Origin of the sequence: Nostoc sp. 'Peltigera membranacea cyanobiont' 210A (genome assembly GCF_002246015.1) — a bacterium.
In the GTDB taxonomy this organism is placed as follows: domain Bacteria; phylum Cyanobacteriota; class Cyanobacteriia; order Cyanobacteriales; family Nostocaceae; genus Nostoc.
The window spans coordinates 485,722-543,392 of sequence record NZ_NOLJ01000006.1 but is presented as its reverse complement, the minus strand read 5'-3'; the positions used below and the strand labels follow the sequence as shown (position 1 = coordinate 543,392).

The following is a 57,671-nucleotide window of genomic DNA, read 5'->3' as shown; positions in this document are numbered from 1 at the left end:
ACCTAGTAATTCTAAAAAAGCAACATAATTTTTTCGGGGTACTTGGTTGAATCTGAGCAACATCTGGTCAGTTAACCAAGCAAATAACTCAATGAGCGTAATTCCTGGGTCGCTGAGATTGTGGTCAGTCCATTCTGGACAGTAGCGAGGAATACGCATGATACATTCTTGCACCAAATCATCAAAGGCGCGATCGTCTAAGTTGGAAGAAGGTAATTTCGGTAGAAAGTCAAAGTTCACGATTCCTCTCCAGCTGACACCAAATAATAAGGATAAACAAAACTATAAATATCGGGGCCGTCTTTGAGTCGATAATTGATGATGATGTCCACTCTGCCACGCACAGGGTCAGGGTCGGTAACAACTTCATCAATAGTAATGCGTGGTTCCCAAACTTCTAAAGCTTCCAAAACATAAAGACGGATTCGCAGTAGGGTATCGCTATTTAAAGGTGCAAACGCCAGTTCCGACAAGCGCGAACCAAAGGTAGGTCGATAAACCCGTTCACCTACTCCCGTGCGCAGGATAATCCAAATAGATTCTTTAACTTTTTGATCTTCACGGCTAAGTTGTATCCCACCTTGCACACTTAAATGCAGTGGATAAGCCCAACCTGTTCCCAAATAGGCTCGTTGACGACCGTAAACCATATCTGGCACTTAGACAGCTGTTACATGGATATCTTCAAAGATATCGGCACAGAAGGTTTAAGCCTATTCTCCAAAGGTCGAGGATGAAGAGGCAGGGGGCAGGGGGCAGGGGGCAGGGAGATGATGGATAATTAGCGTTTTATGAGCCAGGGAGATGGATTGTTGATTATGATTACTAGAATGCCTAAAACTCGGTTGTAATTTCCATAAAGTTCTCTATCTGTATCAACATCTAAATAACTACACTTGACAGCAAATTTCAACCAAGTCTGAGTCTCTGCTGCCTCTGCTTCCGAATCATTTAACTTAGCTACAAAAGCAGCTTCATATCGACGTTTTCTCCATGCTTCCGCCAGATTTGCACATACAGAACGTGACGATCTACGAATTTGGTCGGTCAACGAATATCTCTCTTCTACAGGAAACTTCTTGGATAGTTCAAATATTTTCATGGCTGTATCAAATGCCATTTTGTATACTTCCAAGTCTTCATGACTTTTAATTGGTTCTTTTTCCATTCCCCCTGCCCCCTGCCCCCTGCCTCTTCAATCAGCCGCCAATCAAAACAGTGGGATTACCTTTGATAATTTTATTCGGTGGCCCCAATGCTTCTATAATAGTGTCGCCCATGCGAGAGGCGGGTAGATTGTTAATCAGCACTGTCTGACTACCGTCAATCACAACCCCAGGCCCGTGAGGAGGTAAGGGTAAAGGTGTGGCGCAATTATGAATATCAGCACCAGCAGCAGCAGCAGCGATCGCACTACCCATAGTAGCAGCTGATGTTGCCTTTGTAGTTTGTTCGGCAGCTAAGGCAGCAGGTGCCCCTGGCGTACCAGCCGCCGCTAAAGTAGCAGCCTCAGCCGCTTTGATAGCTATATCAGAAGATGTTTTGGCGGACAGCAAACCTGGTACTGCTGCTGCAAGCACACCCCGCCACGCAGGTAAAGACCCAATCAACACATTGGGACTACCCGGCCCTCCTGTCAAGACTGGGGGTAAGGGGTGCGCCACATTGTCGGTAATTCTTGCTGCTGGTCTACCCACGACAACCTCCTAATAGTGTCTTTAATCTCTTGCCTCTGTGTTCTCTGCGTCTCTGTGGTTAGATAAATTACTTTTAAACCACAGAGGCACAGAGAGCGCTGAGAAAAAACATAGAAAATTAATTAAGGCGAATCATCGCACCTTTAACTGTAATCACGCCCTTGGCTGAAATGTCGATATTGCCAGCAGCATCTAATGACATATTACCTGTTGATTTCACTGAAACAGATTTACCCATGTCGTCCATTTTGATTCTATGACCGCCTTTAGTTTCAATCTCTATACACCTTTGACTATCATTGAGATATATTTTATGACCATCTTTAGTTTCTACGCGAATACCTGTTTTACTACTTCCTTTATCCTCTTCAACAAACTGTAGAGTATGACCTACACGAGTTTTAATGGTGCGTAATCTTACACCACTTGTAACTGAATCCCTTACCTTTTCCGGTGGTGCATCCTTGCCATTCCATACCCCGCCAATTACATAAGGACGGTGGATATCGCCATGTTCAAAACCTACTAAAACTTCATCGTTTACCTCTGGTAAACAGTCAAAACCTCTATTTGGGCCTGCTCCCACAGCTACAACTCTCGCCCAGTCACTTGTATGTTCTTCTGTGAGCGTGGGAAACTTAACCTTCACCCTACCCCATGCCTGTGGGTCTTTGTTATCAGTCACAATTCCTACTAATAAAGTCTCAGATGGCTGGAGACGTTTTTCTGGAGATAGAGTTGTGAATAAGCTACCAGAACGTAGTCCCCGCACGCTGAAATAAGTTTCATAAACGCGCTGACTGAAGAAATGGCGGGTTTCTGTAACATAATACTTACCACTATAGCGATCGCCCATACCCTGAAGATTAATAACCCGTCCAGGACGAATCTCAGGATTCCCTTCTGCTTTGGCATCAGCATAAACAAATTCTCCTCCTAGTTCATCACACAAAGCCTGAGCCATCGTCTCTGCTTGTTTTTTGCTGGCAACAGGTTTATCTACAACAATCATTTTGGGAGATTTAAGATTAGAAAATGCATTACTAGTACTACTTCCTAGCTGATTACCTGTCTCGGTTATTGGCTTTTCTTTCTTAGCTGTTCCACTAATCAATTGTTTCTGGGTATAGTCCCAGGCGCGTACTTCTACAGAACTTATCTGTTCAGCACTAGTAACACGGGTACTAAATTTATTAATATCAACTAGCCATTTGAGTGATAAAGCTCCCTGAGTTTTTGGTTTGCAAAAATTTAGTTTTTCCTCGGTAATAAATAACTCAAAACCAATGCGAGCAGCCCTTTCTCGCAAAAACTCCATATTAGTTTGATTCTCTTGGAAGACATACTTATGAACTTCACCGGTTGGCTCTATATTTCCAGGCTTTATGCCTACTTCTTTAACTATTTGCTTGACTATATCGCTATCAGTTTTATTTAAAAAGGAACGATTATAACGACCTCTGTGCAGACGATGAGAAATATCATAACCGCGAACAATGATATCAGCTTCAGATTTTTCATTGAAGTGAACTTCCATCGCTGTAATTTCGCCTTCAATAAGGAATTCTCCTACCTCCTCTTGAAAGTTATTATCTAGAGTAGTACTCGAAGTAAAACCTAACTTCACTTTTTTCCCAATTTTAAATAAAGGCTCATGTCGCCAAGCTTTGTTTTCTGGTCGGTCAGATGCGGGAATATAGCTGTTATGGATTACTAGCGTAAACATTGCTGGTAAATGAAGGCTTTCTTCGATTGTGATTTGCAACAAATCCTTCATTAATTCAGGAGAAGCCTGTTTCCCATCTATCTCTATTTGAGGTTCGCTTAAATAAAGGCTTTTTTTAGGAGGCATAATTATTACTTTATAACTTATGAAATGTTCAGAGTAGATTTTAATGAGAAAGTAAATACTAATTTGTCACTTTATACCTATTCAATTAATGATTGCAACACATCCTTGGCTAAAGACGCGATGAATCGCGTCTCTACAAATGGTATATTGTCGCATTCTCTTTTCAAATTGGTATTACTTATTTTGTCTTACTCAGTTTTTGCCCCTTTTGATCTGTCTGACGAGCGTTGCCTGTAGAAGCAGATTTACGTCCTCCAGGAAGGTTATTCTTATCTACTTCTTGCAAGGCTATATCTACCAGTGCCCTGACTGGTGTACCATCACTCAAAAACATATTTAAAGTATAGGTTAAACTCGTAATTACACAATAAAAATACTCATTTCCCCATGTAAATATATAAACAGGTGGTCGTTTATCAGTTGCTTTACTGATAGTTTCTACACCTAGCTTAATTGTATCTATATATTTTTTCATTACCGACTCTTTCGTTTCATAAGTATCATAAAGTAACTGCTTGAGTGTAAATTTGTAAGGTTCAACGCCAGAAAAGTTTACTTTCGGAAGTAGATTAGTTCCTCTATTACCATCCTTACTTTCCCACTTAACAGTCCGAGCAAAACTAATATCTGTAGGATTAAACATTAATTCAATATCTGGCGCTTCACCGTTATAAGCTACAAGTTTCGCTTTCTCAAGTTGCGGTTGACGTTTTTGAATAACAATAATTGCTGGACTTGCCATTTGAGTCTTCTCCTAAAATTAATTATTGAATACAAATTTACCAAGGTAATCTACCAGAGGAACCACCATGACGTTCTCGCTCAATTTCTATCCGTTGTCGTAATCTGCTATAAACTTCACGAGCTAGAGCTTCAAGATCGGCTGTATCATCTTTATCATCTTCTTGAGAAAATGAAGATGCGCTCTCTATAGTCTCAGTTACTGGTGCTATTTCTCTAGATATGTCGGGTGGAGTGACTTCTCCACCATTAGCAAAGCCTCTAGCTGAAAGAAGGTGTTTAGCAAAAACTTGTGGTGATTCTGAAACATGAGAAAATTCATAATTTTGGCTATTAGATTCTCCATCATTAAAATCAAAGCTAGTGAATTCATCATCATTTCCATTTAGTAAATCTTCCACACTTGACCATTGAGAAGGTGTATTTGACCATTGGGAAGATGTCTTAGTGGTAGAATTTGCTTTTCGGAAAATCATGGGAGGTGATGAGTATTGGGGTGAGGATTCACCTACATCAATTGTTTCATTGTGAAGGGTATGAATCTCTGGAGAATTGAGAATAGAAAGTTTCTGTTTACTAATATTCAACCCCAAGGAAGAAGGAAGTAAAGAATTGGATATCTCTGGTGAATCAGTCTCAGCGCTTTTTAGTTGTAATGAAGTGTGTGAAAAAGAATCGACTTTAGTCGGAGTCTCTGGAGAAGTTTCTTCTTCTGGTTCTTGAGGATTGGGTGTCTGTAAACTTGGAAGGATAATATCGTGCGGTATTCCACCAGTGTTGATGTGGTGTAGTAGAGGTAAATTCTTCTGTGCATCCCTGGTATTAATCACAAACTCCCCAGGCGTAAGCATTGCAGGTACTGTATCTGAGGGTGCTATCTGCTGACGATTTTCAACGTGGGAGTCTATGACATGACCACCAGTAGCATAACCTTTAGGTGCTGGCAAATTTTCTGCGATCGCATTTTGCTCAACTTGAGGTAATGTATTTACCTCATTTTGTGCGGACGTGAGATTATCTGAGGTATCAACAAAGGTTGATATTTCAGGATGTTCTTCTTTTGTTACCGCACAGGGAAATTCTGATTCTACTATTTGTTCATTGTCAATAATTTCCCTCAAAATACTCGCAGTTTCACCAATCTCTGATGATGTAGCGGTAATTATTGGTGTTTCAGAAATCTCAGGTGATATGGCGGTAAGTGGTGCGATCGCAGTTTCACTAATCTCAGGTGATGTAGGAGTAATTATTGGTATTTCAGAAATCTCAGATGATGTGGCGGTAAGTGGTGCGATCGCAGTTTCAAAATTCTCAGGCGATATTGTACTAATTGTTGGTATTTCAACAATCTCAGATGATGTGGCGGTAAGTGGCGCGATCGCAGTTTCACCAATCTCAGGCGATATTGTACTAATTGTTGGTATTTCAACAATCTCAGATGATGTGGCGGTAAGTGGTGCGATCGCAGTTTCAACAATTTCAGGCGATATTGTACTAATTGTTGGTATTTCAACAATCTCAGATGATGTGGCGAAAAGTGGTGCGATCGCAGTTTCACCAATTTCAGATGATGTCGGAGTAATTATTGGTGTTTCAACAATTGATGTGGCGAAAAGTGGTGCGATCGCAGTTTTACCAATCTCAGGTGATGTGGCGGTAATTATTGGTGTTTCACCAATCTCAGGTGATGTAGCCAGAAGTGGTGCGATCGCAGTTTCACCAATTTCAGGCGATATTGTACTAATTGTTGGTATTTCACCAATTTCAGATGATGTGGCGGTAAGTGGTGCGATCGCAGTTTCACCAATCTCAGGCGATATGGCGCTAATTGTTGGTATTTCACCAATCTCAGGCGATATGGCGGTAAGTGGTGCGATCGCAGTTTCACCAATTTCAGATGATGTAGGAGTAATTATTGGTGTTTCAACAATCTCAGGTGGTACTAAAATGGGCTGACTTTCTGTAAACTCGCTATTAGTACTCTCAAGATAGTTGTCACGTTGTAGTGAAGTCAGATTTGCTGAGATATCTGAGACATTAACCACCATAGCAGACTGTGACTCTGAAATTACTAACCCTTCATTATTATCAGAGTTTCTGAATAAACTAGGTGCATCTTCAATATCGGCTGAGGTAGGTGTTAACTGAACAGGTATACTCGCTGGAGATTCACTTGAAACATTGGAATCAATTTCTTGTTGTATTGCAATAAAGCTTTTTGCAACTGAAGACTCAGAATTAGGTACAGCAATATGCGCCCCTACAGTATTTTCATCATTCGCCAAAGGATGGGTTAAAGTAGGTGCATCATCAAGATCGGGTGAGGTAAGCGCTGACGGCAAAACTAGAGAATTATCAACGACAGCATTATCTAGTTGCAATGTGGGTATTTCCAAATTAGCCTCAACAGACAGAGGTTCATCTGATGTTAATAAGCTATTTTCATGACTATTAATATTAACATCGCTTTGAACACTATTCTTAGCCACAGATGATTTGACTGCTTTTTTAGATTTGGATTTTGATTTTTTCTCAAGTGGCTTTTGAGATTTATTTATTTTTTTTGATTTAGATTTACTTTTAATATTTAGTTGTTGCGAGGTATCATCACTCGTTTTTTTATCAATCCGATTTGGCAGTATCTCTGGAATACTGTCTTTTACTATTTCACTAGTATTAACATGACTATTTTCGGGTAGAGCTATTGAATCAAAAAAATCAGATTCAAGTAATGGCAAATCACTATTTATATCTTGATTGTCCCAACTATCCCAACCTATTAACGGTTGTATCGATGGTTCATGTTCACGAGATAAGAAAAATTTAGAGGATGTAACTAATGGTAGTTTAGTTTGTATGGGACTAAGAAAATTACTTCGTGAATGCAGAGAATGAGACTTTTTTTTCAATATCATTCTATCAGAAGTAGATAAAGATGATATTACCCCAAGGGGATGAATATTGTTTCCTAGTGGAGATTGAATAATTTGCATAGTTATCGTTGAAAAATAGCCAATTAGCTAGAAACGAAATATCCACTTTTTTGATTCCGTTGTACAGAAGTGCCTCCTCCTGTAGACCTTGCAACTTGTAAGCCTTCATAAGCTAAAGTTAATTCTTCAATGGCAACAGCCTTACCATCTGCTTGGAGTGCAGGTGTTTTCCAGGTTATAGGAATAGCACCAATCAAAGTCCAACTCATCATCGTTTCACCAGCTTGATTGAAAATCAGAATATTGACATTGCGTCGAGATGTTTTCTTTTGTTCATCAAAAACTGCATTCATCCAGTTCCAAAAACCTGGATGGTCGGTAACTCCACGTTTAAGAGTTATGTCTGCAAATTCTGTATGACCTAAATAAATTCTTTGTTGGTCGTTGACACCACCTTCCTGAAAAACATTTTTCTTAATTTGAATACTTAATCCTGTACATTCCGCAAAAGATGCAGCAATAGAACTGTCTATTTCTACATAGAAACGATTAGTAGTAACATAATTTAATTCGTGAGTAATGTTGCCGTTATTAGCGCCTGTAGCCATCACAACCACCTTTGAGAATTATAATTACCTAGCCTTTCACGCTGCGATCGCAGGTCTTCTAGTAAAAGTTTATATACGCGCTCTGTGAGTTCGTTCAGCAGCAGTGAGTCGTTGAGATATTTACTTGCCGTTTTAGCCGCCTTGCTAGCATTAGAAGTCACTGAAACCCCGGCGTATCCAGCAGCACCGCCAACATCTCCATCGAATGTGAAAAAATTTTGTTGCTGATTTGAATCCATAAATAAAAAAACTCTCCCTAAATCCAGGCTAAAGGTACTGCATCAGAATCAAAAGTAGCCAAAAGTCGAACTTAAGTTTTTACCTAAATTTAGACTTTCGACAAATTGTGTTGTGAGTGCGATCGCAGTACTCTAGATTGTGAGTAACAGGAAAATATTCATCTAGCTACTGCTTGGGCAACCAGGAAAAGAAAATGAGAGAACACGTCAGCCGAGAGAAAAAAACTACTACAGGCTTCTCAATCCCATCCTTGAAACACCCGACACGCGGCTTTGGTTTAGAGTCGTCAGCAATTTCACGCCAAGCGGTTCCTGAAATAGAACCACTCCATCAACCAGTTACTCACGATATCAGTCGCATACCACTGCGTACCCAAGCAAAACTATCAATTAGCCAGCCTGGAGACATTTACGAACAGGAAGCTGATAGCGTTGCACAGCAGGTAATGCAGACAATGGCGCAACCTGTAAATCGCCAGTCTATCCAACGAGAAGCATTACCAGAGGATGAGGAAGAATTGCAGATGAAACCTCTGGCAAATTCCATCACGCCAGTGGTGCAACGAGAAGCATTGCCAGAGGATGAGGAAGAATTACAGATGAAATCTCTGGACAATAGCACACTGCAACGAGAAGCATTGCCAGAGGATGAGGAAGAATTGCAGATGAAATCGATGGTGCAGCGTCAGGGTGAGGCTGGGATGGCTGCTGCGCCAGACTTGGAAGCGTCCATCAACCAAGCACGGGGGGGTGGACAAGTGATGGCAGACAACATCCGCGAACCGATGGAACAGGCGTTTGGCGCAGATTTCAGTGGGGTGAAGGTTCACACGGATGGTCAATCTGACCAGTTGAATCGGTCAATTCAGGCGCGTGCTTTCACCACGGGACAGGATGTGTTCTTTCGGCAGGGTGAATATAATCCTGGAAGTCGGGGCGGTCAAGAGTTGTTGGCGCATGAGTTGACCCATGTTGTACAGCAGAATGGGGGAGCGGTGCAGCGATCCCTCTTTAACACCCTGCAACCGCCATCACCATCAGTTCAACAGCATCAAGTAATACAACGGGCTCGGCAAATTAGCGCTGTATTAAACGTCATTGATCAAAATAGAGATGCATTGGGTGAAGTTGGAGGTGCCCATACAAAGCGACTTATGTATTGGAATGACACAGGCCATTTTGATGATGACAAGGGAGGGAGACTAAATTTAGATACAGTAAAAAAAGCTATGTACAAAAAGATACCTATTGAAACCGCTCCAGTTGAAGAGAACAAATTACCAGAATTTATGCGAGTCAGAAATGATTTTTCTGTCAGGCTACCGGAATATTTTGGAGGGGGAAAACTGTGGTTCCGAAAAAGACTCGATAATGTTGTTTTTCAAGGAAGGGCATGGATTTCGGATAATATATACTGGCGCTCTCCAGGAGGTACTCAATACATGATACACTCTATTCTGGAATGGGCAGGAGGAATATCTGCTGAAAGTGAGCCAACTCCCCATATCACTCTGAGAAATGCAGAAACTCAAGTAAGTATAGATTTGGACATCTCAAATCCTTTACCTAGAAATGAAAGTAGAATAAAAGGAACTCTGGAAGTAACCAAAGCATCCTTCTCACAAGGGTTAGGGGTTAACAGGGAGCCAGGACAAAATATGGCAAATGATGAAGCATCTTTTAGGGATTTGAAGGCAGAGACTACTCAGCAATGGTTGCAAAATTTGACGCAATCTGCACAAAGTGCTGTAGAAGTTGCAGAAACCGTATAATATAGCAGTGATTTTGGGAACATCTGATTCGGAACGATAGAGATTTTGCCAAACATTGCGATTATATTCATTACAATCCTGTGCGGCATCAATTATGTCTGACTCCACAGAATTGGCAATTTTCAATTATTCATTGGTTTATCCAGCAAGGTGTTTATCTGCAAAATTGGGGAATGATTGAAGTTCCAGAAGTGCTTAACAGTATTTGGGATATTTAGAAGAATTGGAATCTGGTGCAGTGCGTTAGTGCGATCGCGATGTTGTCGTTAAAAAACTCCATAGCCCGTATATTCCCGCATTTGAGGAGATTGAAATCCTAGAACAATATCATCTTTTGGAACCCCTTGCTCTACAAGTTCTTGAGCCACTCTCATTTCCGTCATATTCTGCTCAATCGAAATTTTTCCTTGTTTAATATCCAAATGTAAAACACAACCATAGACTCGCCGATGACCATCCCATCCCACATTCATAACCATGTAATGGTCTTGTTTTATATCAAAAACAGTGTAACAATCAATCTGACCATTCGCTATTGGGATAGCAGCATAAGTCGTCAATAACGACTGAATGATATGGCGATTAAACTCTAGGGTATCCATTGTACAATTACCTCTTGAATTGGGTCATAAATAATTTGTTTAATCTGATATCTCTCTACAGATATTTGGGCAAATTCCCGCTTGAAAAAAGCTTCATAAACACTTATAGGCACTGCCAAATAAAGAATGCGATTTGGATCGCTGATTGATTTCTAAGGCAAGCCGATAATTCAAAAACTGTCCTAACGCAGCGTGATAATCTGTTAGTGGTGAATCACTCAGGAACGTTTTAATCTCAACTGCAATTTTTTCTTCACCCCGCTCTGCCGCTAACAGTTGCTCTGCACCTAAATCTATTTCAAACTTAGTTCCGCCAACTTCTAGTCGCAGAGGATCATCGGTTATCTTCCACTGCTCCTTTTCTAAAGCAATTCTAACTACAGCATGAAATTTATCTTTAGCTGCCATTGTTAACGTTTTCTGATTTACTTAACATTTTAGTGCGTAGGCGCAGCCCGCCGCAGGTATCGGCTTTATTGTAGCGACTGTCTGAATAGTGTTGCATAGGCAAAGCCCGTCGTAGACATCGCCCATGTATGATTGTTGATAAAATGCGTAGGCGCAGCCCGCCGCAGGCATCGCCAATCTTGTAGAGTGCGAAAACGTGCGAGCGATCGCATCTCTTTTAAGTTGAGTAAATGGACATCAAATTGTCAAATTATCAAAATTTGCCCACCCTACACCTCTTGAAATGCGTAGGCGTAGCCCGTCGTAGACATCGCCCGATACTATACCCGATATAAAAATGGGGTTGCCGAAAATTTAGACTTTCGATAAATTGTATTAAAAGTGCGATCGCTGTACTCTAATTAAAGATATCAACTAGCATAGATATTTATCCACCGACTGATCGGGCATCAGGAGAAGTACATGAGAGAACGCGTAAGTCAGCCCAAAAAAGCAACCACTGCTTCCTTCTCAATACCTGCACTCAAACAACCGACACGTGGTTTTGGTTTAGACTCCCCTCGTGCTTCGTCCCAAGCAGCTCCATTGGTGCAACCTCTTAACAAACCCCTAATGCACGACATTAGTCGCATATCATTACGTCCCCAAACAAAACTCACGGTTAACCAGCCAGGAGATGTTTACGAGCAGGAAGCTGATAAAGTAGCACAGCAGGTGATGCAGACGATGAGTGAGCCTGTTAGTAAACAGTCTGTGCAACGAGAAGCATTACCAGAGGAAGAAGAAGAATTACAAATGAAATCTCTGGCAGATACCAATATTTCACTACAACGGGAAGCATTGCCAGAGGAAGAAGAAGAAGAATTACAAATGAAATCTCTGGCGGATAACAATATTTCGCTACAACGGGAAGCATTGCCAGAGGAAGAAGAAGAATTACAAATGAAATCTCTGGCAGATACCAATATTTCGCTGCAACGTCAGGGTGGTGGAGTTGCAGCCACATCTAACCTGGAAACTTCAATCCAACAGGAACGGGGAAGTGGACAGCCACTCTCAGACGATATCCGCCAACCAATGGAGCAAGCTTTTGGGACTGACTTCAGCAGTGTCAAAATCCACACAGATAACCGCTCTGACCAGCTCAACCAATCTATCCAAGCTCGTGCTTTTACTACAGGGCAGGATATCTTCTTCCGTCAGGGAGAATATGCTCCAGAGAGTCATGGAGGAAAGGAATTACTTGCCCATGAGTTAACTCACGTTGTCCAACAAAATGGCAGGTGACGAAGGCGATCGCTGCTGGTCAATTTGCAGTGGAATATTTTCCCGCACTAGTTGCCAAAAATGCTTGATGGGAGGAATTTGCAGACGGTCTTGAGTTGTCACCATAACTACCCGACGAGTCAAACTCGAACCATCTGCTAAACCACTAGTATTATTGCTGGCTAAAGAACGAATCGCCAGGGTAGGGTCAAGACGAGCTTCTAGTAATGCTGATTGAGGTAGCAAAGCTATCAGTTCTCCTTGGCGCACAACTCCCCGAAAGGCATCTAGGGTATTTACCTCTAAAACCGACTTGAGTGTAGCTTCCATCCGCTCAAATCTATCTTGAATTAAGCGTTGCATCCCATAACCATCTTTAAAAACCACTTGGGGATAACGAATTAGCTCCGACCAAGGGATAAATTCATATTGTGCCAGGGGATGATTGGCTGCGGTTAAAACTTCTATAGGTTCATCATAAAGCACTTCTACCACCATTTCTCTACTGGTGGTTAAAAAGCGATTATTCATCACAATTGCTAAATCTACCAATCCATCTTTGAGGACTTTGAGGGCGCGATCGCTCCCCAATGAAGTCACTCGCAATTGCACATCTGGATAATCATGACAAAATTTTTGCAACACTGGTGGTAAGTAAGATCCACATAGGGAGTGAATCACGGCAACGCAAAGTTCTGGTTGCTTTCCGGCGATTAAATCAGCCAATTCTTCTGTAGCAGTCTGCCACTCTTGGCAAATTTTACGGACGCGGGGTAACAAACGTTCACCTCCTAGCGTTAGCTTGGCATGAGTGCTTCTGTGAAACAGTTCTATCCCCAAATCTGCTTCTAATGCTTGGATTTGGCGACTAATTGTCGATTGGGTAACACCAGATGTTCGCGCTGCTTGTTGAAAGCTGCCGGTTTGGGCGATCGCTAGAAAGGCTTGCAACTGCTCTAGGCGCATTTTTATGTAGCCTGAATTACATTTATCAGTTTTATTAAGTTAACGGATTTTTATCCACAATTTAGTATAGTTTGTTACATCTTTTTTTCTCTGATTGACATTTAAGTAAATCAGATTTGACCGCCTTTGTCTTGAATGATGCGCTTTGCACCGATTTTTTCGGTAAATTTCGCCAAAAAAAATAATAGAGGGCACAAATTTCGTTTGTGCCCTCCTAAAGTGTGGTGGATACTATTTTCTGGAGTGAGAACCTGCTACTTCATCAGGATCGCTATAAGCCCGGACTTTTCCGCGATTACGAGCTAGTCCAGCTAAACCAGCTAAACCTAGCAAACCTAGCCAACCAAAATTGAAACCGCGATCGCTAGGTCTTTCGGAAGTTACGACGCCTGTATTCCTGTTAGTACCTGTGGCATCAGTGCCCGTGCCTGTAGTATCAGTACCTGTTGTTCCAGTACCTGTGGTATCAGTGCCCGTGCCTGTTGTGCCAGTACCTGTTGTGCCAGTACCTGTGGTATCAGTACCTGTTGTTCCAGTGCCTGTTGTGCCAGTACCTGTTGTTCCAGTGCCTGTTGTGCCAGTACCTGTTGTTCCAGTGCCTGTTGTGCCAGTACCTGTTGTTCCAGTGCCTGTTGTTCCAGTGCCTGACCCAGTACCTGTTGTTCCAGTGCTACCACTGGAGCTTCCGCTACCGGAGCTTCCGCTACCGGAGCCTCCACTACCGGAACCTCCACTTTGGGCAGAAACTGAAGGAGGTAAGGATACAGAAGCGAAACTGATGGCAAAGACAGTAGCTAAAACAGCTTTAGATAAATCGAAAGGCTTCATGCTTATGGTTCCTTTTATGTTCTAGATTTGTGTGGTTAATTGATTTACAAAAGCAATGTTGGATTTACAAAAGCAATGTTGTCTCTTCAATCCACTGCTAAATTAGGTAAATTCTGACAAGATAGATTGAAGGATAGATTGAAGGAGTATTTTACTTAGCTTCTTCTGGAAAAGTCGAAAGGATTTGAAAATACCACAACAACTTACTATTCGTCACATTAAGCAAAATAACTCACAATCAGTAATTACTATTTCAGGATTAAGAACCTACGAACAAATTGGCTTGTTCAGAAAAATAGAAACTAAGTATTGTATTTTATTCTATCCATGCCATTTTTTTATTTAATTACTTATTGTGAATTATTTTGTTCCTGTTAGATAGCATGAGTGTTAGTTTTTCGCCGGACTTCTTTCTACTTAACTAAAAACTTTATACAGCCAGATGCTGCTAGCAGTTGAGATTCTATTAAGAATACTTCACAATATTATTTCACCAGAGAACTTATAACTTCATACTCCAGATGTGTCTTGCTTTAGACTTAAGGAATACTTTTATTGTCAGTTAAGTAGGCCGGCGTAAATAATTAAAGGTTTGTAGCAAGTATTTTAGTCCTCTTTTCTCTACAAAAGGCTGCACTTCTCTACGAGACGCTGCGCGTAGCTTGCTTCCCCGGAGGGGTACGACTCCGCTCAGTGACCACGCTAACGAGACGCTACGCGATTAAAAGTTGACACTGAAATTTACCATTCGGCTAAAGCGATCGCGATTCCTTGTTTTAAATCTGGTGTGATTGCATCATTATTTGCTAACTGCTGCAATTGTTGATGTGTGGCTTCCCCATCCAGATTTTTCAGGGCTGCGATCGCATGTAGTCTCACCGATGCATTAGAATCGCCTAGCAGCGAAATCAATGGTTCAATTGCCTGCATTTCGCCTAACTGTCCTAAAGATAAGGCGATCGCACTTTTGATTTTAGCAATCTCTGTGGCTGGATGCTGCAATCGCAGTATTTGCAGTAAGATTTCTGTCGCTGGTGTAGTTAACTGCGATTTTTGGACTCGTCCCAAAACTGTGACAATTTCTTGCCATACTGTCTCGGAAGTGCTTTGATTCACTGCTTCTTGCAAATATTCCAAACTCGATAACGTCCCCACCCAACTTAAAGCGCGGATGGTTTCTAATTGCAGCGTTATCGGTGTCTGGGGTGAAATCAGCAAATCAAATAAGTGTTTGGCAGCGTCATCACTACCAATTCGAGAAAGGGTAACTGCGGCTGCACAACGAACATCAAGGTTAAAGTCGTAAAGTTTGGGTTGCAGTCTCGTTATTAAATCTAATGCTTGGTGTAAGTCGGGGCGAAAACCTAAACCAAGCAGTGCTGCACGCCTGACTGTGGCGGCTGTATCATCCAAAGCTTTTAATAATACTGGCGGTACACGTTCGTCATGAAAACTGCTGAGGGCTTCAATTGCGGCGGCGCGGATTGCTGCTTGTGGATCTTGCACTACACTTAACAGCGGCGTGATGGTTTCTGGTTGCCGAATACAACAAAGCGATCGCACTGCTAACAATCGTGTATTTTCGTCTAATAGAAGTTCAGTTAGTGAAGCAATAGCAACAGTACCCATTTGTCCCAGTGCTGTAGCTGCGATCGCTTTGAGTTCTTCATCCTCATCATTTTTCAACAATTCAACTATTGACGCGATCGCTTCTGGGTGTTTAAATTCGCCCAAAGTCCTTGCTGCATACCAGCGCAACTCTTCTTCTGCGTCTTCATCTTCTAATATTTCAACGAGAGGTGGGATGGCAATATTTCCTAAGTTAGTCAATACTTTGGTGATTTCCCAGCGTTGTTGAAAATCCCCCATTTCTAACATGGAAAGTGTTAATTTCAGGAGATATTCTCGATTTTTAACTATCTCTGGATCTTCTGAGTCTGCACCTAAAATTAACTGTTGTAAATATTGAATAAGTGATGACCAATCAGCGGCATTATGTGCTGCTTCTGCTTGTACCAAAAGCTGTTTGATGTTACTCACAATATCTTGCTTTAATTATCATCTTCTGCTCCCTGCCCCCTGCTCCCTGCTCCCTGCTCCCTGCCTCCATTAGCTTGGTTTGACTACAACAGAATTACCCTCAATTTTGGCGGCATAAGTTTTGAGCGCTTCTGTTGCTGGGCCTTTTTGCACTTTACCATCAGCCCCAAATTCCGAACCATGACAGGGACAAGTGAATTTTTTGGCATCAGTCCATGCTACGGTGCAACCTGCGTGAGTACAGGTAGGGTTAACAGCAGTTATTCCGGCTTTTGATGTGCCCACTACCAGCACAGGCCCAGCAGGTGAATCTTTTGCTAGCAATTGACCTGTTTTATCTAATTCTACCGATGTACCTACTGTTTGCCAATCTTTAGATACTGGAGTTGTTTGAGAAGAACAAGCTGCGATCGCTACAGGTAGAGAACTCGCAATCAAACCCAAACCTACCCAATTCATAAAATCACGACGTTTCATAGCTGTTGAAATAATATCTAAGTTTTAGCTAACATCTGCCACTCAATTTTGGATTTTAGATTTGGGATTAATCTATGGCGCTCCAAAATTGCTTTAGTCATCTCAAATACCGTTGATTAAGCGTTTTACATCGTTCAGTGGTGACTTTAATGTAAAAAATACATAGTACTCATGCGTTTTTTGTAGATTTTTCCAAAAAACGTAACATTTTATACGATTTTAACAAAAATATCATCTTAAGTTATGAGTATCGAAATTGTTACATGAACATTATCTAAACCTGCTTGACAAATTCCCAAGATGTAAATGGCCACAAGTTTTCCTTAACTAACCACGGATTTGAAGTTTCGCGCTGGAATGTTCTTGAGTAAAAATAATCAGCCGTAGTTAAATATTAAGTTTTTATTCCCTAACCCTCGTAGATACAGCACCTGATGTAACTACGGATTGATTGGTATTGGGAAATTACGACCACAGTTCCCGATCGTATCAGTAATTTGCAACGAGATTCAGCCTCATGACAGACACAGCAACTACCACTAGCCTTAATAAGTTCGAGAAATTAAAAGCAGAAAAAGATGGACTCGCCATCAAGAGTGAGATAGAGAAATTTGCCTCCTTGGGTTGGGAGGCGATGAACGAAACAGATCGCGATCATCGACTCAAATGGGTAGGTGTGTTTTTTCGCCCAGTTACCCCAGGCAAGTTTATGATGCGGTTGCGGATGCCTAACGGTATTCTTACAAGCAACCAGATGCGTGTTTTGGCCCAAGTAGTGCAGCGTTACGGTGATGATGGTTGCGCTGATATTACTACCAGACAGAATATTCAATTACGGGGGATTAGGATTGAAGATTTACCAGATATCTTTAATAGATTTCACGCAGTTGGTTTAACCACTGTGCAGTCAGGAATGGATAACGTCCGCAATATTACAGGCGATCCTGTGGCGGGTTTAGATGCAGATGAGTTGTACGACACGCGAGAGTTGGTACAGCAAATTCAAGATATGCTCACCAACAAAGGGGAAGGGAACCCAGAATTTAGCAACTTACCACGGAAGTTTAATATTGCGATCGCAGGTGGACGAGACAATTCGGTTCATGCTGAAATTAACGATTTAGCTTTTGTGCCAGCATTTAAGGAAGGGAATGAGGACTGGGGACTGGGGACTGGGCAAGAATTTTCCCAATCACCAATATTCGGGTTTAACGTTTTAGTCGGTGGCTTTTTCTCAGCAAAACGCTGTGAGGCGGCGATTCCTCTGAATGCTTGGGTGGCTCCAGACGATGTAGTAGCTGTATGTAGAGCGGTTTTGGAAGTATTTCGCGATCATGGGCCACGTGCTAATCGGCAAAAATCGCGGTTGATGTGGCTAATTGATGAATGGGGTGTAGAAAAATTTCGAGCAGAAGTAGAAAGCCGTTTGGGTAAATCATTATTACCCGCAGCCGCAAAAGACGAAATCGACTGGGAAAAACGCGACCACATCGGGGTATATAAACAAAAGCAAGCCGGATTAAATTACGCAGGTTTACACATTCCTGTCGGTCGTTTGTATGCCGAAGATATGTTTGAAATTGCTCGTCTAGCAGAAGTTTACGGCACTGGCGAAATCCGTTTCACAGTTGAGCAAAACATTGTTATCCCCAATATTCCTGAGTCACGTTTAGCAACATTTTTAACAGAAACGTTGCTAGAAAGATTTTCAGTTAATCCTGGTTTATTGGCGCGATCGCTAGTATCTTGCACAGGCGCACAATTTTGCAACTTTGCCCTCATCGAAACCAAAAATCGCGCCCTGGCAATGATTAAAGTCTTAGAAGAAGAGTTAAGCTTCACCAACCCAGTGCGAATTCACTGGACAGGTTGCCCCAACTCCTGCGGACAACCCCAAGTTGCAGACATCGGCTTGATGGGAACTAAAACTCGTAAAAATGGCAAAACCCTTGAAGGTGTTGACATCTATATGGGTGGCAAAGTTGGCAAAGATGCTCATTTGGGAACTTGCATCATCAAAGGCATACCATGCGAAGACTTGCAGCCAATATTGCAAGATTTACTCATCCAAAAGTTTGGGGCAAAACTCAACAAAGAAGCCTTAGTCGTTAGTAACTGTTAGTGCTTATTGGTGATTGGGCATGGAGTAAAACTCATACTTCAACTTTAAAGGCGCAACTTCCGAGTTAAAAGGTGCAACCTCCGAGTTAAAAGGCGCAACTTCCGAGTTCAAAGGCGCAACTTCCGAGTTCAAAGGTGCAACCTCCGAGTTAAAAGGCGCAATTTCCGACCTCAAAGCCTCAACTTCCGAGTTCAAAGACGCAACCTCCGAGTTAAAAGGCGCAACTTCCGAGTTCAAAGACTTAACTTCCGACCTCAAAGCCTCAACTTCCGACCTTAAAGGCTCAATTTCGGCTACCTTTTCTCCGTGTTTTATTCAATTAGAAAGACTTGGAATGCTTAAACAATTATTTTCATTCAGCGATCGCTACCGCATCTTACATCAGACTTGGTTTGCTTTCTTTCTCACCTTTGTTTGTTGGTTTAACTTTGCCCCCTTCGCTACAACCATTGGCAGAGAACTAGATTTAGCACCAGAACAAATCAAAACTTTAGGCATCTGTAACCTTGCCCTCACAATTCCGGCACGCCTAATTATTGGGATGCTTCTGGATCGTTTTGGCCCCAGAATCACCTACTCAATGCTGCTGATATTTGCGGTTATTCCTTGTTTGGCGACGGCGCTAGCGCAAGATTTTAATCAACTAGTCATCAGTCGTTTGCTGATGGGGATTGTCGGATCTGGGTTTGTTGTGGGTATCCGCATGGTGTCCGAATGGTTCCAGCCGAAGGAGATGGGAATTGCTCAAGGTATTTATGGAGGTTGGGGCAACTTTGGGGCTTTTGGCGCAGAATTTGCCTTGCCGATACTTGCAGTTTCTACGAGCTTTTTCGCTGGTGGTGCTTCTAACTGGCGATTTGCGATCGCATTTACAGGAATTATTGCAGCTATCTACGGCGTAATTTATTACAACAACGTCCAAGATACACCCACTGGTAAAGTCTACAAAAAACCGAAGAAAAATGGTTCTCTAGAAGTAACCAGTGTTAAAAGCTTTTGGGCGATGATTCTCTCGAATTTTGGTTTGATTTTCGCCTTGGGTTTATTAGCTTGGCGCTTAGAACAAAAGAATATTCACTTCTTAACTTTGAGCCAAATGTATCTGACTTGGTTACTATTAGCAGGATTATTTGCTTACCAAAGTTACAAAGCTTGGGAAGTCAACCGAGAACTACTAATTGGCAAGAAAACTTACGCTCCATCTGAACGTTTCCAATTTGGTCAAGTAGCCTTACTCGAATTCACTTATATAACTAGTTTTGGTAGCGAACTGGCAGCCGTTTCCATGCTCCCAGCATTTTTTGAAAAAACTTTTGCTTTAGAACACGTTATCGCTGGGATGATTGCCGCTACCTATCCGTTCTTAAATTTGATTTCTCGTCCTAGTGGTGGCTTAATTTCTGATAAATTTAACTCCCGTAAGTGGACAATGACAATTATCAGTGCTGGCATTGGTGTTAGTTATTTGATGGCACATTTTATTAGTAGTAGCTGGCCGATTCCGGTAGCGATCGCAGTGACAATGTTTGCCGCCTACTTTGCCCAAGCTGGCTGCGGTGCAACCTACAGCATCGTCCCCCTAATTAAGAAAGAAGCCACTGGACAAATTGCCGGTAACGTCGGAGCTTACGGTAATTTTGGTGGCGTAGTTTACCTGACAATTTTCAGCTTAACCGACGCTCCCACACTATTTACCACAATGGGTTTAGCTGCACTAGTCTGTGCTTTTATGTGTGCCTTCTTCCTCAAAGAACCAAAAGGTTCCTTTGCCGCTACATTTGAGGGTGAATTACCAGAAACCGCAACGAAAAACCCTATCTTCTTAACTGAAGAATAATTAACTCAAGGATAAATTAGTGAAATTAACTCTAATGCTTCTCTGCTTCTCTCTTAAGTTTAATACAGACCCTAGCGTTGGAGAGTAAGATTCAAAGCCTCTCTCCTAAAAGGAGCTACGGTGTACACAGAAGTCGAATTATCCCCCTTAATCTCCCCGATATATTGGGGGGAAACAAGAAATCTAGTTCCCTCCCCAATATATCGGGGAGGGTTAGGGTGGGGTAAAACCTTGGTTAATCAGCTATTTAAGACTTGTGTATACACCGTAGCCTAAAAGGAGAGAAGAATGGAAGTGGGGTCAAAATGTATTGCTTCCATTCGAGAAATGCTATATCAAAATTCATGAAAACCTCTTTTTCTTCTCTCTGCGCTCTCTGCGTCTCTGTGGTTCGATAAATTAAACTTTCTAGCAATTTTTGCATAACACACAAATTTCTCAACCTGGCGCTACATCTGAGGTTGCACAATCAAAATAACAAAATCGTACAATTGCCATGAGTGAATTTACCAAAACTCTCTGTCCCTACTGTGGTGTTGGCTGTGGACTAGAAGTTTCACCTCCAGCCCAACTTGGCAAAGCAACTAATCGAGATAGCCAAGGAACTCCAACTTGGCGGGTGCGCGGCGATAAAACCCATCCATCCAGTCAGGGAATGGTTTGCGTCAAAGGCGCAACGATCGCAGAATCTTTAGATAAAAATAGATTACATTACCCAATGGTGCGAGACTCCTTAGATCAAGAGTTTCGCCGCGTTAGTTGGGATGAAGCTTTCGATCTCATCACCAAACGTATTCAAACTATCCGCTTCACCCAAGGGCCAGAAGCCTTATGTATGTATGGTTCCGGTCAGTTCCAAACTGAGGATTATTACATCGCCCAGAAACTCATGAAAGGCTGTCTGGGTACTAATAATTTTGATGCCAACTCTCGCTTATGTATGTCTAGTGCTGTGGCTGGGTACATTCAAAGCTTTGGCTCAGATGGCCCCCCATGCTGTTACGAAGACTTGGAGTTAACCGACTGTGCATTTTTAATTGGTACTAATACAGCTGAATGTCACCCCATCGTTTTCAATCGACTGGAAAAGTATCACAAAAAGAACCGCAAAGTCAAAATGATTGTGGTTGATCCCCGTCGCACACCAACCGCAGAAGCCGCCGACTTGCATTTAGCCATTCGTCCCGGTACAGATATCGACTTGTTAAACGGCATCGCCCACTTGTTGATGCGCTGGAACTACATTGACACCATGTTCATGGACGACTGCACCAGCAACTTTCCCGCTTATGCTGAGGTTATTCGCCACTATCCACCAGAAGTGGTGGCTCGTCAATGTGGAATCAGCATTGAAGATTTAGAAACAGCAGCTCGCTATTGGGGTGAATCGCAGCGCGTACTGTCTTTGTGGTCAATGGGTGTAAATCAATCCTCAGAAGGAACGGCTAAGGTAAGAACAATTATTAACCTGCACCTAATGACTGGACAGATTGGCAAACCTGGGGCTGGCCCTTTTTCCCTCACTGGTCAGCCGAACGCGATGGGAGGACGGGAAGCCGGAGGTTTGGCGCATTTATTACCAGGTTATCGGGCGGTGAAAAATCCGCAGCACCGTGCAGAAGTTGAGGAGTTTTGGGAACTCAAACCGGGACAAATTTCACCCAATCCCGGTTTGACTGCTTGGGACATGATTACTGGGTTGGAAAATGATGCTGTAGAGTTACTGTGGATTGCAGCTACCAACCCAGCTGTAAGTATGCCAGATTTAGAGCGGACTAAAAAGGCATTGTTGCGATCGCCTTTCACCATTTACCAAGACGCATACTATCCCACAGAAACTTCTGCCTATGCTCACGTTCTACTACCAGCAGCCCAGTGGGGTGAAAAAACTGGCGTGATGACAAATTCTGAACGCGTAGTAACTCTGTGTTCAGCATTTCGCCAACCGCCAAGAGAAGCTAAAGCCGATTGGGAAATTTTTGCCGAAGTTGGACGTAGGTTAGGTTTTGAGAGAGAATTTGCCTTTGCTAACTCTGCTGAAGTTTACGCTGAGTTTGTCAAACTAACTAAAAATCGCCCCTGCGATATGACAGGTATCAGTCACACGCAATTACAGACACAAGGGCCTACTCAATGGCCTCATCCTGAAGAGAGCCGGGGGAGCAGAGGAGCAGGGGAAGCAGGGGAAGCAGGGGGCGAAGCATCTACCAATTGCTCTGGGAAACGTTTATACACTAACTTGCGCTTCCACACCCCTGATGGACGCGCTCGATTTGGGGCATATTACTCCAAGGGATTGGCAGAACCGCCAGACCCAGATTATCCGTTTGTGCTAACTAATGGAAGACTTTACGGACACTGGCATACGCAGACACGTACCGGTCGAATTGAAAAAATTTGCAAAATGCATCCCGAACCGTTTATCGAAATTCATCCGCGTGATGCTGCTCGGCTAGGTATTCTAGATAACCAGTATATAGAAGTGCGATCGCGTCGGGGTAAAGCGAAGTTTCCTGCTAAAGTGACAAAAGCGATCGCACCTGGTACAGTTTTTGTCCCTATGCACTGGGGTTCGCTGTGGGCAGATAATGCCGAAGCCAACGCCCTCACCCATCCAGAATCTTGCCCCGATTCGCTGCAACCAGAATTAAAAGCCTGTGCTGTGCAGTTGATACCAATTTCGGTGGAAGTTCCCATCAAAGATTATCAACTCCAGTCCTCACAATGGTAAGCTGCCAAGTGTAGCTCGAAAGTGTTAATTTACAACCAGCAATAGGTAATTTTGTCAATAATTAATAGTCAATAGTTATTATCATTTTTTATAACTCTCTAATTTTGACTGTTACCAATTACTATATCTAAAGAGGTAAAATTCTAGCAATAAGTAAGAGGTTTTACTAGAGTTTATTTTAGCTATGGATAAAGAATAAAAAAGCATAGAAACTTACAAAAAATTGTCATATCATGTCCGCTTGATTGCTTATTAAACCCGAAGAACCCCACCCCGCCAAAGCTACGCTTTGTCTCCCCTCCCGAAGAGCGGGGAGGGGTTGCGGGTGGGGTGTAATGACTGTGGTTAGCATAACTAATTATGCGGACATGATATCAGACATCTTTTTTTAAGAAATTCTGGCGGTTCCAGTCTAGAGAGCTAGGCCATCAGCAAGTTTTTTGCCAGGGTCAAAGAGTTGAAAAACTTAATTACGAATTACGAATTATTTTTAATCCTCTAGATTTATCTATGGGATTTTATTTTATTTAAAAATCGGGTGCAGCAGATGAAAAAGTTACTGAGGGAAATACTAGGGGCTACCAAAGATGAGAACTTTATGCACATCATTGAAAACATAGAAGTGCTAGTTTCTAAAGTTCTATCTATTTTTATGGTGGTCGTAATTTTGGTAGCGATCGCAGATTTAGGAGTCTTTATTTTTAAAGAATTATTTACAATACCTTATGGGAAGTTTAACACAACCCTATATAAGGTTTTCGGTTTATTTTTAAATATTTTAATTGCCTTAGAAATTTTAGAAAATATTACAGCCTATTTACGAAGACACGTTTTTCAAGTTGAATTAGTTATTGTCACTTCTTTAATTGCCGTTGCCAGAAAAATTATTATTCTTGACTTAGAAAAAATTGGAGGTCTTGATATAATTGGTTTAGGTGTAGCTATTCTTGCCTTATCAATTAGTTATTTGATAATTCGTGTCAGTAATTCAAAAGATGCAAGTTAATTGAAGGAGGCAGGAGGCAACAGGCAACAGTATAATGAGCTAATTTCAAATACTTTCTTATGACAGATTTTTTTCAATTTGAAGCAGACTTTGTTGATTCTCTGCGCTGTATACCGATGCAGGTGCGTTGCAAATTAGATACCTGTGGCATCAAGCTAAAATTGCCTGACTGGAATCAAATGACGACAGATGAACGGCAAGCTTTAGTCGAATTACCTTGCACTACAGAAACGGAAATTCAGTCTTACCGCGAGCATATAGAGCAATTAATCATACAACGCACAGGTGTACCAGCTAAAAAATTGCCCATCGAGCCTCATCCTGCATGGCTAGACTCTGCCACTGTACCAGCTAGCCTTCAGGAAAAAGCTCAAGAAATAGGTGTAACCCTGACACAGCAAAATTGGGCAACTTTAACGCCTTTACAGCGTTTTGCCTTGATTAAACTCAGCCAGCCAGGACATGAAAACAAAAATTTTCCTAGAGCGATCGCAGAATTTCATCTGGTTTAATTTGCCATTCGACCACACTTGTTGAATTATCGTTTTCTTAGTCTCCTAAAGGCAAGCTAATAGGAATCTCAATTTGAAACTCAGCCCCTTGTTCTGCTATTGATAAACACGTAAGTTTTCCTTTGTGCTTCTCTACTATAATCTGATAGCTAATTGATAACCCTAACCCTGTACCTATCCCTACTGGCTTAGTCGTAAAAAAGGGATCAAACAATCTTTTTAGTACATTCTCTGGTATTCCTACTCCATTATCAACAAACCGAATCACGACCTTCCCATGAGGAGATACTTGTGTACAAATACGGATAGTACTTGGTGCTTCTTGCATCTGTTCAATAGACCGCTTTGCATCCCGTTGTTCTAGTGCATCTAAAGCATTAACCAGAATGTTCATAAAAACTTGATTGAGCTGGCCGGCATAGCATTCTACTAAAGGTAGCTTGCCATATTCCTTGATAATTTCTATTGCTGGACGGTTATGTTGTGCCTTGAGGCGATGTTCTAGAATTACTAAAGTACTATCAATCCCTAAGTGAATATCCACGGCTTTACATTCCGCTTCATCCATACGGGAGAAATTTCGCAATGAAAGAACAATTTGTTTAATTCGCTCTGCCCCCATTTTCATTGACGAGAGTAACTTGGGCAAATCCGCCATTAAAAATTCTAGGTCAATAGCTTCTATCTGTTCTTGAATGACCTTGACCGGATTAGGATAATGTTCTTGGTAAAGCTCAATCAAAAGCAGCAAATCGTTAATGTATTCGTTAGCAGGCTGAATGTTGCTGTAGATGAAGCTTGTAGGATTATTGATTTCGTGAGCAACTCCAGCAACCAATTGACCAATAGAAGACATTTTTTCGCTTTGGAGCAAATGAGCTTGGGTGCTTTGGAGTTCTTTAAGAGCGCATTCTAAATCTTCCGCTTTTTGCACTAAAGTTTCTTCCGCAGCTTTGAGTTCGCTGATATCCCTGGCGAGCGTTGAGAAATATTCAACTTTTCCATCAGGTGATTTGTGAGCAATAATCAGTTGGGATATGGGAATTTCTCGTCCATCTGCTTTTAAAAGAGCCGTTTCCCCCACCCAATCACCGACTCGAACTGATTCTGGTAATCCTTGATTCTGGATAATGTCATTTGCCCATTTCGGATGATTTTGGCACAAATTTCTCTCCTGAAGAGATTCTTTTTCCCCCAGTTCTAATATTTTGCGGGCTGCTTTATTAAAGTAAAGAACCCGCCCAGTTAAGTCAGCAGTGCTGATAAAGTCTGGTGCTGCTTCTAGAATTGCCAACAACTTCGCCTGTTCTTTCTGAGCTTGTTTATGCTCACTAATATCACGAGCTACACCAACAGTCATGATCGTTTGACCTAGTTCGTTACGGATAGCAGATTTGATTGTATGGAATAGGCGTACTTCCCCATCGTAACGAGTTACTGGCTCTTGGGGAATTTCTAGGGTCTGTCCAGTTTCAAATACGTAAGCATCATCTTTGATGTATTGCAGGGTATGATCTGCTTCGCTGAAGGGTGCATCAATCATATTTTGAAGCTGTTCCTCATTCATACCGTAATAATCACGGAATGCCTTATTTGCCCAAATAATTCGAGATTTAGCACCTTTAACCAGCACCATATCTGTAATTGCATCAAGAATTTGCTGATAGGTCTTTTCGTTTTCGCGCAGAGCGCTTTCAAAAGATTTTACTTTTGTAATATCCTGCACTGTTGAGACAATACTAATTACCTTGCCATCAACGTTAGTTATCGGAGTGTGACACCAATCACAAATAATCACTCTTCTATGTTTTGTCAGGTTCTTACTAAGATTATTACCTCCCACTTTCTCTTCAATTAATAACTCCATTATTTTGATGACTTGTACTCTCTCACTTTCTGGCACAATTATTTCTGGTAACTGACAACCGAGTACTTCACTTTTGCTGTATCCAAATAGTTGTTCAGCAGCCGGATTCCATTGTATTACTTGAAATGCTGTATTCCACTCAATTAAAGGTAAAGGATTACGTTCTATAAGTAATAAAAATTTATCTTGCAACTGTTTCAAATCTTGCTCTAGTAATTGATGTTCAATTTTCTGACCATTTCTACTGACTTCATCAACTTTTAGCACTTGGTTTACAGGAAAATTTTTACCGGATTCAATGCCTTGCTCTTGAAAGTTCATCCTGTCTAACTGACTAATAGATTTGCTTGCTTCTTAAATCTAGGATTCCCTATTTTTTAGGTAATGTAACATTCCTTTTTCTGATAATATCCATCTGTTGGAAATCGTAGTAAAAAGAGGACAATTCTGAAGGCAGAAGTAAGTCCCTTGAGTGTCTCCAATATTTGGCAGCTATATCCTTACCTCTTCAACTAGTTAATTGTTGACTGAATCAATATAAAATATTAATTTCGAGCGTGACCTGATTCCAGAACCTTTTTTAGGCGCTCCATAACCCGAAATCAATAATTAATCTTATACAAATTAAGATACCTAACAATAAAAATTTCATCTAAAACTGAGGCAAAATAGGCAGTGCTGATTTGCGATCGCCTATCTTCAACAAAATCCGAAACGCTTCCCTATCAATACGAACCGTATGGTGTTAGCAGGTGAATCGGCTGGCGCTCAGATTGCGGCACAAATTGCGCGATCGCCAATCCCGTCTATGCAGACAAACTTGTTATCCGACCTGCTTTGCAGCCAAGCCAACTCAAGGCAGCGCTGGTGAATTGTGGAGGCTATGATATTAACGGCGTTAACTATGTTCTTGTAAGATACATTACATTTTGTTAACTTGCCACTCTGAAATGATACATGACAGCACAGTGATTGATGTGATGTATCAAAAACTCGTATATAAACTAACGCCGAAAAAAGCTGACTCTAAATTAATATTTACTTTATAAACAACTCTTGATGACTAATAGGTGAGGAGAACAAATATATGGCTGCAAAGAAACTTTTGATGCTTGTTGGCGACTATGTAGAAGACTATGAAGTGATGGTTCCTTTCCAGGCATTGCAAATGGTGGGACACACTGTCCACGCAGTTTGCCCCGACAAAAAAGCTGGCGATATGGTACGGACAGCAATTCATGACTTTGAAGGAGACCAGACTTACAGTGAAAAACCCGGACACAATTTTACTTTAAATGCTACCTTCGCAGAAGTAGAAGCCACAACCTACGATGCCTTAGTCATTCCTGGAGGACGGGCACCAGAATATATCCGCCTCAATCAGCAGGTACTAGAAATCACCCGTCACTTTGCCCAAGCGAATAAACCGATTGCTGCCATCTGCCACGGCTTGCAGGTATTAGCGGCTGCTGATGTACTGCAAGGCAAAAGATGTACTGGCTACCCTGCTTGTAGCCCAGATATCAAGAGTGCTGGAGGAATCTATGTTAATATCCCTGTCGATCGGGCAATAGTTGATGGTAACTTGGTGACAGCACCAGCTTGGCCTGCTCACCCACATTGGCTAGCAGAATTCCTCACAGTACTTGGAACTAAGATTGAACACCCAGAACTGACTACAGTTGTTTGAGATAAGATACCAGAAATATTTTAGTTCACTTCATAACAGTTTCTTCCCCTACTCCCTACTCCAAAAGAGCTTTGGTAAAAACAACTGACAACAGACGACTAAAAATTATATATTTTTGAAATGGAACTAAATGCAGTAAAAAATACTATTTTTTAATAAATTGCAGTAGGTTTAATTTGCAGCTACGATGTCAAAAGTACAGCATTGAGACAATCTGATTTATCCGCCTAACAAGTCAGTTTTAGGGCAAACTCTCAGCAGATGGAATACTTCTTTACATGAGGTGAAACAATTTGAAATTTTGCACCAATAATTTTAAATTTCTTAGCAGTAAGTGAAGCTATAGTGGATTTAGCAATGCTGCTGCTAATGTGGCTAAGGTTAGTCCTGCTGCCAAATTATGTGAAGAATTAGTTTAGAAACGCACTTCTTATCGATGACAGGCAAAAACGCAAGACATAATGCATTTCTGCGGCTAGTGTCTGGTAATGGGGCAGCTTTGGGAGCAGAATCTCGCTACTCGCTGCCCCCCAGTAAAGAGATGGTAATTGGACGCGACCCCAGCTGCCAAGTTGTCTTGGATGCCATGATGTACCGAATGGTATCTCGTCGTCATGCAGTGGTTCGTCCCCTCTCTCTATCCCCAGATAGCAAATTTAGCTGGGTGCTTTGTGACTTGAATAGTGCTAATGGCACTTATTTGAATGGACAACGCTTATATGAATGTCAGGAATTGCACCCAGGCGATCGCATTTCTCTAGGTACTGATGGGCCGCAATACATTTTTGAACACGAGTATACCTCACTGACCCCGGCGACAACAGTCAACCAAATTACACCACTGCCTTCGGCGACTAACTACCACAACCACACGCAATTAAAGCAGCCAGATTCTGTTAGCTTCACCCAGCTTTTTCCAATTATTTCCACTGGTAAAGATTTAACTAGTAAAGCTTACCTTGTACCGGGAATACTGACCGTAATTTTTGTGGTGCTGATGTTCGCTACAGTCGGTCGGCCTCAAGCTAATCAAGTGATTGTAGCAAGTTACATCGCCTTCGCTGCCTACTATTTTGTTTACCAACTTTGCGGAAAACAGAAGCCTTGGTGGGTGCTAATGGCTACGTCATTGGGTACAATCCTGATTTTGCTCAGTCCGCTGTTGGATCTATTTATTTTCGTATTTCGCGGCATCCTGCCTGGAAGCTTGCCCACACCCCAAGAATCTATCACTTTCACAGAACTGCTGGTACGGATGTTTTTTGGCGCTGGGTTGATGGAGGAATTACTCAAGGCATTACCTGTACTAGGGGCTTTTGCCATCGGTAGAATGTTGTCTTCACCTTGGCGAGAACGCATCGGCATCTGGGAACCTCTAGATGGTATCCTCCTGGGAACGGCTTCTGCCGTTGGCTTCACTCTCTTGGAAACCCTCGGTCAATATGTGCCTGATATCACTCAAAATGTCACGCAACAGGTGGGTATAGGGGCTGCTGGTCAACTTGCAGGTTTACAACTGCTAATTCCGCGAATTTTAGGCTCTGTAGCCGGACACATGGCTTATAGTGGCTACTTGGGTTATTTTATCGGGTTGGCTGTCCTCAAACCTAGTAGAAGTTGGCAAATTCTGTCTATTGGTTATCTGAGCGCTTCTGCGCTCCACGCTCTCTGGAATGCTACAGGGTCGATCAATGCCTTGCTGTTAGTAGTTGTTGGAGTGTTATCTTACGCCTTCTTGATGGCGGCAATTCTCAAGGCACGGGCGCTGTCACCGACGCGATCGCAAAATTTTGCTACCCGATTTCTTGGTCCAAAATAGAGAGAGCAGCAAAGCAGCACTTCGGCTTCTTTCGACTTTTTTATCTCGACTCCGGTTCCATCGAGCGGCTTGTCCTGAGCTTGTCCTGAGCTTGTCCTGAGCGTAGTCGTTGGCGTGGTCACTGAGCGTAGTCGAAGTGCAGCCTCTCGTAGAGAAGGGCGTAGTCGAGATGCTCGGCACAAGTCAAGGCAAGTCGCTCTGTAACCGAGGAGCAGGGGGAGATGGGGGAGAACAACCAATGCTTGAGTATTTACGTCTTGGGATAGATGGCCTAATTTGAAAATCAGCGTATTGTTAACCTACTATGGAGTAAATATACTTAAAAAAATAAAAATCATTAAACTTATTGCACAAAGTCTTGATTTTCGACTCTTCCTTTGCGTAAGTCAAACCAACATCTTTGCAAAAGACACCTCAAAATAGAGTAAACAGCAAAGGGCGGGTTATACGAACACAATGCATAATGAAAACTTTTCCTATCCCCTACTCCCTACTCCCCATTCATACTTCAGACTGAGACTTGTTAAGTTCAGTAAAAGCATAAGAAGCGATCGCTAAACTAACCTTTGCTTTATCTACTTCTGATAAAGCTGTCCACTCGCTATTTTGAAGATTACTGAGTGCAGATGCCGCGTTTTGCGATTCGCTACTTCGCATAGCGTAAGCAAAAGGACGAGCCAAAACGATCAGATCCTCTGTTCCCCAAGCTGGTAGCACTGTCTGAACGCACTCAACCAGTTGCTCGCTGATTAATTGGCGAGCAGCAAATATCTCAGCAGCTTTGCTAGCGATGGTGTTGAGCAATATTTGGGGGACACAGGCAGAAAAATTCGTACGTAATGTTTCTTGGAGGTTAAGCACTACTGCCTGTTGTAGGTTATCATTGTGGTCAGGTGTAGGAGTAATACTAGACCAAAGTGTATCTAGATGTCCGTAAAAATCTTGCGATCGCCTCATTAGTTCAACACCCTGCAAATCTTCCATTCCGAACTGTTGTTCTAGTTCTTGAAAATAAGCTTCTGATTCCTCATCACCTGGATTCCAGGGATAGTTAGCATCTTCTGGTTCTAGTAACGCTTCTAATAACTCTAAATCTACTTGAGATGGCAAAGATGAGAAAGTGTCTGAGCCGTTAATTTTGTGAGCCATATTTTCTTCCCTCATGATTATTTGGTGGTATTGACAGCTACAAGTTCTAAGAGGAGATTTCCGCAAAAACTGTTGATTTTTTCTCTAAAAAAAACAGATTTTAAAAGCTAATGCTAAAGGCTCAAATTCATTTATGCAATAGCTCCGCTAGGAGTTTTCAATCACAAACTCCCAGGTTTCACCTCTAGCACTTCCAAACTTTAACTGCATCCCCGATTTCAAAGGGACTTCCTCTCGGAGGATTTGTTGCCAACCATTAGGACCTAAAAACCAGGTTGTTCCGTAGGTGGAAAAATCTTGCAAGTAATAAGTTCGCATTAGTGTAGCATCTGTAAGAGTGTTGCGGCAGAAGATTTCGGCGTGGCGTTTGGATACAGATGGTTCGGGGATGACGATATCATTATCTTTCGTGCGGCCGATGCGGGTAACTCCATAACGCAGTAGCCAGGTTTTACCTTTTGGAGTGAGCGATCGTAAACTTGCAATCGGAAGCGAGGAACCGACATCAGGAATGGCTGTATCTGGTAGTTCCGTAATACCTTCATCCAGATTCTTAATGAGTTCGCCATTAAAATCTGGATGCAGGTAGAGAACAGGCAAAGTCCAAGCAGGTTGATTAAATTTATACAGTGTTAACAACTCTTGCCTAGCCTGTGCTACGGCTTCATCAATTGGCTTGTGCGATCGCAAAGCTTCGGTAAAGGCTTGAATAAAACTCTGGCTTTCATGGTCAGCGATTTCATCGCGCATCCCCAAAACCGCAGGCACACCATGACGAATCAATACTTCTGCTAAACTACTGGCAGGGATAGCTTGATGATTGATCGCAGCTGGTTGTGCGCCCCAACAGGCGTTAAAAACCGCTAATTTCACACCTGTACGGGTCAATACTTGCGCCAATTCTATCCCATTTAGGGGCATATCTGCTCGCAAAAACAGTAACCCTCCGTCTGGGTCTGGCAAACCATGTCCAGCGTAAAAGAAAACATTGTATTCTTTGGTTTCTAATTCATCAATTAACTGTTGTGGAGTTGGTTGAATGAGTTGATTCACTACACAAGGTGCATATCTTTGGGAATTACCAGGCGTATCTGCAAGAGCTTGCTGTAAGATAGCGGCTTCTTGTTCTAGTTGCAGCTTGTCATCATGACCTAAAACCAGCAAGATACTTAAAGCCTGGTCAGTTCGCAAATGCGGTAAAGGCTCAACTTCAGTGCTGGTGCGACTAAATAACAAATCTTGCGAGAGAGACATCGCCGATTGACCAGGTTCACGCTGCATAATTTCCCAAGGGAAAGCGATCAGATCCGGGTCGCGAATTTCTAGTCGAAAGCGCAAACGTGTATGCTGACCCATAGCAATCCCGCGACTGCGTTCTAGACTACCAAGAATTTGCCCGTCGAATACCCAACGCCATAAATTCATTCCCAAGTATTGCATCAGACGACTGCTGTAGGGACCAGTAGGTTGACCTGAAGGGGATGAAATCCAATCTATGGGGAATGGGTTGCTCTTTTGAGATGTTGAGTTTGGGGAAATATCTAGGCGACCATGACCAGCAAACATCTGCTGCCATTCTTGCCAGACTTGGGTCAGCTCAACAGGCCATACACAGTCATGTAAAACGTAGCCACTGGGATATGGAGCCTTGACCACCCAAATGGCGAAGTTGTCAGTGCCAGTGTTTAAGAGACGGGCGATCGCCAAATTCAGGGATGGCATGGATTCATTAAATTAAAAGTTAAAAAAAATAATTTCAAATAACAATTCTCCAAGGTGAAAATTTTCTACTTTTTTGACCTTGTAAGTTTTTTACTCTGATTGTTACCTGTTATTATTCCAGGTTTTTACCAGTTTATCGAGTATTTGATTAAGTTGGACTGGTGTCAGCTGGTTCGGTAACTGGCGGTTGCGTGACAGTTCTACATGGATTTGGTGCGTCTGATTGTAAAACAATGCCAAAACGGTTGACTTGGGAGGAGTTTAGCAATACTGTTGCTGGCAAAGGTTTTGAATTTGGTGGAACTGAGGTAGTTACAGCGGGGTTATTAGTATTAGCTGGAGTTTGTGTACTTTTATTAGCACAGACTCGCATAGACACCAGAAAACTCCCAGAAGCAGGTTTGGGATTTGATGTTTTATTAATAACTTCTAAAAAAGTCCCACGGGGAAGTGATTGGTTGTTTCCCAAGGAGATGTCATTGTTGGTTTTAATTATCCAACCAGGAGAAAGATTAGCCAGCGATCGCGGTGTAGGTGTCGCTTCGATGGTAGGATTTTGAGTTTGTAAGGGATTGGAAAAAATTGGAGAGGTTCCTCGCAGTTGCCTGACGAACAATCCTAAAAAACCTGCTGCCACCACAAATATTAATGGAACTATCCACTGTAGGGGGAATTGACGAGTTTTAGCCGGCTCAGTGTCTGGAATCACCTGAGTTTTGGGGTTTGGACTGCCTAAAACTGTCGCATCTGTGGCCCTGGATGCTAAATCAACTGTTTTGGCAGAATGACTCTGGGGAATTATTGCTTGGATGGTGATTTCTGGTTCCCAATATTGGACTTGATAGTGAACTAAAGCGACGGTGACATTATCGTGTCCATTTTTAGTATTAGCAATTTCGACTAATCGATCGGCAACAGTTGCTATATTTGCTTCCCCAACTAAAATCGGCAAGATTTCTGTTTCCCAGTACTCCTCTACCCGATCGAAGTCACTCAAACCATCGGATGTGAGCAGAAAAACAGCATCTTCATCGAGCATAAACCTTCCCGATGTGGGATGCAATGAAGTGCTAGAACCCATCCCCAAAGCTTGGACGAGAGAGCCAGCGGCACTCTGTTGCACTGCCTCGCGGTAAATGGCATAACCTAGTCGCACTTCGCGGGAGGCGACATCATCATCAAGGGTAACTTGATAACAGCCGTGGCGTGTAATCCAGTAGGCACGGCTATCACCGACGTGGGTGATGTACATTTCATGAGCAACAGGCAATGCCATGACTAAAGTCGTGCCCATGCGTTGACGCCCTTGGCGATTTTCACTGTCATTGCGTTGACTGATTTTGTCATTGGCCATTGCCACTGCCTTATCTAGGTCATTCAGCAGCATTGCAGGGTCTATGTGGTCGTAAGGAACCTTTGTTAATTGCTGTACCTGCTGTTGGATTGTTTCAATGGCTAAATTTGAGGCGACATTGCCACCCTCGTGTCCACCGATGCCATCACAGACAATTGCTAAGGCTGTTGGCTGGGGTGGTTTGCTCACCGGAGTTCCACTGGGAGGGCTACAGGCATCTTCGTTACGTTGACGACTTGGCCCGGTGTCGGTTTTGGTGATAATTTGGATCGTGGGTGTTTGCGATCGCCCTAACCCAGCCAGTCCCCGATCTAAAACTCCGATTAATTGATCGGTGGAATTAATCTCTCCCTGAATTAAAGCTAGGCTAACGCGATCGACAAATTCTGCGATCGCTGGTTTGGCAGTGCTGACCAACTGCTGCCAAAATTCACCTAATTGGGGCAATTCTGGTGATGTGGCGCTGTCAAAACGCAATTCCAACAACCGGACTAACGATCCTTCTACCCGTAATACATAAGAGTCAAGTAAGCTAGAAGCGACACCTTCACTTACAAGAGGTTGCCACAGATGAGCTATTTGCCATAACCAATTTAGTTGGCGCATTGATGTTGCATCACGCCAAGCGGTGGTTAACTCGCTGCCTAAATGTACTTGTTGGATAGTGTCATCTACGAATAGTGGCGGTTTTTCTAAGAGTAATATTTCTCGGTGGGAAGACCCGTCAGCAACAAAAAGCACTCCATATACCTGCGGTACGTGTAGACGGTAAGGAATCAGTCTCAGGTACGCTTTTAGAGGCTGCAAATTATCTAACTCAGGCGTTAGCGATAAGAAACCGGGCTTCGTATCTAAAAGAAGAAATTTATCTAGGATTAAATAGCGATCGGCTAATATTTCTCCAGGGCTACCCACACTTGGGCTATCTACTACAGCCCAGAGATAATTTTTGGGTAGAGGCGTCGAACATCGCTGGCAAAACTTGTGAGTCAGGGGGTTGGCAGCCTGACAATTTTCGTTTGGACAGTAGAGCGTTGCCGCGTCATTTTCCATATTTTTCGCACCGATCAGCGATTGGCAATTTCTTTAATAGCATTAGTAGGGACAATCTAGACCGCTCATCTTTCTTAAACTTGACATACCCAGACTTTAGATGATGATTTTAGCTGGCGGATATCAGCAGGTGCTAATACTTATCCGAATCCAAAAAATACGCTCCTAACTCAACCCTACAGCCTAATCATAGCTTCTATTGCCCTGTGACTCTCCATCGCCAAAGCAACTAACTCCAACCCTGTCACCACAGCATAACCCAAGCATAACTGCGCGATTTGTTTTTGCTAAATTACCCCATCATTAACAGGCAGAGAATATTGGTATTTATTTAGTTTATAAGTAGGATAGCAAGAATTAACTTTAATTTAAGAATTAAGAATAGCAAATATTAATTTTGGCAAAAGTACCTGATAAATGCAGTGACTCTAAGAATCTCTTGAGGACTGCTGTTAGTGGCAGGGGCGGGGTTAGCCAGTGCTGAGTTAAGAAGTAGACTTATGAATTTTTCCACTCTAAGCCGAAACACTTTTAACTCAGCACTCTTTGTACAGAAGGGTTTGGGCAGCCCGCTACTAACTCATTAGCTTATTGTTTGTCGTCAATGGCAACTTGAGGGACTCCCATGCTGTAATTAGTAACACGGGCAGAAAGATTGTAGCTGACTTCGCCGAGTTGCAGAAGCGATCGCAGATAATGCTCTAAGTCTGACCCCACACGGCGCAAGTTATAGTCCGTTAGGTCTGCGCCACTAGATGCTTCTACTAGTTCATCAAATTTTCGATAAATTTTTTGCAGTGCATCTTCATTCCAATTAAATTCGTTATCTGGGTCAACATCTAAAGTTAAGACTTGTTGACTAGGAACTAGATCGCCATCCCGGTCAATTTCACCTGCAAAAATGCGGATGTGCCGGGTTGTGGACTTGAGCAGCATCGGGTTATCCATAAAAAGGTGTAAGATTTGCGTGGATTACACTGAAATTATTGTAGACCTTATATCCGAGCTTGAATGCTCCCAATTTAAAAGCTTTGAATGCTGTTTTAAAAGGGTATATTTAATGGGCATAAGTAAAAATATCACCTTTACTGATGAGTTTGCTACTACTGTTATGAGTTGAAGATATATTTAACTGCTAGTACTGACAGTAGTCGAATTATTTTTCTGTAAAAATTAATTGGTAGAGTATTTTCATTTAGTCTACGAATCTGACTTACTGCTAAGATTTTTGGACTCAATCAATCCCAAAAGACGGTAGGGTAGGGCACTCAGCAGGAATAATTTGCTCTGTGTGCTTTTTTTATAGAGAACAAAAGTTTTGACATTAATAATTATGCCGAGCAATTTATCCTGAATTTTATATTGCAAAAAACGTACATCAAGTAATTTCACGCAATAGCGCTACATCGACTGCTGGCTTTAAGAAACTCAAAAAACTTAAGCGGTTTTACTTACGTATAAACACCAAAATTAGAGTAACAAGTCAAACTGTTATTGACGTTCACATAAAGTTGATGTAAAAACCTTTAAAAAGGTTGAACAACTTCTTACAGAAACTTTATTGTGTAGAATCTTAAAAACTGAATAATAGTTATGGCTTACCATAAGCTACATCTGGCACAGAAACCTCAAAATCTAGACACTGAAAATCTAGCTTGAAAATACACCACAGGAGAGTGAAATGGAATACAAAGGTGATTGATGAAGAAAAATTCTTAATTCAAGCACTTTGGATTCAAAAGAGATATAAAGAATTTTGCTGGACATCTACCTCCTTACCCTCATGACAACCAAGTAAAGGAATCTCAATAGTTATGAACTCCAAAGCATTACCACGCCAGATAAATAATCTCGAAGTAGGTGTTTATGAGTGTGAAATACATCTCAAATTCCGGTTGATTGAGGAAAAGAGTCTATTGAGCGATCGCGAACAACTCTTACAGGTGCTACTTGATGCTTTAACCGAAGGTTCTGATGACTTTCTAGAAACGCTCCAAGCGTCCGTTAAAGCCCAGGAGGTGTCTGAGTTTAAAGCCTCGCCTCAAATGCGGCGTCAGCTAATGCGCTTGCGTAATGTAGCGGAAAATTCTCCAACCTAAAGGTGTAATTTAAGTAGTGAAAAACGTGAATTGGGCATCAAATCAAATGTTGATCCCATACCCCCGTTGCCATAAAAACTAAGCAGTCAGTAGATTTCATAAAATATTTTGATTTCTACCTTGTGAAAGTCTTATTTAGCAGCACAAAGTCCCAGGAACAGTTTCCGCTATTAAAAACTTTGTAGCAAAGGGTACTGGTAGAATCTGAAAGCAAATTCAGCCGGGTGCATTTTACCGAGTTTTTATCAACACATTGCAGAATAATAAAACCCTGTGTCTTTACAGATGGGGAATCGGATAACAGGCGCAAATCAAATGAAAATCTAAAAGACCAAAGTAAAATAAATAACCTTTCTTTTAGCTTTTTGCTTAAGCTAAGTGCCTGATTTGCTGAAATACTTATGTTTTATCTATTACTGGTAATAGGTCATGGTTTAGCAGCCAGTTAGCTATTATCAATTACCTAGAGGCAAGGGAGACAAGGGGACAAGTCTCTCCCTTCTTCCTTGTCCACCTTGTCTACCTTGTCATCTGAATACGGTTCGGTTAAGGTTTTTTGATGAAAATTCTAGATTGCTAAAGATGCGATAAATCATCACAAAGACGCGATAAATCGCCGTCAAGACAATAATCAGTCTTTTGTCTTGACGGCGATTCATCGCGTCTCTTGCCTTAACCGAACCGTATTGCTTGTCATCTTCTCCATACCCAATACAACTCTTGGAGAGGCTGCGCCAACGGCTTCTCTACGGGACGCTACGACACGAACGCGTTTCCTGAGCGTAGTCGTACCACTTCGTGGAAGCAAGCTACGCGTAGCGTCCCACAGGGAAGGGCAGTACAAGAATTCCCAAGCCCTATTTAGCAAGACCGTGTTCCAGAGCAAAACGAACTAACTCTGTACGGCTATTGGTACCGGTTTTACTAAATAAACGGCTGACGTATTTTTCTACATTACGGACGCTGGTTTCTAAGCGACGGGCGATTTCTTTGTTCATCAACCCTTCTGCGACCAAATTTAAAACACTTTGTTCTCTGGGAGTCAAATCAATTTTAAAAGGGGCTGGCGATTGGGAAATAGCATTTCTTTGAGTTAACAATGCCTTTATTTGGGCAATCTGATTAGCTAGTTCAGCAAGATCGGGGGTTTCAGAGTCATCTCCCGTACTCGCAGCCTTAGCAGCGCGACGGGCTAGCAAATTTTCGACTATAGCCACTAACTCATCTGGATCGAAGGGTTTGGGTAGATAGGCATCAACACCAGCGTGATAACCTTGAATGCGATCGCCTGTCATACCTTTAGCAGTTAAAAAGACTACTGGGAGTGCTTGAAAACGGGGGTCTTCCCGTAGTTGCTTTAGGAACTGATAGCCATCCACTTGAGGCATCATCACATCGGAAATCACTAAGTCAGGTGTATTCAGCTGCATCCATTCCCAACCTTCAAGGGCGTTACTGGCGACTTGAACGCTGAAACCGCTCTCTTGCAAATAGTCTTTCACGGCTTCCCGTATCCCTGGTTCATCATCCACCAGTAACAATTGTGCTGACATTTAAAATTCCCTTGAGTTTTCCTTTTTCCAATTTAGCGAAAGTTGACAGGCATTGAACAAAAGGATAGAAGGGAAGATGAAGAAGATATTGCCCTGTCTATAAGTACCAATATATAAAGGTACACTAATTGTAACTTTCTCCACAAAAACACTATGGTATGGTCACTAGAAGAAATTGCCAGAGACCAAGGCGACAATTATATTTCAAAACCTTTGTAGAGACATTGAATTGCTAGTCTCTACACCAAGATTTATACATCTAAGTCAGCAACGCCCTTTTTCTTACTTACAGTCGAGCAATTATCTTGGCATTCTCTGGTAGCTTGGCGTCTCTTTGTCCAGCAGTACGCGCCCTAGCTGTGAACAAACCAATGGGAGTACTTAATAAATCTACAAGGGTAGCTTGCTGCACCAACGCCTTTTTAATATCTCTTGGTACTTCCTTCAATAACCAACGTGCCAAACGATAGCCGTATTCTTTAGGTGTCATCTCTCGCATTAAATCTACACCGTGCAGTTCGTGCAGATAGCGATTTGAGCGTCCATAACGCCGCCATTGACTTTGTAGTTCTTGAAGTGTAGCGCGGTGGCGGTGCTGAACGATCGCATTTGGGGCAAATTCTAAACGCCCGATGTTTTCACCCAAAATCCGCCAACAAATATCAGCATCACCACCAGTAGTCAGATAGGGACGAAATAAGCCCACTTTTTTAAAGGCAATGTGCCGAATCGCCAAATTAGCTGTTTGACCATAGGGACGAAAGGAATGGTTAAGGGTGTGCTTTTGCGATAAAGTTTCTTGACGGTCTGCGTGTTGTTCTAGCAGAGTTGTGCCTAGTAGTGCCAAAATTTCACCAGCAACAATTACCACTTCTGGGTTGACAAAAGGCTGAATTAGTGTATTTAACCATTGCGGTTGTGGACGACAATCTGCATCGGTAAAAATCATAATTTCACCCGTAGCGGCGCGAATCCCAGTATTACGAGCAGCGTAGGAGCTTTGAATTTGGGTTTCGCTTAAGGGGCGAATTGTAATTGGGCAATTTTCGGCAGATGTTTTCAGGATGGTGAGAGTGCGATCGCTACTGTTATTGTCCACCAACAAGTATTCTACCCGGTCTTTTGGGTAAGTTTGAGACAACAGACAATTGATTAACTCTGGTAAATCTGCCTCACCGTTATAAATAGGAACAACCACCGACACCATTGGTAAAAATCTGGTGACAGCGGTTGCATCAACTGGCTGATGATTCATAAATCTGAGATTTTGGAGATGGGATTAGTAGCTAGTATTCCCAAACCAAAATCCTGGAACGGCATATCAAGCAGTTTTCATAACTCCAAAAATTTGGATTTGGGAATACTACTATATAAACACCTGGTAACAAATCATTCGCGTCAATTTAAAATTTCAGGTTATCGGCGCGGCTCATGGGTCGAGTCGGTTGATTTGCTGGCGGCTGGGCAAAGTTGTTATTTGATAGAATTGCGATCGCTCGAGCATATTGGGGATCGCTCTTAGTTCCGATTAAATTTGGATTAGAAGCCAATTGGCGCTCTTGTGCTTCTGTTAGGTCTAGCTTGATATCTGGGGCAATTCCTTTATGGTTAATATCTGTTCCCGCCGGGGTGTAGTAATGGGCTATGGTGACAGCCAAGCCGGAACCATCTGCCAGTTCATGAACTGACTGCACTAGGGCTTTGCCAAAAGTTTGACCGCCTACGACTACCGCCCGCTTATTATCCTTGAGTGCCCCTGTGAGGATTTCGCTAGCACTAGCTGAATTCCCATCCACTAAGACCGCCAAAGGACGATTTGTTAAAGCAGTGCGATTAGCTTTAGTTTCCTCAGTGCCGCCCACACGGTCTACTGTCTTGACAATTCCGCCGTCATTATACCACATCCGAGCAATTTCAATGCTCGCTTGCAACAAACCGCCAGGATTTCCCCGCAAATCCAACACATAAGAATCAACTTTCTTAGTGTTCAAATCGCGGATAGCTCGTTGCATTTGGTCTGCGGCGTGGGCGCTAAATTCTCGCAAACGGATATAGCCAACGCGGCGATTTCCTTCTTGTTTGAGGGTATAGCGTACCGTTGGCACTTCAATACTTGCCCTTGTCAGCTTCAAATCAAAGGCATTTTGGCCCGCCCGTCCCAGTCGTAGCTTGATGGGACTACCCGCTTTACCACGGATTAGCTTTGAGGCATCATCCACTTTCATTTTGAGAGTAGATTTGCCGTCAATTGCCAAAATTTCATCGCCTGCTTTGATCCCAGCTTTCAGCGCCGGAGAATTTTCTATGGCTTCGACAACAGTGAGGCGCTGAGTTTTTTCGTTCACTTCCATCCGAACACCAATACCAGAGACTTCCCCTGATGTTTGGCTAGTCAGAGCTTCAAATTGTTGGGGGTCCATGAACCGAGTGTAAGGATCTCCCAACTTTTGTAAAGCTTCGCGGATGGCAGTGTATGCTTCTTCCTTAGAAGAGTAGTCTTTGCTCAACAGGCTTTGCCTGGTTGCTTGCCAATCTTGTTGATTAAATTTACCATCAACATATTCATGATTTACCAGTTGCCAAACTTGGTCAACTATCACTTTTGGGCTGTCTTGGAGGGCTAGAGCAGCACGGACACCACGAGTCCAAGCGGGGCCGAACACGGATATGGTAGCAGTTGTGGCGATCGCTCCACCAATCAAGGCTACTTGGAGCGGTGAGTAACTTTTCGCAGATTGGTTCATGTATACTTAGCTGGAATAATTGTGTTGTTGACAGTTTAGCAATCAGGCTTTCCAGAAATTTTTAAGTTTTTATACCCCAGAATCAACTATGCTCCTTCATCATTTTTATCCTTAAATGATGCCAAAAATGCCGCATTAGTTATTAACAATCATTTCTCAGTTTGTTAGTCGACTCCGGAAGGCTATACTGAGTATGTGACACTTTAATTAGCGTCATCTTTGCATTCTAGATTACTTTTATAAGATAGCACTTTGATCGCTGAATTGCAGTACTGTTATACAGCAATAAAATCAGTTTTTCTTACTTAAGTCATGAAACGCAAATTTACCATCAAATCATTAATTTCTATTAAAAAAAAATCTGTTAATCTGTGGCAATTGTTACAAAAACTCAGTGGTGGATTCTATGTTGTCCTGGGTGTTTGGCTGATTTTCACTACTATAACCTTACTTTTTGCTTCTTCGCAGCCAATAGATGCCTTCTTTGTGCTGGGTGGCAGTATTCGTCGAGAAACTTATGTTGCCCAACTGGCAAAACAATACCCGCAAACCCCAATTTTAATTTCTCATGGTTCCCCAGATCCGTGTATACGGTTAATTTTTCAGGCGGAATTAGCAGAGGTAAAAAACGTTTGGTTAGAAAACTGCGCGAATTCTACCTTTGAAAATTTTTATTATAGTATTCCAATTCTGCGCCGTTGGGGAGTGCATAAAGTCATGTTGATTACTTCGCCCAGTCATTTACCCAGAGCTAAATGGATGGCACAGATTCTTTTGGGCGCTCATGGTATTTGGGTAGAGCCAGAAATTGTTCAAGAATTGGGTATTCCTGGTAATCAGGAATCTTGGACTAAAACTGGATTAGATGTAACACGCAGCTTATTTTGGGCGATTTTAAGTCAAATTATTCAACCGCAATGCTCAAATGTGACAAAACTTACTGATGTAGATATGCAAGCCTGGGAGCATCGAGGTTTTCATTGCGAACACCAAGGGGGGCTGAGGAGATAACTTACTCATAATGCGTCCACATATGAATTATCTTGACTACTTGCTCGGATTCGATGACCTCATATACCAAGCGATGCTGTATATTTATCCTGCGAGAATAAACATCCTGATAATTCACCAACCAGCTTTTCATAAGGTGGAGGATTTTGAAAAGGATTTTCTTTAAAGACTGCAAGTAATTCCTCGGTCTTTTCCTTTAAGTTACTAGAAGCTAATTTCTTCGCGTCTTTTTGCGCTTGTTTTGTGTAAATCAACCTCCAACTCGCTCCTTCGGGGTTTGCAAGTGGCTCCTCAGAAGCTTGCTGACTCACCAATCCAACTCCCCATCACATTCTTGGATCGGGGTTGCTAGTCCTTCTTTTATAGATTCTCGCATTCCAGGGACAGATAATAAGTAAAGAGTCTCCTGAATTGCAGACCAATCTTTTTCCGCAAGCAGAATTGCATTACCGCGATCGCCTCGAATGATCATAGGTTTACCCTGTGCAACTTGGTCGATGATCTCTTGCAAATTATTTTGAGCGTCGTTGACGGGAAGCGAAGACATCATACTTTTTTGGCTCACAATAACTTTAATTTAGTATAAAAGTTGAGAAACTTACCACGTTCTCAACGAAGAAGAAGAACTAAAAAGTATTTTGCAATTCCGAACCACGAAGTAGCGATCGCCGTAAAAATTCAGCTATATTTTTGCAGAATAAAAGAATCGCAATTAGGCGTAGTTTAATAAAATCTCACTTTTATAAAAATAATTTAGCGATCATTCTGCATGAAATGGGACACTTAGCAGACTTCATATCGAGCTATACTGAATTTGGTTATTAGGCTGCTATCAAGGGTTGTAGTCCATGTAACTCAAATACTTCAAGCCAACCCAATCTCCATGTTGAGTAAGACCAAACTTGTACCCATATCCAACATCCCAAAAGCAAAACATATATCGTTGAATTTGTTGGAAATTGTTACGCATGAATTGGGTAACAGGTTTTTCCGATGAATCTCCATCATACTTAACTTTGAAATAGTAAGGATCGTCATCAAACATCTTTCCTGCTTTTAAGGCAAGTTCGATTGCGATCGCTTCGTCAGAGGAGATTGTGCAAAAAATTTGGTGGTTGTAGATGACGTAATCGTAATACCCGTAACACTCTATCGGCTTTAACTTTATAAGCACCTTACTAATTTTTTCATGTATGTCTCGTGCGACTGGCTTCGTCGATTGACAGGCAGTTAATGAAGCAAGTTCTGGATGGAAAGAGTTCGTGTATCGATTCCAAACCTGATCGGGAACCGTAGGTGCAAGGCAGATCCACTCTAAATCGGAAGTTTGACCAACGATGATAAAAATCTTAAATTCTTGTGCCCAAGAAACGTTAAGGCTCCGATTAATGCTGCGAAGACTGTAGGCTCTAAGGTTTTGTAAGCTGCTTTTGAGAAAATAAGCTAGAGCGTTGTAGTACTGGTTTTGCTGTGATTGCAAATAAGGACTCCAGGAATCATCTTTACGCTCACGCCGAGAAGAAGCGTACTTGTATCCAGGATACTCTTTTGGGTCTGTTGGCATCCCCCGACGTGCTATCCCTTTCCATGTTGCGATCGCTTGATCGAAATCAGTAGTTTGAACAAAGCCTTCCGACAATAATAAATTCCAGCAATTCAGTCCTCCCCTATTCTCTGTATTCCAGACAAACGGCTGACGATTTTCTGTATAATTTCTAAACCGACTAATAAGGTCTTGCGTTTCTGGGTGCATAAATCATCCAGGTGTAAATTTGTGCATTAACAAGCACATTTTAGTGTAATGGCTTGTTTCTAGACATCGCTTCTGCTAATTGCACCCAATGGAGAATCAATGCAAAAGTTCCCAATCTTGCAGCATCAAAATAGCATCTCTATACAAAGATAAATCCGCCTGGTTAACTTCTATTCCCTCTCCGATTCCTTGGAGAAGGGTAATTGTCAATTTTCCTCCCAAATGTTCGCGGAATTCGGTAAGCCCCCTAAACAGACAATGCGGATGATCTAGTTGATCTAATTGCTCTGTCAATGCCGATACGTACAAAGTAAAGCCTAATTTTTTGAGTGTAGTTAGAACCCTTTGCCACTCTGATTGCAAGAGTTGCCCTGTTAAATATGAATAGGTTGTATCTAAAGCGATGCCGATCGCTACAGCTTCACCATGACGTAGGCTGTAATTAGTTAAATGCTCTAGTTTGTGAGCAGCCCAGTGTCCAAAGTCTAAAGGACGTGATGAACCCATTTCAAAGGGATCGCCGCTACCAGCAATATGCTCTAAGTGCAACTGAGAACAACGATAGATCAGTCTTTCCATTATGTCCATATCTCGATTAGCCAATTTATCGGCATTAGTCATAATGAAATCGAAGAAATCTGCATCTTTAATCAGCGCTACTTTTACCGCTTCTGCAATACCCGATCGCCAATCTCGATCGTCGAGGCTAGTCAGAAAATCAAAGTCATTCAAGACAGCATAAGGTGGCATGAATGTACCCAAAAAGTTTTTCTTACCGAAGGCATTGATTCCGTTCTTTACTCCTACACCCGAATCATTTTGTCCTAATACTGTTGTCGGTACTCGTAGCAACCGAATTCCTCGGTGAGCCGTTGTTGCTGCATATCCTGCCATGTCTAGGACGGCTCCACCTCCAATTGCTAAGACGTAGGAGTGACGGCATAATCCAGCTGCATTGATCCGCTGATGAATTTGTTCTATAAATCTAGAATCGTTTTTGACTGCTTCTCCACCCGGAACTACTATCGGCTCACCGCTCAGTGTTAGTACATCTTCATAACATTGGGCATAGGCTGATAATTTTTTTAGCAATCCATCTTGATACTGTAAAAATCCTCCATCTACCACTGCTAGTACTTGTTTTGGAGTTGTCTCTCCATCTGCGGCGATCGCTTGTGCAAGTAAAGGATTATCTAACTGAAACAGACCTCTAGTGAAGTGAACATCATAATTGAAGGTAACACGGACACATTGGTTAATTGGTTGTAGATTAAGAGCGCTTTTTTGTTGAATAGCCATTTGAATATTATTACTTTCTAAGTACATATAAATATATACACTATTGCAATTAAACTTAACAGCAGTATAGACAAAACAGATCCGTTATCTAATTCAATTTTGAAATAAATTACTAGCCAAATCTATTTAATAAACCAATCATAGTTTTGAAGTATTTTTGTCTAACAGATAAAGTTCAAATTAACATGAATTTACAATTTATATTAATGCCTATGCTTGATATGTGAGGTTAGTAATGGAGATCATTATTACATAAAATTCTAATTTTTTTCCGTAAGATAATTTTAGGATTTATCTAATCAAAATGGTATCTTTACAGTATCTTCTTTAAAGTCAGGATATTTTTATAGATTCAGTGAAGTTATAATTCTAGTAGTATATTATCTAACTGCTTCAAACCCAAAAAATCAAGTTTAGTGCTATATTTTATACTTGGTTGTCACAAAGAAGTTGGGCAACTTATGCTGAATTTATCATGAGTAAAGTAAACAAATTACTGCATCACTGGTTGTTAAAGTCTCTTTCAGAGAAAGCTTTTACCTGGTTGGAACAAAAGCAGGCACAGATCGCTAACGGCGCCGCTGAACGAGTGTTTTTTACGGCTTTTAGTGCTGTGCCGCGTTATCTAGGTAAACAGGATTTACAGCTAACATTCCAAGACTTGGAAGCAGCAGAGGATCTGATTCCCGGCTGGTATCCTGGTAATTGGAGTGTAGATCAAGCAGGTCGCACACTTTTGCTTCTAGCTTTGCCCCACGATGATGCTGAGGGCTATGTACAAACTCTCGATCGAGTCTTCTCCACTGCCGATATGGGGGAGTTAGTTGTCCTTTATCAAAGTTTGCCGCTTTTACCACATCCAGAGTTACATCGCCACCGTACTGCTGAGGGAATCCGCAGCAATATGAGTAATGTATTCCAAGCTATAGCACTACGTAACCCTTATCCAGCGAATTACTTAGATAATGCTGCTTGGAATCAGATGGTACTGAAAGCTGTGTTTGTCGGCAGTCCGTTGCATCTAATTTGGGGTCTAGATCGGCGTGCTAACCCAGAATTGGCGAGGATGTTGGCAGACTATGCCCATGAACGCTGGGCAGCTAAACGTTCAGTTACGCCAGAACTTTGGCGGCCTGTAGGACGGTTTGCCGATAGCGCCATCATCACAGATTTGGAAAAAGTACTAGCTAATGGGGATGTACACGAGCAAGAAGCAGCAGCCTTAGCTTGTGCTGAGTCTCCTTTACCCCAAGCGCAAGCATTACTTTCTCATTACCCAGATTTACAGTCATCCATTCAACAAGGTAATCTGACTTGGAGCAGTTTTAGCCGCGATGCCTGCGGCGAGCCACGCTAACGCCTCTTTGTTTACAAATAAAAGGGAGTAGGGAGTGGGGATGAGGGAGAAATCAATTCAAAATTAAAGTACTTCTGCCTCCTGCCTCCTGCCTCCTGCCTCCTGCCTCCTGCCTCCTGCCTCCTGCCTCCTCTTTCCCAATGCCCAATTATTAAAACCATGATGTTTATCGATCCTCACATTCACATGTGTTCCCGTACTACTTACGATTACTTAGTAATGCGGGAATATGGAATTGTCGCCGTTATTGAACCAGCCTTTTGGTTAGGACAACCCCGAACTAACGCTGGCTCATTTAAAGACTACTTCAGTAGTCTTGTGGGCTGGGAACGGTTTCGTGCTAGTCAGTTTGGCATCCAACACTACTGCACAATCGGCCTAAATCCGAAAGAAGCTAACAATGAAGCGCTAGCAGCTGAAGTTATGGAACTGCTACCACTTTATGCGTGTAAAGAAGGAGTTGTTGCTATTGGTGAAATTGGTTATGACGATATGACGGAAGCAGAAGATAAGTACTTTTGTCAACAGTTAGAATTAGCCAAAGAACTTGATACGCTGGTACTAATTCATACTCCTCATCGCAATAAAAAGGCAGGTGCTAGTCGGAGTATGGATCGCTGTATTGAATATGGTTTAGATCCCTCACAAGTAGTTATCGATCACAACAACGAAGAAACTGTTGAAGAAGTATTAGGACGGGGTTTTTGGGCGGCTTTTACGATTTACCCACAGACGAAGATGGGTAACGCCAGGATGGTAGAAGTTGTCCGCAAATATGGATGCGATCGCATCATTGTAGATAGTAGTGCTGATTGGGGCATTAGCGATCCTTTGGCAGTTCCAAAAACGGCTCAGTTGATGTTAGATAGGGGTATTCCTGAAGAACATGTGCGAGCAGTTTGTTATGAAAATGCCCTAGCTGCTTACAGTCAAACGGGGCAAATGAAAGCTTCAGACTGGCTCAATCCTCAATCTATCGATCAACGTCAGTTATTCAGTGGTAATTCTGTGCTAAGGGGACAAGAACCAGGAATCAAATCAGCTTCAGATTTTGTGTTGATTGAGTAGAAAATGGGAAGGGGGGATTGGGCATTGCAAGAGAGATTTCCATCTTAATATGCAATTTATTTTGAAAAATTACTAGGCAGGGAGGCAGATAAGTGAATGTTGCAAGCTTAAATTTTCAAAGCTGGCGGGGTTATCTGGAATTGATGCGTCCTGCTAATATTGTTACTGCTTGGGCGGATATTCTTCTAGGTTTTGCTGCTTCTGGTTCTGGGATTATTTTTGTTCAATTAATGAATGGAGAAGCAAGTTTTTCCATACTAATTCCATTAGCTTGGTTGTTATTAGCTACAACTGGTTTATATGGCGGCGGTATAGTTTTTAATGATGTTTTTGATGCCGAATTAGATGCAAAAGAGCGACCAAATAGAGCAATTCCCAGTGGTCGCGTATCTCGTCAAAATGCTACTTTATTGGGGAGTATACTGTTTGCAATCGGGATTGTAGCTGCTTTTCAAGTATCGTTGTTGAGTGCTGCGATCGCAACATTTATTACTCTTTCATGCCTCCTCTATAACTCACTCGCCAAACATCATCCTTTTTTCGGCCCTTTAAATATGGGTTTGTGCCGTGGCAGTAACTTATTATTAGGTGTAAGTGCTGTACCCGAAATAATCGGAGAGCGTTGGTATTTAGCACTGATTCCTGTTGTTTATATTGCTGCTATCACCGCAATTAGCCAAGGTGAAGTTCACGGAGGTAAGAAGATTACGGGAGTACTCGCACTACTGCTAATTGCAATAGTTTTGACAGCAGTTTTAGCTTTAGGATTATTAGAAGAGTATAGAGCGATCGCAGCCCTACCATTCGCTATTTTATTAGCTATTAGAATCTTGCCTAACTTTATCAAAGCGGCACGAGAACCGATAGCCGAAAATATCCGCAATGCTGTGAAAATAGGTGTTTTATCTCTAATAGTCTTAGATGCAACCGTTGCATCTGGTTTTGCTGGTTTGTATTACGGTTTATTAGTTCTAATCTTGTTACCCATTTCGATGAAGTTAGCAAAAGTATTTGCTGTTACTTAAATTTGAATGTGTACATCCAGTAATACCATTAATCGGCTGTAGGGGCGCACATCTATGCGCCCCTACCCATGAATATGTAGCAAGTATTTTGTGAAATAGTTTAAGCCAAAGAAAACAGATTACATATACAAAGGATAGAGCTAGAAAATGAAAATTACAAAAAACAATAATTTTCACTTAACTTATTGCAGCAATATTCATCCTGGTGAAAGTTGGCTAGAGGTTTTCGCTAATTTAGAGAAGTACATTCCCGAACTCAAGTCACGTTTATCGCCAACAGAACCTTTTGGTATTGGCTTGAGGTTAGCAGATGTTGCTGCAAAAGAACTTTTAGAAAGTAATAACTTGGCTCAATTCCAAGCTTGGCTCATTCAACAAGATTTATATGTTTTCACCTTAAACGGATTCCCTTATGGCGGATTTCATCGACAGGTGGTAAAAGACCAAGTTTATGCACCAGATTGGTCTACACAAGAACGAGCTAATTATACATTAAACTTGGCACACATTTTAGCGAGTCTATTACCCCAAGGGCTTGATGGCGGAATTTCTACACTACCATTATCCTATAAACCTTGGTGGGTAAAAGACCAAACAACTTTCGAGACTGTTCTGAAAAAGAGTTGTTTGAACATCGCATCTGTTGTTGTAGAAATGATTCGTATCCGTGAAGAAACAGGAAAGATACTTCATATCGATTTAGAACCTGAACCTGATGGATTAATTGAAAATACCTCAGAAGTAATTGATTTCTATCAGAATTGGTTATTACCCATTGGTGGGAATTATTTATCACAAAAATTAAACATTGAGCAGAATTTAGCAGAAATGAAATTGCTAGAACACGTTCGGGTTTGCTATGACACCTGCCATTTTTCGGTTGAATATGAGGAACCAGAATCTGTATTTACACGTTTGCAATCGGCAGGAATTAAGATTGGCAAAATTCAAATCAGCGCTGCAATTAAAGTAAAAATACCTGCTGAGGTTGAGAAGCGTAGTTTGATAGTTGAACGCTTACGTCCTTTTGCAGAATCTACCTATCTTCACCAGGTAATAGAACGTCGTAGCGATGGTACACTCCATCACTATCCTGATTTAATAACTGCATTACCACATTTAGAGCAATCTCTAGCTGAAGAATGGCGCACTCACTTCCATGTGCCAATTTTTATTCATGATTATCAAATTTTGCAATCTACGCAAGATGACATTGCTACTGTTTTACAGCTACTTCAGACAAATAATGCTTGTTCACATTTAGAAATTGAAACTTACACTTGGGATGTATTGCCGTCAGAAATGAAGATAGATATGCTGACTTCTATTCAGCGTGAATATGAGTGGGTATTAAAAATAATTCGTAATTCGTAATTCGTAATTAATTAAGATTTGAACTGGATTTTTGAGTTTAAATCTGTAGAGATGCATTATGGTGCATTTCTAGTTAATTTTTTCAAATTGGTATAAGAGAGGATTAAGTTTATGCAGAAAACAGTTGTTCTAAATGTCGTGGGGTTAACGCCCAGCTTATTAGGAGAAAATACGCCGTTTTTATCTTCTTGGGCTGCGAAGGGGCAGGTAGCTTCTATAGAAAAAGTACTACCTGCTGTGACTTGTTCTGTTCAAGCTACTTATTTAACAGGAAAATTGCCTAATGAACATGGAATTGTCGCTAATGGTTGGTACTTCCGCGATGAATGTGAAGTGAAGTTTTGGCGACAATCTAATAAACTAGTACAGGCTCCCAAAGTTTGGGAAATAGCTAAATCAATCGATCCAAACTTCACTTGTGCCAACCTTTTTTGGTGGTACAACATGTACTCGACAGCAGATTATGCTATTACGCCGCGCCCAATGTATCCCGCAGATGGGAGAAAATTACCTGATATTTATACCCATCCTAGTGATGTGCGATCGCAAATTCAATCTGATTTAGGAAATTTCCCTCTGTTCGATTTCTGGGGGCCAAAAACTACCATTAGTTCTAGCCAATGGATCGCCAATTCTGCTAAATGGATTGAGGAACGCTACAGCCCGACATTATCACTAGTTTATCTACCACATTTAGATTACTGTCTGCAAAAATTTGGTAACAATCAAACAGAGATTCAAGCAGATTTGCGAGAAATTGATGCTGTTTGTGGCGATTTAATTGAATATTATCAAGCACGTAATACTCAGGTAATTATTCTTTCTGAGTATGGTATTACACCAGTTTCTAAAGCGGTAGATTTGAACCGCGTACTACGAGAAAACGGTTTAATAGCTGTGCGAGAAGAATTAGGGCGAGAACTGCTCGATTTTGGTGCTAGCATTGCCTTTGCCGTTGCCGATCATCAAATTGCTCATGTATATGTGAACGATCCGGCGTACATCCCCAAAGTGCGATCGCTTTTAGAAGCGACTGAAGGCGTGGCGCAAGTGTTGGATGAAGAGGGTAAACAAGCCTACCATCTCGATCATCCTAGATCGGGAGAGTTGGTAGCGATCGCTCAATCTGACGCTTGGTTTACCTATTATTATTGGCTCGATGATGCGAAAGCGCCTGATTTTGCTAGAACTGTAGATATCCACCGCAAACCTGGTTACGATCCTGTAGAACTTTTCCTCGATCCGCAAATAAAATTTCCTCAAGGAAAAATTGCTCTCAAGTTACTTAAGAAACAACTGGGTTTTCGCTATCTTATGGATGTGATTCCTCTGGATGCTTCCCTGGTGCGTGGTTCTCACGGTAACGTTACCACTTCTGTTGATGAAGGGCCTCTATTTATCACCCATCAGACTCACCTAGTTAATGAAGATCAAATTGAGGCGACAGATGTTTGCTCGTTGATTCTCAAACATTTAAATACCTGAAAGGCAGTATAGAGAAGATATATCGTCTCTACATCTTAGTAAAATACAAAAAAATTCCTTGTAATTCATAATCATATCGAGTATGATTTTTATGTAAACTCGTTATGACTATGAATTAGATTGTTCTATCTGTAGGTATCTATCTACTGACTAAAATGTACTGTGGGCAATCTGAGTAACTTACATGGAGAGCTTCTTTAACCATGACTGAACCCCAAAACTTGACAACTGCTGACGGTATTCCAGTTAGCGATAACCAGAACTCACTTACAGCTGGAGCGCGTGGCCCTGTATTAATACAAGATTTTCATCTCTTAGAAAAGCTGGCTCATTTCAACAGAGAACGTATTCCTGAAAGAGTTGTCCACGCTAAAGGTGCTGCTGCTCACGGCACTTTGACTATTACCAATGACATTACCCGCTACAGTAAAGCCAAACTTTTTTCTGAAATTGGCAAGAAAACGGAACTTCTCTTGCGTTTTTCTACAGTCGGAGGAGAAAAAGGTTCAGCAGATGCCGAGCGCGACCCTAGAGGTTTTTCCCTCAAGTTTTATACTGAGGAGGGTAACTGGGATCTTGTAGGTAACAATACCCCTATTTTCTTCATCCGCGACCCTTTGAAGTTTCCTGATTTTATCCATACCCAAAAGCGTAATCCCCAAACCAATTGCAAAGATCAGAATGCAAAGTGGGATTTTTGGTCACTCAGTCCAGAATCGCTTCACCAAGTAACGATCCTCTTTTCAGATCGGGGAATTCCCAAAACCCATCGACACATGGACGGTTTTGGTAGCCACACCTTCAGTTTAATTAATACCGAGGGCGATCGCGTTTGGTGTAAATTTCACTTTAAGAATCTGCAAGGGCATCAAACCTTGACAGAGGAAGAATCCGCTAAGATTAAGGGCGAAGATCCCGATCATGCAACTCACGATCTGTTTGAAGCGATCGCTCAAGGTGACTATCCCAAATGGCGGATGTGTATTCAGGTGATGACCGAGGAGCAAGCGGCAAAACATCCTGATAATCCTTTTGACTTGACCAAAGTTTGGAAACAAGGGGAATATCCTTTAATTGAAGTCGGGATATTAGAGCTAAATCGTAACCCTGAGAATTATTTCGCCGAAGTAGAGCAAGCTGCTTTTAGCCCTAGTGCAGTGGTTCCTGGCGTTAGTTTTTCTCCAGACAAAATGCTGCAAGCTCGCATCTTTTCTTACCCAGATGCTCAACGGTATCGCTTGGGTGGTAACTATCAGCAACTACCTGTTAACCAGCCCAAATGTCCAGTGATGCATTATCAGCGAGATGGCTTTATGGCTCCGGGGAACAACGGCGGTAGCGTTCCTAACTATGAACCGAATAGTGCTGAAGGTACGCCCAAAGAAAATCCAGCTTATGCAGAACCACCTAGTCATTTAGGCGATGTCACAGTCGATCGTTACAGTCATCGTGAAGGAAACGACGATTATACGCAAGCAGGTAATCTGTATCGGTTACTAACTCCTGAGCAGCAGGAGCGTCTGGCTCATAATATCGTCGGCAGTCTCTCTCAAGCAAGGGAAGACATCCAAATGCGTCAACTTTGCCACTTCTTCCGGGCAGATATTTCTTATGGTCGTCGTGTAGCTGAAGGATTGGGCATTTCAATCGATCCCTCAATGCTGGGTGCTACTGCTCAACCTGTAGGTAACTGGTAGCCTCATAGTTTCGTAGTGGCGTGTCAAGACTAAATTTGTGCATTAGCAAACTCTTGTGGGATGGGCTTCTAGCCCGTCCTAATTGGCGGGCAAGATGCCCGCCCCACAAGAAAATTTATTGCAACATTTTAGCCTTGACACGCCAGTAGGGTGTGTTATACCGTAGGCTAACGCACCGAAACATCAGATGGTAAGCTACGTACTTAAGCTAGATTTAGATCCCCGATTTCTTGAAGAAGTCGGGGATTTGATCAATGAAAACAGACTCATTAATGGAGCTAAAAGACTCATTAATGGAGCTAAAAGACTCATTAATGGAGTTCAAAGACTCTTTAATGGAGCTAAAAGACTCATTAATGGAGTTCAAAGCCTCTTTAATGGAGCTAAAAGACTCTTTAATGGAGTTCAGAGACTCATTAATGGAGCTAAAAGACTCATTAATGGAGCTAAAAGACTCATTAATGGAGCTAAAAGACTCTTTAATGGAGTTCAAAGGCTCATTAAGTAGATAAACAAAAATATTTACAGTTAGTGCGATCGCACCCTTCGCAAAGCATATCGTAGAGAAGTAGTCTTAGGCGTTGCGATCGCATTATTTCGCTTCACTGCATTTGCAATGACATTGTGTAATTAATTATATTGCCTACTTATGAGACTAAAATTTAAATCCCAGACGGATAATGTAGACGGTGTAGATTACCTAAATTGCTAAAACGAACGAGAGACAAAAGCAACCCTTCTCCTGAATAAAGGCTGACGATTCTGCCTGAATAAAGGCTGACGATTCTGGCGCAAGTATTCTAGATTTTCACGAAAGGTTATTGTATTGGGATGATTTGCCCCTAACCTTTGTTCAGCAATCGCCAAAGCTTGGATGTAGAAAGGTTCGGCATCGTTGTACATTGCCTGTGAACGATAGAGTTCTGCCAAATTGTTCAGGCTAGTTGCCACATCCGGGTGTTCATCCCCCAGCAGTTGACGCCTGAGTGCCAATGCTTGAATGTAAAGGGGTTCGGCTTCGCTATATCTGCCTCGGGAGTTGTAGAGTGACGCTAGGTTGTTGAGGTTAGAGGCGACAGATGGATGTTCTTCTCCCAGCAGTTGACGCATGAGTGCCAATGCTTGGATGTAAAGGGGTTCGGCTTGGCTGTATCTGCCTTGGGAGTAGTAGAGATTCGCTAGGTTGTTGAGGTTAGAGGCGACAGATGGATGTTCTTCTCCCAGCAGTTGACGCATGAGTGCCAATGCCTGGATGTAAAGGGGTTCGGCTTGGCTGTATCTGCCTTGGGAGTAGTAGAGATTCGCTAGGTTGTTGAGGCTAGAGGCGACAGATGGATGTTCTTCTCCCAGCAGTTGACGCAAAAGTGCCAATGCTTGGATGTAAAAGGGTTCGGCTTGGCTGTATCTGCCTTGAGAGTTGTAGAGATTCGCTAGGTTGTTGAGACTAGTAGCAACAGATGGATGTTCTGCTCCTAGCAGTTGACGCAAAAGTGCCAATGCTTGGATGTAAAGGGATTCGGCTTGGTTGTATCTGCCTTGGGAGTAGTAGAGTAACGCTAGGTTGTTGAGGCTAGAGGCGACAGATGGATGTTCTTCTCCCAGCAGTTGACGCCTGAGTGCCAATGCTTGGATGTAAAAGGGTTCGGCTTGGCTGTATCTGCCTTGAGAGTTGTAGAGATTCGCTAGGTTGTTGAGGCTAGAGGCGACAGATGGATGTTCTTCTCCCAGCAGTTGACGCCTGAGTGCCAATGCTTGGATGTAAAAGGGTTCGGCTTGGCTGTATCTGCCTTGAGAGTTGTAGAGATTCGCTAGGTTGTTGAGGCTAGAGGCGACAGATGGATGTTCTTCTCCCAGCAGTTGACGCCTGAGTGCCAATGCTTGGATGTAAAAGGGTTCGGCTTGGCTGTATCTGCCTTGAGAGTTGTAGAGATTCGCTAGGTTGTTGAGACTAGTAGCGACAGATGGATGTTCTGCTCCTAGCAGCTTGCACCTGAGTGCCAATGCTTGGATGAAAAGGGGTTTAGCTTGGCTATACCTTCCCTGAGAAAGGTAAAGTAATGCCAAATTGTTCAGGCAAGTTGCCACATTCGGGTGTTCATCCCCGAAACGTTCTCTAGCAGCTGATAGACTTTGTTCATACCAAAGTAAAACTTGCTCGTCAGTCCCTTGTCGTTCGTAAAATCTACCTAAGCCAACAACAGCCGAAATTAAATCTTCATTGCTGATCCAATCTTGATCAACTGTGGCAACTTCTGCAAGGTGAGGAATAGCAAGGGTTGCTTCAGCAATCTCTCTGAGTGCGGGTTTCTGAGGGATGTTCCGCGCTATTGCTACCATTGCTTGACAATAGTGCTGTGCTAATTCAACAAGTGGCTTTAACAACCAGCTACCCAATCCTAACTCCGCCTCTCCCAAAGCCAGAGTCAGCAATTCCACAACTTCATCCCGCAATTGGGCATCGGTGAGTATGGGGGGAAATTTTTCTTGCAGTTCGCTAATAAACATTGCTTGAGCCACAACTGCTCTAGCTATTGGTGCATAATATTCACTCAAATCAGATTCGGAAACTGTGAGCAATGCCCGTTCATACGGTTCACTGTGGATAACCGCCTCTCGTGCTGGCTCAAATACCTCTGCAATTCCCGCCTCTTGCAACTTAGCTTGCAGTTCCAATGTCGGAGTGAGACTCGCTACACGAGATTGTAAAACATCCCCTGGTTCTTCCCCAAAGGGATTTCCTGACTCAATCGGTTTCAAAGACAACAGCCGTAATTCATACAGACAATCTCGGTATAATTGCCCCCACAATACAATATCTGCGTCTTCTTCTCCTTGAGATAAAGCCAGTGTCGCATTCTCCAAGGGTACTGATGCCCGATTCTCATTGAACTTTGCACCTAATACACCCCAAAGGCAGGGAGAAACTTTGATATCAGGACGTTGGGCGTGAATTTTTTGCTCAATTATCTGAAAGGTTTCGTTATATTCTCGTTCTCTAATGCCTGTGCCATGTACAAATATTACAGTAGTCATTGTGATAAGGCTGGCTAGCGATCGCAATCCTCTGTATTATTCCTCACTACTTTCTCTGACACAAGTTGATTTTAGGGACTTCTAATTATCTAAATAAACGAACCACAGAGCCGCAGAGAACACAGAGAGAGGAGAAATGAGAGGGGTTTTGTGTCTGTTTTGGGATATTTTTTATTTGGAAGTACCTTATTCACTTTGTTTATTGAAAATTTCTAAAATCTGTCGGCAAATTTGTTTGAGCTTATCCTCGATTTCACCAGAAGGCGAAGATGTGCCGACAACATTCCAGTTTTCTACCGTAGAAAGTCGCCACGCCTCACCGCGATGATCGAATCCAGCTACCTCCACGCCGATCGCACGCCGGGAATTATTGATGGGATCTTGATAAAATCGGATTTGAATTAAAATACTGCGACTTCGCCAAGATTTGCTAATACCAGGAAAGTGAAAGCCAATATCTATAGAATCGGGATCGACTAACTCCCTAGTTTCCGGGTCATTTTTCCAGGGTTTGAGATCGGATTTGGCATCAGGAAACTCGAATTTGAACAAATTAACTACCGTGGCAATGTTGCTGGCGAGTTCAAGGTTCGTTGCCTGTTCAGCTGCGTTCACTAAAAAACACTCCTATATCGCGTCGGCATCTTCGGGGATGTGAAGAGAGAAAAACCGCCAGAAGGCTTATATATATTGGTGTTTCAGCTTATCAAGAGCTTTGATATTTAGCAACTCTAAATCATATTTCCCTAACAATATCAGTTAACGTGAGTTCGACAAGTTTTATTTGACCTCTCCCCCAGCCCCTCTCCGACACGGAGAGGGGAGCAAAAAGCTGAATTTTTCCTTGCTCCTCCCTTTCCGTTTCGGAGAGGGAGGCTGGGA

Annotated in this window: 50 protein-coding genes and 1 pseudogene (1 of these 51 running past the window's edge); 20 read left to right on the top strand and 31 right to left on the bottom strand. The window is 42.2% G+C overall.

What is annotated here, in order from left to right; all coding sequences use genetic code 11:
• From CDG76_RS21595 to CDG76_RS21555, 9 genes are all read right to left on the bottom strand, one after another.
• Positions 1–240: the 5' end (the start) of a putative baseplate assembly protein gene (locus CDG76_RS21595; protein ID WP_094350968.1), read on the bottom strand. The gene continues 1,959 nt to the left of window position 1, outside the view; 240 of the gene's 2,199 nt are visible here — the first part of the coding sequence; its start codon is at positions 238–240; the stop codon falls past the left edge of the window.
• The gene (locus CDG76_RS21590; protein WP_094350967.1) at positions 237–650 is read right to left on the bottom strand and encodes a GPW/gp25 family protein; all 414 of its coding nucleotides are present in this window, start codon (positions 648–650) and stop codon (positions 237–239) included. Before CDG76_RS21590 ends, CDG76_RS21595 begins: the two co-directional genes overlap by 4 nt.
• 131 nt (positions 651–781) lie before the next feature.
• A complete protein-coding gene (locus CDG76_RS21585) occupies positions 782–1,168 on the bottom strand; it encodes a four helix bundle protein (RefSeq protein ID WP_094350966.1) in 387 nt (128 codons plus the stop codon).
• A gap of 31 nt (positions 1,169–1,199) precedes the next feature.
• Positions 1,200–1,697: a PAAR domain-containing protein gene (locus tag CDG76_RS21580; RefSeq protein ID WP_094350965.1), complete on the bottom strand. Its 498-nt coding sequence runs from the start codon at positions 1,695–1,697 to the stop codon at positions 1,200–1,202.
• A 118-nt stretch (positions 1,698–1,815) separates the two neighbouring features.
• A complete protein-coding gene (locus CDG76_RS21575; protein WP_094350964.1) occupies positions 1,816–3,549 on the bottom strand; it encodes a VgrG-related protein in 1,734 nt (577 codons plus the stop codon).
• A 178-nt stretch (positions 3,550–3,727) separates the two neighbouring features.
• Complete coding sequence (locus tag CDG76_RS21570; protein ID WP_094350963.1) at positions 3,728–4,291, bottom strand: CIS tube protein; 564 nt, start codon at positions 4,289–4,291, stop codon at positions 3,728–3,730.
• A 37-nt stretch (positions 4,292–4,328) separates the two neighbouring features.
• Positions 4,329–7,283 (bottom strand): hypothetical protein, encoded by a 2,955-nt coding sequence (locus CDG76_RS21565; RefSeq protein ID WP_094350962.1) that lies wholly within the window; start codon positions 7,281–7,283, stop codon positions 4,329–4,331.
• Positions 7,284–7,306: 23 nt separating this feature from the next.
• Complete coding sequence (locus CDG76_RS21560) at positions 7,307–7,831, bottom strand: phage tail protein (RefSeq protein WP_094350961.1); 525 nt, start codon at positions 7,829–7,831, stop codon at positions 7,307–7,309.
• On the bottom strand, positions 7,831–8,070 hold the full coding sequence (locus tag CDG76_RS21555) for a hypothetical protein (protein WP_094350960.1): 240 nt from the start codon (positions 8,068–8,070) through the stop codon (positions 7,831–7,833). Before CDG76_RS21555 ends, CDG76_RS21560 begins: the two co-directional genes overlap by 1 nt.
• Before the next feature lie 194 nt (positions 8,071–8,264).
• On the opposite strand from CDG76_RS21555, the gene CDG76_RS21550 reads away from it, so the two are divergent.
• Both CDG76_RS21550 and CDG76_RS37515 read left to right on the top strand, forming a co-directional pair.
• Positions 8,265–9,842: an eCIS core domain-containing protein gene (locus CDG76_RS21550; protein ID WP_223265320.1), complete on the top strand. Its 1,578-nt coding sequence runs from the start codon at positions 8,265–8,267 to the stop codon at positions 9,840–9,842.
• 80 nt (positions 9,843–9,922) lie between these two features.
• Positions 9,923–10,060 carry a hypothetical protein gene (locus CDG76_RS37515; protein ID WP_190240926.1) on the top strand — a complete coding sequence of 46 codons (138 nt, stop codon included), beginning with the start codon at positions 9,923–9,925 and terminating at the stop codon, positions 10,058–10,060.
• 48 nt (positions 10,061–10,108) lie between these two features.
• Here CDG76_RS37515 and CDG76_RS21540 read toward each other — a convergent pair whose 3' ends face one another.
• Positions 10,109–10,444, bottom strand: coding sequence for a XisI protein (locus tag CDG76_RS21540; protein ID WP_094350959.1), 336 nt, complete (start codon positions 10,442–10,444; stop codon positions 10,109–10,111).
• A pseudogene (locus CDG76_RS21535) lies at positions 10,432–10,852 on the bottom strand (XisH family protein). Before CDG76_RS21535 ends, CDG76_RS21540 begins: the two are co-directional and overlap by 13 nt.
• Positions 10,853–11,314: 462 nt before the next feature.
• Here CDG76_RS21535 and CDG76_RS21530 point away from each other — a divergent pair.
• Complete coding sequence (locus CDG76_RS21530; protein ID WP_223265319.1) at positions 11,315–12,139, top strand: eCIS core domain-containing protein; 825 nt, start codon at positions 11,315–11,317, stop codon at positions 12,137–12,139.
• On the opposite strand, the gene CDG76_RS21525 is transcribed toward CDG76_RS21530, so the two are convergent.
• From CDG76_RS21525 to CDG76_RS21510, 4 genes are all read right to left on the bottom strand, one after another.
• Positions 12,107–13,084, bottom strand: coding sequence for a LysR family transcriptional regulator (locus tag CDG76_RS21525; RefSeq protein ID WP_094350958.1), 978 nt, complete (start codon positions 13,082–13,084; stop codon positions 12,107–12,109). The genes CDG76_RS21530 and CDG76_RS21525 overlap by 33 nt on opposite strands.
• Before the next feature lie 231 nt (positions 13,085–13,315).
• Entirely contained in the window at positions 13,316–13,912 is a 597-nt protein-coding gene (locus CDG76_RS37510; protein ID WP_094350957.1) for a WGxxGxxG-CTERM domain-containing protein, read from the bottom strand.
• Positions 13,913–14,653: 741 nt separating this feature from the next.
• Entirely contained in the window at positions 14,654–15,955 is a 1,302-nt protein-coding gene (locus CDG76_RS21515) for a HEAT repeat domain-containing protein (RefSeq protein WP_094350956.1), read from the bottom strand.
• Between the two features lie 66 nt (positions 15,956–16,021).
• Complete coding sequence (locus CDG76_RS21510; RefSeq protein ID WP_094350955.1) at positions 16,022–16,429, bottom strand: QcrA and Rieske domain-containing protein; 408 nt, start codon at positions 16,427–16,429, stop codon at positions 16,022–16,024.
• A gap of 517 nt (positions 16,430–16,946) precedes the next feature.
• Here CDG76_RS21510 and CDG76_RS21505 point away from each other — a divergent pair.
• Positions 16,947–18,551, top strand: coding sequence for a ferredoxin--nitrite reductase (locus tag CDG76_RS21505; RefSeq protein WP_094350954.1), 1,605 nt, complete (start codon positions 16,947–16,949; stop codon positions 18,549–18,551).
• 3 nt (positions 18,552–18,554) lie between these two features.
• Here CDG76_RS21505 and CDG76_RS36380 read toward each other — a convergent pair whose 3' ends face one another.
• Positions 18,555–18,788, bottom strand: coding sequence for a hypothetical protein (locus tag CDG76_RS36380; protein WP_143854139.1), 234 nt, complete (start codon positions 18,786–18,788; stop codon positions 18,555–18,557).
• Positions 18,789–18,885: 97 nt separating this feature from the next.
• Here CDG76_RS36380 and CDG76_RS21500 point away from each other — a divergent pair, with 97 nt between their 5' ends.
• The 4 genes from CDG76_RS21500 (at position 18,886) to CDG76_RS21485 (ending at position 24,637) form a co-directional block, all read left to right on the top strand.
• Positions 18,886–20,388 carry a NarK family nitrate/nitrite MFS transporter gene (locus CDG76_RS21500; RefSeq protein WP_094350953.1) on the top strand — a complete coding sequence of 501 codons (1,503 nt, stop codon included), beginning with the start codon at positions 18,886–18,888 and terminating at the stop codon, positions 20,386–20,388.
• Between the two features lie 496 nt (positions 20,389–20,884).
• A complete protein-coding gene (locus tag CDG76_RS21495) occupies positions 20,885–23,119 on the top strand; it encodes a molybdopterin oxidoreductase family protein (RefSeq protein ID WP_094350952.1) in 2,235 nt (744 codons plus the stop codon).
• A 547-nt stretch (positions 23,120–23,666) separates the two neighbouring features.
• The gene (locus CDG76_RS21490) at positions 23,667–24,125 is read left to right on the top strand and encodes a phosphate-starvation-inducible PsiE family protein (protein WP_094350951.1); all 459 of its coding nucleotides are present in this window, start codon (positions 23,667–23,669) and stop codon (positions 24,123–24,125) included.
• Positions 24,126–24,184: 59 nt separating this feature from the next.
• The gene (locus CDG76_RS21485; protein ID WP_094350950.1) at positions 24,185–24,637 is read left to right on the top strand and encodes a nitrate reductase associated protein; all 453 of its coding nucleotides are present in this window, start codon (positions 24,185–24,187) and stop codon (positions 24,635–24,637) included.
• Between the two features lie 37 nt (positions 24,638–24,674).
• On the opposite strand, the gene CDG76_RS21480 is transcribed toward CDG76_RS21485, so the two are convergent.
• Positions 24,675–26,825 carry a PAS domain-containing sensor histidine kinase gene (locus CDG76_RS21480; protein ID WP_094350949.1) on the bottom strand — a complete coding sequence of 717 codons (2,151 nt, stop codon included), beginning with the start codon at positions 26,823–26,825 and terminating at the stop codon, positions 24,675–24,677.
• Between the two features lie 418 nt (positions 26,826–27,243).
• Here CDG76_RS21480 and CDG76_RS36375 point away from each other — a divergent pair, with 418 nt between their 5' ends.
• The 3 genes from CDG76_RS36375 (at position 27,244) to CDG76_RS21470 (ending at position 30,013) form a co-directional block, all read left to right on the top strand.
• A complete protein-coding gene (locus tag CDG76_RS36375; protein ID WP_317616132.1) occupies positions 27,244–27,375 on the top strand; it encodes a hypothetical protein in 132 nt (43 codons plus the stop codon).
• 216 nt (positions 27,376–27,591) lie between these two features.
• The gene (locus CDG76_RS21475; protein WP_094350948.1) at positions 27,592–28,194 is read left to right on the top strand and encodes a DJ-1/PfpI family protein; all 603 of its coding nucleotides are present in this window, start codon (positions 27,592–27,594) and stop codon (positions 28,192–28,194) included.
• 436 nt (positions 28,195–28,630) lie between these two features.
• Positions 28,631–30,013, top strand: a complete 1,383-nt coding sequence (locus CDG76_RS21470; RefSeq protein WP_094350947.1) for a PrsW family glutamic-type intramembrane protease — start codon at positions 28,631–28,633, stop codon at positions 30,011–30,013.
• Between the two features lie 501 nt (positions 30,014–30,514).
• On the opposite strand, the gene CDG76_RS21465 is transcribed toward CDG76_RS21470, so the two are convergent.
• The 4 genes from CDG76_RS21465 to CDG76_RS21450 all read right to left on the bottom strand — a co-directional run bounded on the left by CDG76_RS21465 (position 30,515) and on the right by CDG76_RS21450 (position 36,239).
• Positions 30,515–31,162, bottom strand: coding sequence for a hypothetical protein (locus CDG76_RS21465; RefSeq protein WP_094350946.1), 648 nt, complete (start codon positions 31,160–31,162; stop codon positions 30,515–30,517).
• 147 nt (positions 31,163–31,309) lie between these two features.
• A complete protein-coding gene (locus CDG76_RS21460) occupies positions 31,310–32,884 on the bottom strand; it encodes a CHAT domain-containing protein (RefSeq protein ID WP_094350945.1) in 1,575 nt (524 codons plus the stop codon).
• 148 nt (positions 32,885–33,032) lie between these two features.
• On the bottom strand, positions 33,033–35,291 hold the full coding sequence (locus tag CDG76_RS21455) for a protein phosphatase 2C domain-containing protein (protein WP_094350944.1): 2,259 nt from the start codon (positions 35,289–35,291) through the stop codon (positions 33,033–33,035).
• Positions 35,292–35,879: 588 nt separating this feature from the next.
• Positions 35,880–36,239: an NAD(P)H-quinone oxidoreductase subunit M gene (locus CDG76_RS21450; protein ID WP_094350943.1), complete on the bottom strand. Its 360-nt coding sequence runs from the start codon at positions 36,237–36,239 to the stop codon at positions 35,880–35,882.
• A gap of 866 nt (positions 36,240–37,105) precedes the next feature.
• On the opposite strand from CDG76_RS21450, the gene CDG76_RS21445 reads away from it, so the two are divergent.
• Complete coding sequence (locus tag CDG76_RS21445) at positions 37,106–37,390, top strand: Npun_R1517 family heterocyst differentiation transcriptional regulator (protein WP_094350942.1); 285 nt, start codon at positions 37,106–37,108, stop codon at positions 37,388–37,390.
• Positions 37,391–37,917: 527 nt separating this feature from the next.
• Here the strand turns inward: CDG76_RS21445 and CDG76_RS39175 are convergent.
• The 4 genes from CDG76_RS39175 to ctpB all read right to left on the bottom strand — a co-directional run bounded on the left by CDG76_RS39175 (position 37,918) and on the right by ctpB (position 41,687).
• Positions 37,918–38,049, bottom strand: coding sequence for a hypothetical protein (locus CDG76_RS39175; protein ID WP_262984350.1), 132 nt, complete (start codon positions 38,047–38,049; stop codon positions 37,918–37,920).
• A 198-nt stretch (positions 38,050–38,247) separates the two neighbouring features.
• Complete coding sequence (locus CDG76_RS21440; RefSeq protein ID WP_094350941.1) at positions 38,248–38,943, bottom strand: response regulator transcription factor; 696 nt, start codon at positions 38,941–38,943, stop codon at positions 38,248–38,250.
• A 286-nt stretch (positions 38,944–39,229) separates the two neighbouring features.
• Positions 39,230–40,198, bottom strand: a complete 969-nt coding sequence (locus tag CDG76_RS21435; RefSeq protein WP_094350940.1) for a glycosyltransferase — start codon at positions 40,196–40,198, stop codon at positions 39,230–39,232.
• A gap of 148 nt (positions 40,199–40,346) precedes the next feature.
• Entirely contained in the window at positions 40,347–41,687 is a 1,341-nt protein-coding gene (gene ctpB, locus CDG76_RS21430) for a carboxyl-terminal processing protease CtpB (RefSeq protein WP_094350939.1), read from the bottom strand.
• A 312-nt stretch (positions 41,688–41,999) separates the two neighbouring features.
• Here ctpB and CDG76_RS21425 point away from each other — a divergent pair, with 312 nt between their 5' ends.
• Positions 42,000–42,698 (top strand): YdcF family protein, encoded by a 699-nt coding sequence (locus tag CDG76_RS21425; protein WP_094350938.1) that lies wholly within the window; start codon positions 42,000–42,002, stop codon positions 42,696–42,698.
• 59 nt (positions 42,699–42,757) lie between these two features.
• Here CDG76_RS21425 and CDG76_RS21420 read toward each other — a convergent pair whose 3' ends face one another.
• From CDG76_RS21420 to CDG76_RS21405, 4 genes are all read right to left on the bottom strand, one after another.
• Complete coding sequence (locus tag CDG76_RS21420; protein WP_223265333.1) at positions 42,758–43,009, bottom strand: hypothetical protein; 252 nt, start codon at positions 43,007–43,009, stop codon at positions 42,758–42,760.
• Positions 43,006–43,263 carry a type II toxin-antitoxin system Phd/YefM family antitoxin gene (locus CDG76_RS21415; protein ID WP_223265318.1) on the bottom strand — a complete coding sequence of 86 codons (258 nt, stop codon included), beginning with the start codon at positions 43,261–43,263 and terminating at the stop codon, positions 43,006–43,008. Before CDG76_RS21415 ends, CDG76_RS21420 begins: the two co-directional genes overlap by 4 nt.
• 267 nt (positions 43,264–43,530) lie before the next feature.
• Positions 43,531–44,451, bottom strand: a complete 921-nt coding sequence (locus CDG76_RS21410) for a hypothetical protein (RefSeq protein WP_094350936.1) — start codon at positions 44,449–44,451, stop codon at positions 43,531–43,533.
• A gap of 96 nt (positions 44,452–44,547) precedes the next feature.
• Positions 44,548–45,750: a 3-dehydroquinate synthase gene (locus CDG76_RS21405; RefSeq protein ID WP_094351085.1), complete on the bottom strand. Its 1,203-nt coding sequence runs from the start codon at positions 45,748–45,750 to the stop codon at positions 44,548–44,550.
• Positions 45,751–46,225: 475 nt separating this feature from the next.
• On the opposite strand from CDG76_RS21405, the gene CDG76_RS21400 reads away from it, so the two are divergent.
• The 7 genes from CDG76_RS21400 to CDG76_RS37505 all read left to right on the top strand — a co-directional run bounded on the left by CDG76_RS21400 (position 46,226) and on the right by CDG76_RS37505 (position 54,268).
• Positions 46,226–47,107: an EboA family metabolite traffic protein gene (locus CDG76_RS21400; protein WP_094350935.1), complete on the top strand. Its 882-nt coding sequence runs from the start codon at positions 46,226–46,228 to the stop codon at positions 47,105–47,107.
• A gap of 159 nt (positions 47,108–47,266) precedes the next feature.
• Entirely contained in the window at positions 47,267–48,175 is a 909-nt protein-coding gene (locus tag CDG76_RS21395) for a TatD family hydrolase (protein WP_094350934.1), read from the top strand.
• Positions 48,176–48,267: 92 nt separating this feature from the next.
• Positions 48,268–49,200 (top strand): UbiA-like protein EboC, encoded by a 933-nt coding sequence (gene eboC, locus CDG76_RS21390; protein ID WP_317616131.1) that lies wholly within the window; start codon positions 48,268–48,270, stop codon positions 49,198–49,200.
• Positions 49,201–49,347: 147 nt separating this feature from the next.
• Positions 49,348–50,574: a metabolite traffic protein EboE gene (eboE, locus tag CDG76_RS21385; RefSeq protein ID WP_094350933.1), complete on the top strand. Its 1,227-nt coding sequence runs from the start codon at positions 49,348–49,350 to the stop codon at positions 50,572–50,574.
• 111 nt (positions 50,575–50,685) lie between these two features.
• Entirely contained in the window at positions 50,686–52,059 is a 1,374-nt protein-coding gene (locus CDG76_RS21380) for an alkaline phosphatase family protein (protein ID WP_094350932.1), read from the top strand.
• Positions 52,060–52,262: 203 nt separating this feature from the next.
• A complete protein-coding gene (locus CDG76_RS21375; protein WP_094350931.1) occupies positions 52,263–53,756 on the top strand; it encodes a catalase in 1,494 nt (497 codons plus the stop codon).
• Between the two features lie 254 nt (positions 53,757–54,010).
• Positions 54,011–54,268 (top strand): hypothetical protein, encoded by a 258-nt coding sequence (locus tag CDG76_RS37505; protein WP_223265317.1) that lies wholly within the window; start codon positions 54,011–54,013, stop codon positions 54,266–54,268.
• Between the two features lie 196 nt (positions 54,269–54,464).
• Here CDG76_RS37505 and CDG76_RS21365 read toward each other — a convergent pair whose 3' ends face one another.
• Positions 54,465–56,789, bottom strand: a complete 2,325-nt coding sequence (locus CDG76_RS21365) for a tetratricopeptide repeat protein (RefSeq protein WP_223265316.1) — start codon at positions 56,787–56,789, stop codon at positions 54,465–54,467.
• Positions 56,790–56,975: 186 nt separating this feature from the next.
• On the bottom strand, positions 56,976–57,404 hold the full coding sequence (locus tag CDG76_RS21360; RefSeq protein WP_094350930.1) for a hypothetical protein: 429 nt from the start codon (positions 57,402–57,404) through the stop codon (positions 56,976–56,978).
• Positions 57,405–57,671: the final 267 nt, after the last annotated feature.

What these genes read in the sequence shown, in the direction of transcription:
- CDG76_RS21590 (WP_094350967.1), bottom strand. Translation starts at nt 650, where the DNA reads ATGGTTTACGGTCGTCAACGAGCCTATTTGGGAACAGGTTGGGCTTAT.
- CDG76_RS21585 (WP_094350966.1), bottom strand. Translation starts at nt 1,168, where the DNA reads ATGGAAAAAGAACCAATTAAAAGTCATGAAGACTTGGAAGTATACAAA.
- CDG76_RS21575 (WP_094350964.1), bottom strand. Translation starts at nt 3,549, where the DNA reads ATGCCTCCTAAAAAAAGCCTTTATTTAAGCGAACCTCAAATAGAGATA.
- CDG76_RS21570 (WP_094350963.1), bottom strand. Translation starts at nt 4,291, where the DNA reads ATGGCAAGTCCAGCAATTATTGTTATTCAAAAACGTCAACCGCAACTT.
- CDG76_RS21565 (WP_094350962.1), bottom strand. Translation starts at nt 7,283, where the DNA reads ATGCAAATTATTCAATCTCCACTAGGAAACAATATTCATCCCCTTGGG.
- CDG76_RS21560 (WP_094350961.1), bottom strand. Translation starts at nt 7,831, where the DNA reads ATGGCTACAGGCGCTAATAACGGCAACATTACTCACGAATTAAATTAT.
- CDG76_RS21555 (WP_094350960.1), bottom strand. Translation starts at nt 8,070, where the DNA reads ATGGATTCAAATCAGCAACAAAATTTTTTCACATTCGATGGAGATGTT.
- CDG76_RS21550 (WP_223265320.1), top strand. Translation starts at nt 8,265, where the DNA reads ATGAGAGAACACGTCAGCCGAGAGAAAAAAACTACTACAGGCTTCTCA.
- CDG76_RS21540 (WP_094350959.1), bottom strand. Translation starts at nt 10,444, where the DNA reads ATGGATACCCTAGAGTTTAATCGCCATATCATTCAGTCGTTATTGACG.
- CDG76_RS21530 (WP_223265319.1), top strand. Translation starts at nt 11,315, where the DNA reads ATGAGAGAACGCGTAAGTCAGCCCAAAAAAGCAACCACTGCTTCCTTC.
- CDG76_RS21525 (WP_094350958.1), bottom strand. Translation starts at nt 13,084, where the DNA reads ATGCGCCTAGAGCAGTTGCAAGCCTTTCTAGCGATCGCCCAAACCGGC.
- CDG76_RS37510 (WP_094350957.1), bottom strand. Translation starts at nt 13,912, where the DNA reads ATGAAGCCTTTCGATTTATCTAAAGCTGTTTTAGCTACTGTCTTTGCC.
- CDG76_RS21510 (WP_094350955.1), bottom strand. Translation starts at nt 16,429, where the DNA reads ATGAAACGTCGTGATTTTATGAATTGGGTAGGTTTGGGTTTGATTGCG.
- CDG76_RS21505 (WP_094350954.1), top strand. Translation starts at nt 16,947, where the DNA reads ATGACAGACACAGCAACTACCACTAGCCTTAATAAGTTCGAGAAATTA.
- CDG76_RS21500 (WP_094350953.1), top strand. Translation starts at nt 18,886, where the DNA reads ATGCTTAAACAATTATTTTCATTCAGCGATCGCTACCGCATCTTACAT.
- CDG76_RS21495 (WP_094350952.1), top strand. Translation starts at nt 20,885, where the DNA reads ATGAGTGAATTTACCAAAACTCTCTGTCCCTACTGTGGTGTTGGCTGT.
- CDG76_RS21490 (WP_094350951.1), top strand. Translation starts at nt 23,667, where the DNA reads ATGAAAAAGTTACTGAGGGAAATACTAGGGGCTACCAAAGATGAGAAC.
- CDG76_RS21485 (WP_094350950.1), top strand. Translation starts at nt 24,185, where the DNA reads ATGACAGATTTTTTTCAATTTGAAGCAGACTTTGTTGATTCTCTGCGC.
- CDG76_RS21480 (WP_094350949.1), bottom strand. Translation starts at nt 26,825, where the DNA reads ATGAACTTTCAAGAGCAAGGCATTGAATCCGGTAAAAATTTTCCTGTA.
- CDG76_RS36375 (WP_317616132.1), top strand. Translation starts at nt 27,244, where the DNA reads ATGGTGTTAGCAGGTGAATCGGCTGGCGCTCAGATTGCGGCACAAATT.
- CDG76_RS21475 (WP_094350948.1), top strand. Translation starts at nt 27,592, where the DNA reads ATGGCTGCAAAGAAACTTTTGATGCTTGTTGGCGACTATGTAGAAGAC.
- CDG76_RS21470 (WP_094350947.1), top strand. Translation starts at nt 28,631, where the DNA reads ATGACAGGCAAAAACGCAAGACATAATGCATTTCTGCGGCTAGTGTCT.
- CDG76_RS21465 (WP_094350946.1), bottom strand. Translation starts at nt 31,162, where the DNA reads ATGGCTCACAAAATTAACGGCTCAGACACTTTCTCATCTTTGCCATCT.
- CDG76_RS21460 (WP_094350945.1), bottom strand. Translation starts at nt 32,884, where the DNA reads ATGCCATCCCTGAATTTGGCGATCGCCCGTCTCTTAAACACTGGCACT.
- CDG76_RS21455 (WP_094350944.1), bottom strand. Translation starts at nt 35,291, where the DNA reads ATGGAAAATGACGCGGCAACGCTCTACTGTCCAAACGAAAATTGTCAG.
- CDG76_RS21450 (WP_094350943.1), bottom strand. Translation starts at nt 36,239, where the DNA reads ATGGATAACCCGATGCTGCTCAAGTCCACAACCCGGCACATCCGCATT.
- CDG76_RS21445 (WP_094350942.1), top strand. Translation starts at nt 37,106, where the DNA reads ATGAACTCCAAAGCATTACCACGCCAGATAAATAATCTCGAAGTAGGT.
- CDG76_RS39175 (WP_262984350.1), bottom strand. Translation starts at nt 38,049, where the DNA reads ATGAATCGCCGTCAAGACAAAAGACTGATTATTGTCTTGACGGCGATT.
- CDG76_RS21440 (WP_094350941.1), bottom strand. Translation starts at nt 38,943, where the DNA reads ATGTCAGCACAATTGTTACTGGTGGATGATGAACCAGGGATACGGGAA.
- CDG76_RS21435 (WP_094350940.1), bottom strand. Translation starts at nt 40,198, where the DNA reads ATGAATCATCAGCCAGTTGATGCAACCGCTGTCACCAGATTTTTACCA.
- ctpB (WP_094350939.1), bottom strand. Translation starts at nt 41,687, where the DNA reads ATGAACCAATCTGCGAAAAGTTACTCACCGCTCCAAGTAGCCTTGATT.
- CDG76_RS21425 (WP_094350938.1), top strand. Translation starts at nt 42,000, where the DNA reads ATGAAACGCAAATTTACCATCAAATCATTAATTTCTATTAAAAAAAAA.
- CDG76_RS21410 (WP_094350936.1), bottom strand. Translation starts at nt 44,451, where the DNA reads ATGCACCCAGAAACGCAAGACCTTATTAGTCGGTTTAGAAATTATACA.
- CDG76_RS21405 (WP_094351085.1), bottom strand. Translation starts at nt 45,750, where the DNA reads ATGGCTATTCAACAAAAAAGCGCTCTTAATCTACAACCAATTAACCAA.
- CDG76_RS21400 (WP_094350935.1), top strand. Translation starts at nt 46,226, where the DNA reads ATGAGTAAAGTAAACAAATTACTGCATCACTGGTTGTTAAAGTCTCTT.
- CDG76_RS21395 (WP_094350934.1), top strand. Translation starts at nt 47,267, where the DNA reads ATGATGTTTATCGATCCTCACATTCACATGTGTTCCCGTACTACTTAC.
- eboE (WP_094350933.1), top strand. Translation starts at nt 49,348, where the DNA reads ATGAAAATTACAAAAAACAATAATTTTCACTTAACTTATTGCAGCAAT.
- CDG76_RS21380 (WP_094350932.1), top strand. Translation starts at nt 50,686, where the DNA reads ATGCAGAAAACAGTTGTTCTAAATGTCGTGGGGTTAACGCCCAGCTTA.
- CDG76_RS21375 (WP_094350931.1), top strand. Translation starts at nt 52,263, where the DNA reads ATGACTGAACCCCAAAACTTGACAACTGCTGACGGTATTCCAGTTAGC.
- CDG76_RS37505 (WP_223265317.1), top strand. Translation starts at nt 54,011, where the DNA reads ATGAAAACAGACTCATTAATGGAGCTAAAAGACTCATTAATGGAGCTA.
- CDG76_RS21365 (WP_223265316.1), bottom strand. Translation starts at nt 56,789, where the DNA reads ATGACTACTGTAATATTTGTACATGGCACAGGCATTAGAGAACGAGAA.